The sequence below is a fragment of the Cytobacillus sp. genome, assembly GCF_032154635.1.
Classification (GTDB): domain Bacteria; phylum Bacillota; class Bacilli; order Bacillales; family Cytobacillaceae; genus Cytobacillus.
On record NZ_JALDXW010000031.1, the window covers coordinates 1 to 55026 of the forward strand.

62 protein-coding genes, 7 tRNA genes and 1 pseudogene are annotated in these 55026 nt (G+C 36.9%); 49 read left to right on the plus strand and 21 right to left on the minus strand.

Annotation, left to right across the window (positions count from 1 at the left end; translation table 11 throughout):
- The first annotated feature begins 113 nt into the window (after nucleotides 1–113).
- The 7 genes from RUH74_RS18220 to RUH74_RS18250 all read left to right on the plus strand — a co-directional run bounded on the left by RUH74_RS18220 (nucleotide 114) and on the right by RUH74_RS18250 (nucleotide 720).
- Nucleotides 114–188, plus strand: a tRNA-Gln gene (locus RUH74_RS18220).
- Nucleotides 189–196: 8 nt separating this feature from the next.
- Nucleotides 197–270: transfer RNA gene (locus tag RUH74_RS18225), tRNA-Cys, on the plus strand.
- 10 nt (nucleotides 271–280) lie between these two features.
- Nucleotides 281–354: transfer RNA gene (locus RUH74_RS18230), tRNA-Gly, on the plus strand.
- Between the two features lie 16 nt (nucleotides 355–370).
- Nucleotides 371–447, plus strand: a tRNA-Ile gene (locus tag RUH74_RS18235).
- A 15-nt stretch (nucleotides 448–462) separates the two neighbouring features.
- Nucleotides 463–537: transfer RNA gene (locus RUH74_RS18240), tRNA-Asn, on the plus strand.
- Nucleotides 538–543: 6 nt separating this feature from the next.
- Nucleotides 544–634, plus strand: a tRNA-Ser gene (locus RUH74_RS18245).
- Between the two features lie 12 nt (nucleotides 635–646).
- Nucleotides 647–720: transfer RNA gene (locus RUH74_RS18250), tRNA-Arg, on the plus strand.
- Between the two features lie 95 nt (nucleotides 721–815).
- Here the strand turns inward: RUH74_RS18250 and RUH74_RS18255 are convergent.
- Nucleotides 816–1220: a GNAT family N-acetyltransferase gene (locus RUH74_RS18255; RefSeq protein ID WP_313802574.1), complete on the minus strand. Its 405-nt coding sequence runs from the start codon at nucleotides 1218–1220 to the stop codon at nucleotides 816–818.
- A gap of 405 nt (nucleotides 1221–1625) precedes the next feature.
- Between RUH74_RS18255 and RUH74_RS18260 the strand changes: the two genes are divergently transcribed.
- The 3 genes from RUH74_RS18260 (at nucleotide 1626) to RUH74_RS18270 (ending at nucleotide 4475) form a co-directional block, all read left to right on the plus strand.
- Entirely contained in the window at nucleotides 1626–2144 is a 519-nt protein-coding gene (locus RUH74_RS18260) for a sigma-70 family RNA polymerase sigma factor (protein ID WP_313802576.1), read from the plus strand.
- The gene (locus tag RUH74_RS18265; protein WP_313802578.1) at nucleotides 2137–3450 is read left to right on the plus strand and encodes a DUF4179 domain-containing protein; all 1314 of its coding nucleotides are present in this window, start codon (nucleotides 2137–2139) and stop codon (nucleotides 3448–3450) included. The genes RUH74_RS18260 and RUH74_RS18265 overlap by 8 nt, the downstream gene beginning before the upstream one ends.
- A 281-nt stretch (nucleotides 3451–3731) precedes the next feature.
- Nucleotides 3732–4475 carry an alpha/beta fold hydrolase gene (locus RUH74_RS18270; protein WP_313802687.1) on the plus strand — a complete coding sequence of 248 codons (744 nt, stop codon included), beginning with the start codon at nucleotides 3732–3734 and terminating at the stop codon, nucleotides 4473–4475.
- A gap of 24 nt (nucleotides 4476–4499) precedes the next feature.
- On the opposite strand, the gene RUH74_RS18275 is transcribed toward RUH74_RS18270, so the two are convergent.
- Genes RUH74_RS18275 through RUH74_RS18285 form a run of 3 tightly spaced genes read right to left on the minus strand, consistent with a single transcriptional unit; the run spans nucleotide 4500 to nucleotide 6498 of the window.
- Entirely contained in the window at nucleotides 4500–5405 is a 906-nt protein-coding gene (locus tag RUH74_RS18275) for an aminoglycoside phosphotransferase family protein (RefSeq protein ID WP_313802580.1), read from the minus strand.
- 26 nt (nucleotides 5406–5431) lie between these two features.
- Nucleotides 5432–6124, minus strand: coding sequence for an LrgB family protein (locus tag RUH74_RS18280; protein WP_313802582.1), 693 nt, complete (start codon nucleotides 6122–6124; stop codon nucleotides 5432–5434).
- Entirely contained in the window at nucleotides 6094–6498 is a 405-nt protein-coding gene (locus RUH74_RS18285) for a CidA/LrgA family protein (protein ID WP_313802689.1), read from the minus strand. Before RUH74_RS18285 ends, RUH74_RS18280 begins: the two co-directional genes overlap by 31 nt.
- A gap of 190 nt (nucleotides 6499–6688) precedes the next feature.
- Between RUH74_RS18285 and RUH74_RS18290 the strand changes: the two genes are divergently transcribed.
- Nucleotides 6689–7126, plus strand: a complete 438-nt coding sequence (locus tag RUH74_RS18290) for a MarR family winged helix-turn-helix transcriptional regulator (protein ID WP_313802584.1) — start codon at nucleotides 6689–6691, stop codon at nucleotides 7124–7126.
- A 49-nt stretch (nucleotides 7127–7175) separates the two neighbouring features.
- Here RUH74_RS18290 and RUH74_RS18295 read toward each other — a convergent pair whose 3' ends face one another.
- The gene (locus RUH74_RS18295; RefSeq protein ID WP_313802586.1) at nucleotides 7176–8399 is read right to left on the minus strand and encodes an MFS transporter; all 1224 of its coding nucleotides are present in this window, start codon (nucleotides 8397–8399) and stop codon (nucleotides 7176–7178) included.
- Nucleotides 8400–8421: 22 nt separating this feature from the next.
- Nucleotides 8422–9465 carry an ArsR/SmtB family transcription factor gene (locus tag RUH74_RS18300; RefSeq protein WP_313802588.1) on the minus strand — a complete coding sequence of 348 codons (1044 nt, stop codon included), beginning with the start codon at nucleotides 9463–9465 and terminating at the stop codon, nucleotides 8422–8424.
- A gap of 207 nt (nucleotides 9466–9672) precedes the next feature.
- Between RUH74_RS18300 and RUH74_RS18305 the strand changes: the two genes are divergently transcribed.
- Both RUH74_RS18305 and RUH74_RS18310 read left to right on the plus strand, forming a co-directional pair.
- Entirely contained in the window at nucleotides 9673–9951 is a 279-nt protein-coding gene (locus tag RUH74_RS18305) for a hypothetical protein (protein ID WP_313802590.1), read from the plus strand.
- A gap of 39 nt (nucleotides 9952–9990) precedes the next feature.
- Nucleotides 9991–10158 carry a hypothetical protein gene (locus tag RUH74_RS18310; RefSeq protein WP_313802592.1) on the plus strand — a complete coding sequence of 56 codons (168 nt, stop codon included), beginning with the start codon at nucleotides 9991–9993 and terminating at the stop codon, nucleotides 10156–10158.
- Between the two features lie 385 nt (nucleotides 10159–10543).
- Here RUH74_RS18310 and RUH74_RS18315 read toward each other — a convergent pair whose 3' ends face one another.
- Nucleotides 10544–11386, minus strand: coding sequence for an aldo/keto reductase (locus RUH74_RS18315; protein WP_313802691.1), 843 nt, complete (start codon nucleotides 11384–11386; stop codon nucleotides 10544–10546).
- 25 nt (nucleotides 11387–11411) lie between these two features.
- A complete protein-coding gene (locus RUH74_RS18320) occupies nucleotides 11412–12605 on the minus strand; it encodes an MFS transporter (protein WP_313802594.1) in 1194 nt (397 codons plus the stop codon).
- Nucleotides 12606–12809: 204 nt separating this feature from the next.
- Between RUH74_RS18320 and RUH74_RS18325 the strand changes: the two genes are divergently transcribed.
- Both RUH74_RS18325 and RUH74_RS18330 read left to right on the plus strand, forming a co-directional pair.
- Nucleotides 12810–13181 carry a winged helix-turn-helix transcriptional regulator gene (locus tag RUH74_RS18325; protein ID WP_313802596.1) on the plus strand — a complete coding sequence of 124 codons (372 nt, stop codon included), beginning with the start codon at nucleotides 12810–12812 and terminating at the stop codon, nucleotides 13179–13181.
- 162 nt (nucleotides 13182–13343) lie between these two features.
- Entirely contained in the window at nucleotides 13344–14168 is an 825-nt protein-coding gene (locus tag RUH74_RS18330; RefSeq protein WP_313802598.1) for a GNAT family N-acetyltransferase, read from the plus strand.
- A 67-nt stretch (nucleotides 14169–14235) separates the two neighbouring features.
- Here RUH74_RS18330 and RUH74_RS18335 read toward each other — a convergent pair whose 3' ends face one another.
- Complete coding sequence (locus tag RUH74_RS18335) at nucleotides 14236–14856, minus strand: flavin reductase family protein (RefSeq protein WP_313802600.1); 621 nt, start codon at nucleotides 14854–14856, stop codon at nucleotides 14236–14238.
- Nucleotides 14857–14952: 96 nt separating this feature from the next.
- Between RUH74_RS18335 and RUH74_RS18340 the strand changes: the two genes are divergently transcribed.
- The 7 genes from RUH74_RS18340 to RUH74_RS18370 all read left to right on the plus strand — a co-directional run bounded on the left by RUH74_RS18340 (nucleotide 14953) and on the right by RUH74_RS18370 (nucleotide 20423).
- Complete coding sequence (locus RUH74_RS18340; protein WP_313802602.1) at nucleotides 14953–15645, plus strand: ArsR/SmtB family transcription factor; 693 nt, start codon at nucleotides 14953–14955, stop codon at nucleotides 15643–15645.
- A 195-nt stretch (nucleotides 15646–15840) separates the two neighbouring features.
- Nucleotides 15841–16764, plus strand: coding sequence for a c-type cytochrome (locus RUH74_RS18345; protein ID WP_313802604.1), 924 nt, complete (start codon nucleotides 15841–15843; stop codon nucleotides 16762–16764).
- A 59-nt stretch (nucleotides 16765–16823) separates the two neighbouring features.
- Nucleotides 16824–17525, plus strand: coding sequence for a response regulator transcription factor (locus RUH74_RS18350; protein ID WP_313802693.1), 702 nt, complete (start codon nucleotides 16824–16826; stop codon nucleotides 17523–17525).
- A 137-nt stretch (nucleotides 17526–17662) separates the two neighbouring features.
- Nucleotides 17663–18121 carry a hypothetical protein gene (locus RUH74_RS18355; protein WP_313802606.1) on the plus strand — a complete coding sequence of 153 codons (459 nt, stop codon included), beginning with the start codon at nucleotides 17663–17665 and terminating at the stop codon, nucleotides 18119–18121.
- A 180-nt stretch (nucleotides 18122–18301) separates the two neighbouring features.
- On the plus strand, nucleotides 18302–19033 hold the full coding sequence (locus tag RUH74_RS18360) for an SDR family NAD(P)-dependent oxidoreductase (protein WP_313802608.1): 732 nt from the start codon (nucleotides 18302–18304) through the stop codon (nucleotides 19031–19033).
- The gene (locus RUH74_RS18365) at nucleotides 19030–20067 is read left to right on the plus strand and encodes an S-adenosylmethionine:tRNA ribosyltransferase-isomerase (protein ID WP_313802610.1); all 1038 of its coding nucleotides are present in this window, start codon (nucleotides 19030–19032) and stop codon (nucleotides 20065–20067) included. The genes RUH74_RS18360 and RUH74_RS18365 overlap by 4 nt, the downstream gene beginning before the upstream one ends.
- The gene (locus RUH74_RS18370) at nucleotides 20064–20423 is read left to right on the plus strand and encodes a VOC family protein (RefSeq protein WP_313802612.1); all 360 of its coding nucleotides are present in this window, start codon (nucleotides 20064–20066) and stop codon (nucleotides 20421–20423) included. The genes RUH74_RS18365 and RUH74_RS18370 overlap by 4 nt, the downstream gene beginning before the upstream one ends.
- A gap of 131 nt (nucleotides 20424–20554) precedes the next feature.
- Here RUH74_RS18370 and RUH74_RS18375 read toward each other — a convergent pair whose 3' ends face one another.
- On the minus strand, nucleotides 20555–22255 hold the full coding sequence (locus tag RUH74_RS18375) for a methyl-accepting chemotaxis protein (RefSeq protein WP_313802614.1): 1701 nt from the start codon (nucleotides 22253–22255) through the stop codon (nucleotides 20555–20557).
- A gap of 242 nt (nucleotides 22256–22497) precedes the next feature.
- On the opposite strand from RUH74_RS18375, the gene RUH74_RS18380 reads away from it, so the two are divergent.
- From RUH74_RS18380 to rpmG, 4 genes are all read left to right on the plus strand, one after another.
- Complete coding sequence (locus RUH74_RS18380; protein WP_313802616.1) at nucleotides 22498–22839, plus strand: lmo0954 family membrane protein; 342 nt, start codon at nucleotides 22498–22500, stop codon at nucleotides 22837–22839.
- A 24-nt stretch (nucleotides 22840–22863) separates the two neighbouring features.
- The gene (locus tag RUH74_RS18385) at nucleotides 22864–23511 is read left to right on the plus strand and encodes a PspA/IM30 family protein (RefSeq protein WP_313802618.1); all 648 of its coding nucleotides are present in this window, start codon (nucleotides 22864–22866) and stop codon (nucleotides 23509–23511) included.
- A 308-nt stretch (nucleotides 23512–23819) separates the two neighbouring features.
- A complete protein-coding gene (locus tag RUH74_RS18390; protein WP_313802620.1) occupies nucleotides 23820–25010 on the plus strand; it encodes a GTP-binding protein in 1191 nt (396 codons plus the stop codon).
- A gap of 16 nt (nucleotides 25011–25026) precedes the next feature.
- The gene (gene rpmG / locus RUH74_RS18395) at nucleotides 25027–25176 is read left to right on the plus strand and encodes a 50S ribosomal protein L33 (RefSeq protein ID WP_053478198.1); all 150 of its coding nucleotides are present in this window, start codon (nucleotides 25027–25029) and stop codon (nucleotides 25174–25176) included.
- A 207-nt stretch (nucleotides 25177–25383) separates the two neighbouring features.
- Here rpmG and RUH74_RS18400 read toward each other — a convergent pair whose 3' ends face one another.
- The 4 genes from RUH74_RS18400 to RUH74_RS18415 form a co-directional block, all read right to left on the minus strand.
- Nucleotides 25384–26517, minus strand: coding sequence for a metal ABC transporter solute-binding protein, Zn/Mn family (locus RUH74_RS18400; protein ID WP_313802624.1), 1134 nt, complete (start codon nucleotides 26515–26517; stop codon nucleotides 25384–25386).
- Between the two features lie 510 nt (nucleotides 26518–27027).
- Nucleotides 27028–28596, minus strand: a complete 1569-nt coding sequence (locus RUH74_RS18405) for a Vga family ABC-F type ribosomal protection protein (RefSeq protein WP_313802626.1) — start codon at nucleotides 28594–28596, stop codon at nucleotides 27028–27030.
- A 355-nt stretch (nucleotides 28597–28951) separates the two neighbouring features.
- Nucleotides 28952–29938: a ketoacyl-ACP synthase III gene (locus tag RUH74_RS18410; RefSeq protein ID WP_313802628.1), complete on the minus strand. Its 987-nt coding sequence runs from the start codon at nucleotides 29936–29938 to the stop codon at nucleotides 28952–28954.
- Between the two features lie 84 nt (nucleotides 29939–30022).
- The gene (locus RUH74_RS18415; protein WP_313802630.1) at nucleotides 30023–30370 is read right to left on the minus strand and encodes a hypothetical protein; all 348 of its coding nucleotides are present in this window, start codon (nucleotides 30368–30370) and stop codon (nucleotides 30023–30025) included.
- Between the two features lie 275 nt (nucleotides 30371–30645).
- Between RUH74_RS18415 and RUH74_RS18420 the strand changes: the two genes are divergently transcribed.
- Nucleotides 30646–31158 carry a YbaK/EbsC family protein gene (locus RUH74_RS18420; protein ID WP_313802632.1) on the plus strand — a complete coding sequence of 171 codons (513 nt, stop codon included), beginning with the start codon at nucleotides 30646–30648 and terminating at the stop codon, nucleotides 31156–31158.
- A gap of 87 nt (nucleotides 31159–31245) precedes the next feature.
- Entirely contained in the window at nucleotides 31246–32160 is a 915-nt protein-coding gene (locus tag RUH74_RS18425) for a CBASS cGAMP-activated phospholipase (RefSeq protein WP_313802634.1), read from the plus strand.
- Nucleotides 32161–32297: 137 nt separating this feature from the next.
- On the opposite strand, the gene RUH74_RS18430 is transcribed toward RUH74_RS18425, so the two are convergent.
- Entirely contained in the window at nucleotides 32298–33203 is a 906-nt protein-coding gene (locus RUH74_RS18430; protein ID WP_313802695.1) for an SDR family oxidoreductase, read from the minus strand.
- 153 nt (nucleotides 33204–33356) lie between these two features.
- Between RUH74_RS18430 and RUH74_RS18435 the strand changes: the two genes are divergently transcribed.
- From RUH74_RS18435 to RUH74_RS18485, 11 genes are all read left to right on the plus strand, one after another.
- A complete protein-coding gene (locus RUH74_RS18435) occupies nucleotides 33357–33932 on the plus strand; it encodes a TetR/AcrR family transcriptional regulator (RefSeq protein ID WP_313802636.1) in 576 nt (191 codons plus the stop codon).
- A 69-nt stretch (nucleotides 33933–34001) separates the two neighbouring features.
- A complete protein-coding gene (locus RUH74_RS18440; protein WP_313802639.1) occupies nucleotides 34002–34349 on the plus strand; it encodes a DMT family transporter in 348 nt (115 codons plus the stop codon).
- A 2-nt stretch (nucleotides 34350–34351) separates the two neighbouring features.
- Entirely contained in the window at nucleotides 34352–34666 is a 315-nt protein-coding gene (locus tag RUH74_RS18445) for a DMT family transporter (RefSeq protein WP_313802641.1), read from the plus strand.
- A 94-nt stretch (nucleotides 34667–34760) separates the two neighbouring features.
- Nucleotides 34761–36023, plus strand: coding sequence for a polysaccharide deacetylase family protein (locus RUH74_RS18450; RefSeq protein ID WP_313802643.1), 1263 nt, complete (start codon nucleotides 34761–34763; stop codon nucleotides 36021–36023).
- A 141-nt stretch (nucleotides 36024–36164) separates the two neighbouring features.
- Nucleotides 36165–36920: a DUF2087 domain-containing protein gene (locus RUH74_RS18455; RefSeq protein ID WP_313802645.1), complete on the plus strand. Its 756-nt coding sequence runs from the start codon at nucleotides 36165–36167 to the stop codon at nucleotides 36918–36920.
- A 17-nt stretch (nucleotides 36921–36937) separates the two neighbouring features.
- Entirely contained in the window at nucleotides 36938–37294 is a 357-nt protein-coding gene (locus RUH74_RS18460; RefSeq protein WP_313802647.1) for a GIY-YIG nuclease family protein, read from the plus strand.
- Between the two features lie 96 nt (nucleotides 37295–37390).
- On the plus strand, nucleotides 37391–38716 hold the full coding sequence (locus RUH74_RS18465; RefSeq protein ID WP_313802697.1) for an MATE family efflux transporter: 1326 nt from the start codon (nucleotides 37391–37393) through the stop codon (nucleotides 38714–38716).
- 165 nt (nucleotides 38717–38881) lie between these two features.
- Nucleotides 38882–39211: a PadR family transcriptional regulator gene (locus RUH74_RS18470; RefSeq protein WP_313802649.1), complete on the plus strand. Its 330-nt coding sequence runs from the start codon at nucleotides 38882–38884 to the stop codon at nucleotides 39209–39211.
- Nucleotides 39208–39606 (plus strand): permease prefix domain 1-containing protein, encoded by a 399-nt coding sequence (locus RUH74_RS18475; protein ID WP_313802651.1) that lies wholly within the window; start codon nucleotides 39208–39210, stop codon nucleotides 39604–39606. Before RUH74_RS18470 ends, RUH74_RS18475 begins: the two co-directional genes overlap by 4 nt.
- A gap of 13 nt (nucleotides 39607–39619) precedes the next feature.
- Nucleotides 39620–40258 (plus strand): hypothetical protein, encoded by a 639-nt coding sequence (locus RUH74_RS18480; protein WP_313802653.1) that lies wholly within the window; start codon nucleotides 39620–39622, stop codon nucleotides 40256–40258.
- 31 nt (nucleotides 40259–40289) lie between these two features.
- On the plus strand, nucleotides 40290–40886 hold the full coding sequence (locus RUH74_RS18485; RefSeq protein WP_313802655.1) for a hypothetical protein: 597 nt from the start codon (nucleotides 40290–40292) through the stop codon (nucleotides 40884–40886).
- A gap of 66 nt (nucleotides 40887–40952) precedes the next feature.
- On the opposite strand, the gene RUH74_RS18490 is transcribed toward RUH74_RS18485, so the two are convergent.
- On the minus strand, nucleotides 40953–41834 hold the full coding sequence (locus tag RUH74_RS18490; RefSeq protein ID WP_313802657.1) for a LysR family transcriptional regulator: 882 nt from the start codon (nucleotides 41832–41834) through the stop codon (nucleotides 40953–40955).
- A 116-nt stretch (nucleotides 41835–41950) separates the two neighbouring features.
- On the opposite strand from RUH74_RS18490, the gene RUH74_RS18495 reads away from it, so the two are divergent.
- On the plus strand, nucleotides 41951–43003 hold the full coding sequence (locus tag RUH74_RS18495; RefSeq protein ID WP_313802659.1) for a YeiH family protein: 1053 nt from the start codon (nucleotides 41951–41953) through the stop codon (nucleotides 43001–43003).
- A gap of 46 nt (nucleotides 43004–43049) precedes the next feature.
- Here the strand turns inward: RUH74_RS18495 and RUH74_RS18500 are convergent, their stop codons facing one another.
- Complete coding sequence (locus RUH74_RS18500; RefSeq protein WP_313802661.1) at nucleotides 43050–43613, minus strand: hypothetical protein; 564 nt, start codon at nucleotides 43611–43613, stop codon at nucleotides 43050–43052.
- A gap of 119 nt (nucleotides 43614–43732) precedes the next feature.
- Between RUH74_RS18500 and RUH74_RS18505 the strand changes: the two genes are divergently transcribed.
- Entirely contained in the window at nucleotides 43733–44329 is a 597-nt protein-coding gene (locus RUH74_RS18505) for a TetR/AcrR family transcriptional regulator (RefSeq protein ID WP_313802663.1), read from the plus strand.
- 496 nt (nucleotides 44330–44825) lie between these two features.
- Complete coding sequence (locus tag RUH74_RS18510) at nucleotides 44826–46007, plus strand: MFS transporter (RefSeq protein ID WP_396230097.1); 1182 nt, start codon at nucleotides 44826–44828, stop codon at nucleotides 46005–46007.
- A gap of 99 nt (nucleotides 46008–46106) precedes the next feature.
- Here the strand turns inward: RUH74_RS18510 and RUH74_RS18515 are convergent, their stop codons facing one another.
- From RUH74_RS18515 to RUH74_RS18525, 3 genes are read right to left on the minus strand one after another with little or no spacing between them, the layout of a single operon-like run.
- Nucleotides 46107–46919 carry a DUF368 domain-containing protein gene (locus tag RUH74_RS18515; RefSeq protein WP_313802667.1) on the minus strand — a complete coding sequence of 271 codons (813 nt, stop codon included), beginning with the start codon at nucleotides 46917–46919 and terminating at the stop codon, nucleotides 46107–46109.
- A gap of 56 nt (nucleotides 46920–46975) precedes the next feature.
- Nucleotides 46976–47614 (minus strand): hypothetical protein, encoded by a 639-nt coding sequence (locus RUH74_RS18520; RefSeq protein WP_313802669.1) that lies wholly within the window; start codon nucleotides 47612–47614, stop codon nucleotides 46976–46978.
- Between the two features lie 12 nt (nucleotides 47615–47626).
- Nucleotides 47627–47941, minus strand: a complete 315-nt coding sequence (locus RUH74_RS18525; protein ID WP_313802671.1) for a PadR family transcriptional regulator — start codon at nucleotides 47939–47941, stop codon at nucleotides 47627–47629.
- 319 nt (nucleotides 47942–48260) lie between these two features.
- Here RUH74_RS18525 and RUH74_RS18530 point away from each other — a divergent pair, with 319 nt between their 5' ends.
- Nucleotides 48261–49469 carry an MFS transporter gene (locus RUH74_RS18530; protein WP_313802673.1) on the plus strand — a complete coding sequence of 403 codons (1209 nt, stop codon included), beginning with the start codon at nucleotides 48261–48263 and terminating at the stop codon, nucleotides 49467–49469.
- 634 nt (nucleotides 49470–50103) lie between these two features.
- Nucleotides 50104–51363, plus strand: a complete 1260-nt coding sequence (gene hflX / locus RUH74_RS18535; protein WP_313802675.1) for a GTPase HflX — start codon at nucleotides 50104–50106, stop codon at nucleotides 51361–51363.
- Between the two features lie 260 nt (nucleotides 51364–51623).
- Here hflX and RUH74_RS18540 read toward each other — a convergent pair whose 3' ends face one another.
- Entirely contained in the window at nucleotides 51624–51896 is a 273-nt protein-coding gene (locus RUH74_RS18540; protein ID WP_313802677.1) for a hypothetical protein, read from the minus strand.
- Here RUH74_RS18540 and RUH74_RS18545 point away from each other — a divergent pair.
- The 5 genes and pseudogenes from RUH74_RS18545 to RUH74_RS18565 form a co-directional block, all read left to right on the plus strand.
- Nucleotides 51865–52025: pseudogene (locus RUH74_RS18545) on the plus strand (ATP-binding cassette domain-containing protein); the annotation flags it as partial. The gene RUH74_RS18540 and the pseudogene RUH74_RS18545 overlap by 32 nt on opposite strands.
- Entirely contained in the window at nucleotides 51961–52095 is a 135-nt protein-coding gene (locus RUH74_RS18550) for a hypothetical protein (protein ID WP_313802679.1), read from the plus strand. The pseudogene RUH74_RS18545 and the gene RUH74_RS18550, both read left to right, overlap by 65 nt.
- A 68-nt stretch (nucleotides 52096–52163) precedes the next feature.
- Nucleotides 52164–52550 carry a hypothetical protein gene (locus RUH74_RS18555; RefSeq protein ID WP_313802681.1) on the plus strand — a complete coding sequence of 129 codons (387 nt, stop codon included), beginning with the start codon at nucleotides 52164–52166 and terminating at the stop codon, nucleotides 52548–52550.
- A gap of 197 nt (nucleotides 52551–52747) precedes the next feature.
- Entirely contained in the window at nucleotides 52748–53242 is a 495-nt protein-coding gene (locus RUH74_RS18560; protein WP_313802683.1) for a PH domain-containing protein, read from the plus strand.
- Nucleotides 53239–54753 (plus strand): PH domain-containing protein, encoded by a 1515-nt coding sequence (locus RUH74_RS18565; RefSeq protein ID WP_313802685.1) that lies wholly within the window; start codon nucleotides 53239–53241, stop codon nucleotides 54751–54753. The genes RUH74_RS18560 and RUH74_RS18565 overlap by 4 nt, the downstream gene beginning before the upstream one ends.
- Nucleotides 54754–55026: the final 273 nt, after the last annotated feature.

Here is a 55026-nt window from a genome sequence, read left to right on the forward strand (position 1 = left end):
GCATCGGATTGTGGTTCCGACATTCGTGGGTTCGATTCCCATCAGCCGCCCCATTTGTGTAATTAAATATTCCTGCGGTTTATTCTGAGAAGTTTCTCTTGAGGTTTATTCAATGGGCTATAGCCAAGCGGTAAGGCATCGCACTTTGACTGCGACATGCGTTGGTTCGAATCCAGCTAGCCCAGCCATTTTTTAAGGCGGCATAGCCAAGTGGTAAGGCAGAGGTCTGCAAAACCTTTATCACCGGTTCAAATCCGGTTGCTGCCTCCAATATGTATATGCGGGTGTAGTTTAGTGGTAAAACCACAGCCTTCCAAGCTGTTGTCGAGGGTTCGATTCCCTTCACCCGCTCCATTATTTATGTTATAATGGGCCTATAGCTCAGCTGGTTAGAGCGCACGCCTGATAAGCGTGAGGTCGATGGTTCGAGTCCATTTAGGCCCACCATAAATGATTTATTATTCCGCAGTAGCTCAGTGGTAGAGCTATCGGCTGTTAACCGATCGGTCGTAGGTTCGAGTCCTACCTGCGGAGCCATCATATGGGGAAGTACTCAAGAGGCTGAAGAGGCGCCCCTGCTAAGGGTGTAGGTCGGGTAACCGGCGCGAGGGTTCAAATCCCTCCTTCTCCGCCATACATATATCTTGCGCCTTTAGCTCAGCTGGATAGAGCATACGCCTTCTAAGCGTACGGTCAGAGGTTCGAATCCTCTAAGGCGCGTAAAAAATTCATTTTACTTAGAAAAAGGATAGCTAATCATTCTACATTGATATGGTTAGCTGTCCTTTTTTGCTACCTGTTCAATTAAAAAGTATTTATCGAATTATATTTTTTGTCATGCCGATAGCGAACTTTTTAAAACCAAAAGCATCATAATAATTTTCTAGATTTTCCATACATATAAGTTGAGGAATAACTTTATTTTGTTCACAGTGGCTAATCAATCGATTCAATAGTTCTTTGCCAATTCCTTTGGACTGATAAGTAGGCATTACACAAACTCCACATATTAGTGCTGTAATGACACCATCAGAAATTATTCGTCCCATCCCTACTAATTGATTTTCATCAAAAGCATACACTGCGTACCAGCTTTGTTTACACATATTTTCTAAATCATTGACGGTCAATTTTAGTGAATTCCAACCTAATAATTCATATATTTTCAACAATCCCTCAAAATGATCAGGAGGCTGAATTGTATAAACGACCTTTTCCATATACACCCCTCCGTGTTCCTGCTATTTTGGACAACTACTTCTTATAACGAGATATATGTTTGTTCTTTTCATTCTTCCTTCCTACTAGTCTACATTCCTATAAAGTTTTATTGGTATCTCCGTAATATTCATCACTTTTCACAGTCAAATTGCCATTTCCTTTATGCTTTCCTATATAATACACCATCTGTTTGATCCTTTATTATCGATTTTTGTGAAAGCCTGAATGGACCAGCAGTTTTTATATTATAGTTATAATTGTATTTCCTATATTCACCATCTTGAAATTGCGCTAGCTCTTTTTGGATGCCCACCTTTAACAAGAACAAAAATTTAATATATATTTTTAAGACTTTTTATAACCCTGGCAAGTCTAACGAGTAGTAAGAGAGAGGAGGGGTTTCCTTGAATGTTGAGATATTAATTAAAAAAGCAAAAAAAGGAGATGATACATCATTTTATGAATTGATGCAAGTACATAAAGAACGTTTGTTAAGAATGGCGATATCGTATTTAAGAAATGAGGAAGAAGCTTTAGAAGCTCTTCAAGAGGTCACCTTTAGAGCCTATCGTTCGATCAAAAAAGTAAAGCATGCTGAGTACTTTTCCACCTGGCTTATCCGTATTATGATTAATTACTGCCATGATCAAAGCAGAAAAAGGAAAAGAATAGCAGATTCAAATTTACTAGATCAACTGGAGGAAAACATTGATTATAATCGGTCACTAGAAATTGACGAAGCCTTGCATAAAATTGATTCCCGCTGCCGTGAAGTTATCATCCTCAAATATTATCATGACTTAAAAATTAAGGATATTGCTGAAATCCTAGAAAGTCCAGAGAGTACGATAAAAACATGGCTTTATAAAGGGCTGCAAGCGCTTCGGGACCAATTAGATGAAAGAGGTGGATTACATGTTTGATTTTACGAAAGAAGAAGAGGAATTGGAGAAATCGAAAAATGCATACAGTCAAATCACTATTGCAGACAAGAAAACAGATCAAGCTATTCTAGAAGGAATAAGGCGGGCAAATGCATTAAAGATAAAGAAGAAGAGGCTACTTCCTATTAAAATCTTGCTAGCGGCTAGTATTCTTATGCTTGTTTTTATCACCTCGGTGAGGATTTCTGATACCGTTGCTGCTTATGCATCGAATGTTCCGGGATTAGAAAAGATAGTGGAGCTTATCCAGTATGATAAGGGACTCTTAGCAGCTGCAGAGAATGACTATATTCAAAAGGTGAATCTTTCTGATGAACATGAGGGATTCAAGGTAACTGTTGACTCCGTTATTCATGATGAAAGTAATTTGATTATTTTTTTTAAATACGCGTCTAAAGAAGAAAAAATGGGTTTTTCGGAAATCTCCTTATTGGATCAGGATGGTAAGCCTCTTCCCTTTAAGCGTAATAAGTGGTCTTTTGCGGAAAGTGACCCTTTATCAGAGGTTAGATTTTCATTGGCAGAAGGAAATATACTTCCTGAAAACCTAATCATATCTTTTGAAATAGGATTAAGCACTGGGAAGGTTTTTGAAGAAAAGTGGAATATCCCGATAACTTTGAATAAAGAAAAGCTTTCGCCGAAAAAGGAGTATATGCTTAATAAAAAGGTGGAAATAGAAAATCAGAAGATCACTTTTAAAAAGGTTGTATCTTATCCTACCCATACAGCCGTTCATGTAGAATATGACCCAGAAAACAGCAAAAAAATATTTGGGATACATGGGCTAAGGGTAGAGGATGAAAAAGGAGAGTCCTGGAATACAAATACAGTTCAAGATACTTTGATAAGTGAGAATGAAAGAATTATCTATTTGGAAAGCTTTTTCTTTGCAGGCTCTAAAAAACTATATTTACATTTTGATTCAATCCGAGCCCTTGAAAAGGATGAGCTTTGGGTGGAAATAGATCCTGAATCCAATCAAATTCTGAAGGCACCAAAGGATGGGAAACTGACAAAGGCTGAACAGAGAAAGAACGAGCTTGCTATTCAGCTAGAAGCAGACCGTAAGTTTATCGATCACCAAATTTTCTTTGATTATGCTATAGATAGTGACGGAAACAAAATTATAGAAGAAGGAACATTTGGAGCAAGTACTGATGGCCGTTTCATCCGGTACTTTGTCCCTTTTCCAACAAATAAAAAGATTTCCGGACCAATTAAACTGGAATTGTTAGACTATCCAGCTGTAATTAAACAGGATATAAAGATTAAAATCAACTAACACATCAGAAAATTAGGGATTGAAAAGGGACATGGTGAACGTTCACCATGTCCCTTTTCGCATATCTGCGCCATAAAAAGTAGGATGATTTGAGATATAATAGAAATAGTAAATAATCCCTTTATTACAAAATAACAGAATGAAGAACTAAAGAATTTTGGCTGGAAAGACAATAGAAAAATAAGCGTAAACACCGGAACTGTACAACGTATTCATTCTGCACAAAAAGGAGGATGTAACGATTGCATTATAAAGAGTATGGCGACAAAGAAGGCGCTATAATGGTTTTTTTACATGGAGGTGGGGTGAGTGGCTGGATGTGGGATAAGCAGATTCAACACTTTACACATTATCACTGCCTTGTCCCAGATCTGCCTGAGCAAGGGATGAGCAATGATGGAACGAACTTTTCGATAGAAACCTCTGCTGCAAAACTAATTGAATTAATACAAGAAAAGGCAAATGGAAAGCAAGTGATTGTTATAGGCTTTTCATTAGGCGCTCAGGTAACCATTCAAATGGTAAGTATGGAACCAGAATTAATCGATTATGCAATGATCAATAGTGCGCTAGTAAAGCCTATGCTTTGGATGAAAAAGTGGATCAGTCCCTCTATTAAACTTACATTTCCCCTTATCAAAAATCAGTCATTTTCAAGAATTCAGGCAAGAACACTTTATATTGGGAAGGATAATTTTGAAATCTATTATAAAGAAACCTGTCAAATGAAATCTGATACTTTGATTCGAATACTAGAGGAAAATATGTCATTTGAGATACCCGATCATTTCCATAAAGCAAGGGCGCAGATGTTGGTAACTGTAGGTGAAAAAGAGAAAGCCGTAATGAAGAAGTCAGCAATCGATATTGTGAAGAGGAATCCAAATTGTATAGGCATGATTATCCCAAATATAGGACATGGACTTTCACTCGCAAATCCGGCCTTTTTCAATCAAATCATTGAAGACTGGATAGCTGAAGGGAGGATACCAAAGGAAGGAAAGCTTATTGATCGGAGTTACTAAAAAAGGACCATCTTACTCGATCCTTTACATAGGTCGACGATGGTCCCAAAAGTATTGTATCGAATGAAAAAAAGCTTCATCATAATTCTCATGGTCTATAATAGACCAGCATGTAGATAAAACGGAATGGGCAAATCCCCATGAATAAATTCTATGTGTATCGAGATCTAATTCCTCTGCTAACAGGGCTATACGCTTGTCAATCACAGCTGACAAATTTTCTGCAGGCAGCCGGTTCAATAGAAATTGAATGACATCATATTCTCTATCACCAACTAATCCTTTAGGGTCAATGGCTGTCCATGAATCACTGCAATTACTCAATATATTGTAATGATGAAGATCGCCATGAAGCAAGTAGGGCTTTTCTATTGATTTATTCAATGCTGTAAATGTTTCAGATGCTTCCTGAAGCGTCTCTTTTGTAATCGGACCGATTCCTTCAGGATTTTCCATCAATATTTTTAATAAAGCTTTTTCCCTATCTTCACTAGTAGGAATTTGCAGGGATTCTGATGCAGGTACCCACAATGCTTTCATGACTCTTGAGGCAATACGTGTAGCTGTTTCATCATCTTCTATGGATGCCAGCATTGTTCCTGGAGTTAATCGTTCAAGAATGAGTATTCCTTTTTTGAAATCTACATCAATGACCCCAACCATTCCACGACGATTAAATTGCTGTATCGTGTAAACCTCATTATTGAATTCATCGCCGGGAATGCCAAGCTTAACAACGACTTCTTTCCGATCTTTCCTAACAGCAGGAGCAACAAAATTATAAGATAACGGGAATGGAGACATGATTTGGATGTCCCAACGTGCTTCACATTCCTCAATTAGCTTATTAAAATGATTCAGCCATTGTTCGCCTTTCTTTTTGTGGACGGACTTGATTGTTTGCACAAATTCGTTTGGTAATTGAATCATTTAGAGTGCTCCTTTTTTCCAATAGTTTAAATATGAAAAGCCCATGCGATAAGGGGTCCGAAAATGGATCCAAGCACAGCACATAATGTCATAGAAACAGAGCTGATGGAAGCTGTCAGTTCGCCATATTCAAATGCTTTCGAGGTGCCTAGCGCATGTGATGCACTTCCAAAGGCAATCCCTCTGCCAATAGAGCTATTGATGCGGCTCCATTTTAAAAATAATGGCCCTAGAATAACACCAGAAAAACCAGCAATCATGACAAATACCATTGTCATAGAAGGCTCAACACCCAAATCTGTAGCAATCTGAATGGCTACAGGTGTAGTGATTGACTTCGGAATTATGGATAGAATTAAGTCACGGTTAATTCCAAAAACCTTTGCAATTAAGATTCCGCTGATCATCCCGGAAAACAATCCAATTAGAACACCAATGATAATTGGATAGATGTAGCTTATTAATATGTGACGGTTTTTATAAAGTGGATAGGCCAATGCAACAACTGCTGGTCCTAATAATGAATTAATCCACTTACCCCCAATCATATACTCATCATACGAAATATTTGAAAGTATTAGAAGTAAAATGATGAGAGCTGTTGCAGTAAGAACGGGAATCAAAATCGGATTAGGAAAACGTGCATAGATCCTAGCCATTGCTAAGTAAACAACAACAGTTCCAAGAATTATAATGATTGCGATAAGTGACTGCTGCATTGTTTATTTTCCTTTCGTTTTATTGTCTTCTTTTCTAAAAATTGGCTGGCTGTTCCTGATACCAGCATGGTCACAATGGTACTAACAATGCCGATCAAACATAAAATCGCTCCGCTGATAGAGAAAAGTGACGGGTAATTCATAATGCCGATCATGGCTGGAATAAACAATAATGGCAGATAGGCTAATAAAAAGTTTGCTCCATTCTCTATGATCTTTAATGGAACAATTTTGAGTGATAAACAAATAAGTAATAAGATTAGACCAATAATACTTCCTGGGATTGGAATAGGAAAAATGTGATGAATAACATTTCCAATCCATGTGAAAGCATATAAGATTGCAATTTGGTAGATAATTTGTAGTCCCTTCATAATACTGCTGTTCTTCAAATAAAGAACAGCTGCCTCCTTTTTCATGTGAAATCGTGATGATAATAAAAATGATCTTTACTTTACAAACATATACTTGTAAGATACAAGTATATGTTTGTATTATACAAGTAAATCTCGATTTGTCAATCATCAATTAAAATGGATAAAATATAAGCGGGAGGGGAATCCATTGCAAAAAGAAAACCAAGAAGCAGTTGAACGCATAGAATATGAACTTACTACATTAATCCGACGAGCGGTTTATTTAGATATTTCCGATAAAAAAATTGGGCATTTGGAGAGATCTGTCTATTTATTATTAAGGCATCTAGATGAATGTGGTCCATCTCGATTAAAAGCATTGGCTGAAACATTTAATTTAGATATATCGACTCTTTCTAGACAAGCCTCTGCTATTGAAGCAAAAGGATACATTACGCGTTTTTCAGATCCAACGGATGGCAGGGTAAGCTTGTTTAAACTTACGGATATAGGCATGGAAAAATTAATAACTGACAAAAATATGAGAATCGAGCGCTATCATGCAATGTTAGACAACTGGTCAAATACAGAGAAAGAGATATTTGGTGAACTACTTGAGCGTATGAATGAAGCATTGATTGATTAGGTTCACTAGAAAGCTGCCAATTATGGCAGCTTTTGTTTATAAGAACCTTTTAATAAGAAGCCATTTCCTTTTTCATTGGTTGATCAATAAATTTAAAATAGGGGAGAAAAATGCCTATTAAAGAAATACAACAAATGATTGATCCGATTAATAGGTATAAAGGCCTTACCCCCCATAGTTCACTCAATACACTGCCCGCGACTACCCCTAAAGGCATCGCACCCCGAATAATAAAAAGCCTGACAGAAATGACTTTCCCCATTAAATGGTTTGGTATTATTTGTTGAAAGATGGTTAGATTATGTGCTCCAAAAAATGCCATGGCCATTCCGGCAATAGCCTCTGTTGTATATGCAACATACATACTATGATTAATGGCGAGGGATATATAAGTGAATCCGCCTATAACCAGTGACCCGAGCATGATCACTCGCCGGCTTTTGTATTTAACTTTCCCGATTAATATAGAACCGATTACATATCCGAGAGGAAAGCTTGCCATAAAATAGCCGTATTCAGCATAGGTTCCCGATAACTCAGCAGTTATATAAGGAAGAGTGATGACCATAGTAACGCCTACACCAAATTGAACAAAAGCAAGAAAGATTCCTAGCCAGACAATGATAGGCTGCTTGAAAAAGTAGGATATTCCTTCAGTAAATTGCTGTAACCAAGTTTTCCGCACATGTTGAGCGGTCTTTGTCTCTTTTAGGAATAACAATAGTGTACCGCTTGCCAGAAGGAACCCGCTAACAAAGAAAAGCGTTAGTTTTACCCCGAAATATTCCACCACTACTCCTCCTGCAATTGGAGCGATAAAAGTCATCAATCTTACGGTACCATCCAAATAGGCATTGGCTGTATTTAACTGTTCTTTTGCCACAATGGAAGGGATGATTGCCTGATTTGCTGGTGTATATACAGGCGTGATCAATCCTATGATGATTTGTACTGCGAAAATATGCAAGGGCAGGAGATTTTCCGTTAATAATGAAACAAGTGGGATAAGGAAAATTCCTCCTCTAATCCATTGCGAAAAGACCATCATCCACTTGCGACTCCAGCGATCGATAAAAGGACCAATGAATAACTGGAGGATAAGGGAAGGGAGAAAGTATAATAGCCACATACTTCCAAGTGCCATTGTGGAACCAGTAAGCTGATAAATAAGAATAGAATTGCAAAAGGTCCCAAAAGCACCGCCTAATTCAGAGATTGCATTTCCAATCCATACAAATACAAACGACCGATTTTTAAATATATTGTTCCTCATATATCTCCCACCTATAGCCTCATCATTGATTTAAATACAAATCTAACTCTTTCGCTAAACCTTCGAGTGCGTTTCTTTTAAGTGAATATTTGGATTGAATCGTCTCTACTAGTTTAGCGGCTCTAAGAATCTTAAGGTGATGGTGGATCGTAGATTTCCCAATATTCAATTGTGAAGTAAGCTCCTGTAAGGTACGGTCATGCTCATGAAGCATTTTGACCATACGCATTCGAACCTCATCTCCTAACGCCTTATGTTTAAGAACAAAAAAGTGATTAGGTGTGTATTTATCATTGGGTGAGATACTTTCATTGGCTATAGGATAATAGAAGACCTTTGCTCCCTCTATATCTGCTTCAATATTCCATGGACGGTATATGTACTGTGGAATTAAAATGACTGTATGTATGCTTGGTTCTGGTAAATAACTAATCCCGCCAGTTGCCCATTCCACGAATTCTTCAGAATCCATTTTCTCTGCCATCTGTTTTTTCCCTTCATAATCTGTTTTTAAGATAGCCAACAGTTGTTCAGAGTTATTGTTTATAACTGCTTCGTACCAGCCTGTCATGACATCGATAAGATGCTCTTTTAGGAGTTTTTCTTCTGCTAAACATATAAATGCTATATAGTTAGGCAAATAAGGATGATCGCTCGTTAAGCGCTGCATTTCTTTCATTGCGGCTTGATCTCCGGTTGCCGCATGGTGCCTAATTTCTTGATAATGGGTGCCTATAAATGGTAAACAAATGAACTTGAAATCTATGTTCGGGAGATCATGAATATACGATGTAAACTCGGATAGGTGAGTGAATGGCTTCATATGCAAGAGCTGGAGCAAGGCTTTCCAAGTATTGTTCTTTTCAACAAAGTCTATATGCTGCAATAACTCTTTTGATGCAGAATTTCTGATGCCAGCCCAATAATCTTGCTGCTTTTCTAATGTTTTAATAAGTGGGGTATTAGTAATAGCGGCAATCCCTAATGCACATTCCCACAAAAGGGAGTATTCCAGCTGAATTTTGTATGTCTCTCTTTTTCTGCCCGTAAAATTTAAAATATCCAAATGTAGACACCTCATTTATTTTCTTTTTCTATATTCTATAAATATAGAATAATATATTCGATAATTATAGAATATATATTGCGCATTTTAAATCATGTGAAAAGAAAAATGTTTAATTTGATAGAAATAGGGAATAAATCTAGTAGAGAAATAGATGGAATGATTCATTAAGAAAGCTTAAAACATAATAGACGAGGAGGACTTATTATGAAACAAGCTTCAATTGTAAAATCATTAACGGTAGTAGGTATAGGGGTAGGAGCATCAGCGGCGGCTATATGGTTATCGTCTAAACCAAACCGTATCCTAGCTAAAGATGTGCTAAGAGACTGGAAAAGAAAGGTAAAACCAACTCCTTTTGATAAGAGTGAAAATCTGCCAATTGAAAAAGGGGGACACCCGCATCCGCAGGATATTGAGGATAATAATATGGTTAGTGAAGGAGCTCAATATTCTGTGCAATTTTTCAATGAAAAAGTTCAGTAATCATTTCATCAAATCCAATAATAACTTGAGGTGAGTGTAATGAAGAGAGAGATGAAAGAGAATCTGAAACCAATGAACGGCACGATGGTACAGAATTTCAAGGAAATGAAGGAAAATGGAAAGGTAATGGAGAGCATGGATACAAATAAAGAGTTAAAAGAAAAGGGAAAACAGCCAGATCCGAAGCAAGATACGGAACCTAAATAATTATCGGATTATTCGGATATTAAACCTAGAGAATGGTGACGGATGGATGTACTACCTTAGAACTCCTCATTTTCAAATAAAAGCAATAGAAAAATGGAGACAAATGAAATGCCTACTCCTATAAGATTAGGATTTAGGATGGGCGTAATAGATGAATCGAGTTATAAATATCAACAAAGAAATTGGTGTGAATCATCTTTTCTTTGAACTTTGATGAAAAGAGAGAAGTGTACTAACTTCTCTCTTTTTCCATTATTAAGAATCGATGGAGGATTAGTACGTAGTGTATTTTAACACAATGAAATGGCAAAATGATTTGAAATCAACCAATATAAAAAAGTGTAGAGAAAAAATACTCTTTCTCTACACTCTGAGTACTTTTATATTAAAAATCAAAGTTATCTGGATCTGGCCCTACACGATGATTTTGATTTAATCCATCAATGATCTCCATTTCCTCTTTCGTCAATTCAAAATCAAACACATTCGCATTTTCGACAATTCGGTGCTCTTTTGTTGATTTTGGAATCGTAACAACCCCGTTTTGCAAGTCCCAACGCAAAATAACTTGGGCTACAGATTTATTATGCTTGTTCGCCATTTCCTGTAAAACTTCGTTATCTAGCAATTGACCTTGCATTAATGGTGACCATGCCTCTAGCTGAATACCGTTGTCTTCACAAAATGCTTTCAGCTCCTTTTGAGTTAATCGTGGGTGGCATTCTACTTGATTGATCATTGGCTTTATTTCAGCATCTTTCAATAAGTCTTCCAAATGATGAATTTGAAAATTACTTACACCAATGGCTTTTACTCGGCCTTCTTTATAAAGCGTTTCTAACGCTCTCCAAGCATCCTTATATTTTCCTGCAACTGGCCAGTGAATCAAATATAAATCTAAATACTCTAAGCCAAGTTTCTTTAAGCTTGTTTCATAAGCAGCAATCGTTGATTCATATCCTAAATCTGCGTTCCAAACCTTTGAAGTGACAAATAGCTCTTCTCTAGAAATGCCTGCTTCTTTTAAGCCTGCTTGGATCCCTTGGCCAACCCCTTCTTCATTCTCATAAATCGCAGCGGTATCCACACTGCGGTATCCATGTTTAATCGCTGTTTTTACCGCGTTTACTAATTCAGGACCTTCTTCGACTTTAAAAACGCCAAGTCCAAACCAAGGCATTTTCACACCATTATGCAAAGTTGTTGTATCTTGTAAATTTTTAACCATCATCTTTAAACCCTCCAAAATTTTATTATATTTTACTTACTTGATCTTTTCGTTCCAAAGCTCTGCTAAATCCAGTTAAGACTGCAGCTGCTAAAACCATAATTGCTCCAATCCAAGACGTATGGATCAGTCCAATCGAGTCTGTAATGAGACCGCCTAAATAGGAGCCAATCGCTATCCCAGCATTAAATGCAGCTATATTAATAGCCGATGCCACATCAACCGCACTAGGGACAAAGCGCTCAGCCAGCATCACAACATATACTTGTAAGCCTGGCACATTCATAAATGCTAACAGACCCATCAATAGAATCGTTATTAACCCGGCAATTTTAAATGGTGCTGTAAACATTAATATAAATAAGACAGCTGCCTGTACAATAAACATATAGAACAATGCATCAATCGGATTTTGATTCGATAACTTCCCTCCAATCATATTCCCAATCGCAATCGCAATTCCGTAAGCTAATAAAATAACAGCGACAGTTCCTTCTTTAAACCCCGTGATGTCTTGTAGCAATGGAGATAAGAAGGTAAATACGACAAATGTTCCGCCATATCCTAGTGCTGTAATGATGAATAAAAGCAATAGCCGGCCATTTTTCACAAGTTTCAGCTGATCTCGAAAGGTAGTTTTTACTCCTTTCCGTAAATCTGATGGAACAAGAATGCTATTTGCGATTAAAGCAATGACACCAATGATAACAATAGTAACAAAAGCTGTTCTCCAACCTAGCTGCTGACCAATAAAGGTTCCAAATGGTACACCAGTTACCGTAGCTACTGTAAGACCTGTAAACATAATAGAAATTGCACTAGCTCTGCGATTTTCCGGAACTAAATCGGCAGCTATGGTTGATCCTATTGACATGAAGACTCCATGTGAAAATGCTGAAATTACACGTGCCACTAGCAATAGCCCAATTGTTGTAGAGATTGCAGCAAGAGTATTGCCAATAATAAAGACAATCATAATCCAAAGTAATAATGTTTTACGTGACATTTTCGATGTCAAAGATGTCAAAACAGGAGCTCCAAACGTTACGCCTAAAGCATATAAAGACACAGTTAATCCAGCCGTAGTGACTGGAATACTTAAATCGTTAGCAATAAGTGGAAGCAATCCTACACTGATGAATTCTGTTGTTCCGATTGCAAAAGCACTGACTGCTAAAGCAAGCAATGCAAACGTGCTTTGCTTCTTATTTAACGCCATATGATTTCCTCCTTTTCTCTGTTATATAAATGGAAACTTTCTTTTCGGTGAATAATAAATTTTAAAAGAAAGTATAGTATGAATCGGCCAGCAAATGTTATTATGAGATATATCGGACATAAAGAAAAGTACGCACTTTAAAGTTATATAGATACAAAAAAGTAATATAGGTACTTTTAGGTGCCTATAAGGAGGAGGACAAGAATGCAAAAAAAGAAATACAATATTTCTGTTGAAGCGACATTAGAAGTCATTGGTGGAAAGTGGAAATGTGTGATTCTCTGTCATCTCACTCACGGAAAAAAACGAACGAGCGAATTAAAGCGGCTCATGCCAAATATCACACAAAAAATGCTCACCCAACAACTGCGCGAGTTAGAAGAAGATGGTGTCATTAACCGAATTGTGTACAATCAAGTTCCACCAAAAGTAGAATATGAACTCAGTGAATATGGACGAAGCTTAGAAGGGATCCTAAATCTACTATGTGCATGGGGTGAAACACATTTAACGAGAGTATATGGAGATAAATTTTCTGTTTTAGAAGATAGTGTGTTGAATGAGCAGCTTAAGTAAAGGGATTGGGAGTACGAGTTGTCGAAAACGAAGATAACAATGGGGAAGCTTTAGATTGTAGCGGGAGATGGGTTCAGGCTGTTTTCAATTAAACGCATAAAAAGGATTTTATGTTAGAAATAAAGAATATGTAACTATCGCTTAAATTTTGGGAGGTAAAAAATGTTGACAGCTAAACAGTTATCAGATATTAAGGAACTGCAGCAAATTTGTGAGAAGGGTGAACCCTTTGAATTGAAATTGAACTGGGATATGCTCCAATCACGTGAAGAAAATGAAGTAAATGATTTTTTTCATTATGAGGATGGAAAGCTAGTTGGGTTTTTAGGTCTGTATGGGTTTGGAAATAAGGTAGAAGTTTGTGGAATGGTTGCACCAGATTATCGGAGGAGAGGCATTTTTACCCAACTTTATCGCAACGCACATAATGTGTTGAAGGAAAGGGGAATTCAGCATATTCTATTGAATACCCCTTCAATTTCTACATCGGGTAAAGCCTTTCTGCAATCGATTCCTTGTTCTTATTCATTTTCAGAGCATCAGATGAAATGGGGAAACATGGATCTCTCGTACCAAGAGGATGTGGTATTGAGACCCTCTACTTCCGATGACTTCGAAACGGAAGTCCAATTAGATGTTCAGTGCTTCCATTTTGAAGAAAAGGATGCGCGAGATTATAACGAAAGAATTAAACGGGATAACACGGATCAATTCTATATCATTGAATCCAAGGAAATGCCTGTAGGTAAAATGCGAGTTTCTCATACGGATGGGGAAGCATGGATATACGGATTTGCTATCTTTCCTGAGTACCAAGGTAAAGGAATCGGACGAAAGGCTTTAACAAATACCATTTTAAGAGAACAAATAGAGGGATTTCCGATTTTTCTAGAAGTGGAAGCAAAGAATGCTCATGCATTAAAACTCTATGAATCTTGTGGGTTTAAAGCATATCATTCTCAGGATTATTATCAAACGGAAGTTTAATTATCATAGAAAGCTAAAATCACCCCACAATCCCTAAATAGGGTGAGATGGGGTGATCTTGAGTATTTTATAATTCAGCTCTAAAAGTTTTTCCCAGCTGATCGCTAAGGCCAAAATAATGACGGAAATTATATATGATTGGACTCCATTTGTTTGGATCAATATGATTTTCTCCAATGAGAATATCTTTATGAGCATGAACTTGTAACGCTTTTGTCTCTACAATGGCAAAATCAGGGGTATGCTCGGGAATCCGAATGTCTTTCACTGTTGCTTCAATTTGTAAAGGACATTCCATAATTCGAGAAGGCTTTACAGTTTCAGATTCAATGGGTGATAATCCACTAATGGCATACTTATCCTTCCCATACTCAAATCCCACTTTTTTCTTAAATTCTGGTACGGGGTTCTTTCCTGTATAACGTGCTAATTGTTCAACATTTCTCCACAATGAAGGATTGGGAACATTGATGACGCATTCAGGATGCCGTTTTAGATTTTCAATCGCCATACCCCCAAGTCCAATCCCCAAAATGATGCAATCGCCTAATGCCCACGAAGATGATATAGGGCTGATATTTACGGAATCATCCTCATTTAGTGTATTTAGCAAGATAACAGGCGTTCCATAGTATAGAATGCTAGGTTGAATTCTCTCGATGTTTGGTAGCTGATAGGTAGTTTCCATTATTATTCTCCTCCTACATATTTGTTCGTATTTATTGTAAAATAGTAATATTCTAATTTTCATCGAAATATGGAATACGTAGTGAAGGAGAATAATATGAATGCAAATCCTAATGTAGCTATTATTGCAAGTCTTGTGAGTGAACCTTCGCGTGCGGCAATTCTGACCGTTTTAATGGATGGCAGATATCATCCGGTAAATGAATTAGCATACATGGCGGGTATAAAGCCGCAAACAGCGAGCTTTCATTTATCTAAAATGGTCACTGCAAAGATTGTGGCTGTAGAAAAACAAGGAAGACATCGGTATTATGGCATTGAAAGCCAACAGGTTGCTCAGGTTATGGAATCCTTGCTGTTAATGGCACCTCCAATTGAAATTAAATCATTCAAACAAGCTTCTGAGGACAAGGCCATTCGATTAGCGCGGACTTGTTATGATCATCTTGCAGGGGGGCTTGGTGTACAATTGACAGACGCTCTTATTCAAGAAGGCATTCTTTATGAGGGACCGAAGGAATTCATCGTTACAGAAAAAGGTAAGGAATTCCTTGCTGACTTTCAAATCGATCTCAATGAGGTTCAGAAAAAGCGACGTTCTTTTTCACACAAATGCCTGGATTGGAGTGAAAGACGGCATCATCTTGCAGGAGCACTAGGAAATGCCCTTTTAGAAAGATTATTAGAATTAAACTGGGTGGAACGTTTACCAAAAACAAGAGCAATCAAAATTACATCTAAAGGCGAAAAAGGGTTGAAAGAAACTTTTTCTATAGTGGTAAACATATAGCAGAAACTTTCAAATTAGCATAAGGCATAGTCTGCTGTGAAAAATGAAAAATATATGAAATCTGTTTCATTCATTGTAAAGTTCACTAAACGCTCACGACAAATTAACCAACTCTTAACACTCCTTTTAGACAATTTATATGAGGTATCAATCATAGTAAATGCTGAATAAGCAGCAGTCGAAAGGAGAATAAATATGAGAGTGAAAAATCCGTTCATCTTACCTGTAATGGCCATCATTGTTACGATGATAGCCGGCTTTACGTATCTTTATATTTATGTAAAGGATAAGCCAGCTAAGACGGAACTTGCAAGTTCAGAGCCGAAAGCAGAAGAAATGACGAATCACCCATACGCACCGCCAAGTATGGATGAAGTGCCAGAAGGAGAAGAAGGCGAACGAATTAAGCTTGGACAGAAATATCACAATGAAACAAGCAGTGTTCTAGCCGGTTATGTAGGCAACACATTAAGTTGTGCAAGCTGCCATGCAAATGGCGGAGTTGGCGATTCTCTTGATCTAGTTGGGATCTCAAAAACTTATCCGCAATATAATCCTCGTGCGGGAAGAGAAGTAAGCCTAGAGGATCGGATTAATGGATGCTTTATAAGAAGTATGAATGGAAAGCCCCTTCCTAAAGAGGGAGAAGAAATGAAGGCAATGGTTGCTTATTATAATTATATTTCAACAAATGTTCCAGATGGTACGACTGATCGGCCATGGGCAAAGCTCAAAAAGGCTGAAGGTGATTTATCAAAAGTAAATGTAGATGAAGGAAGAGAGCTTTACCAGCAGGCATGTATCACTTGTCACGGAGAAGATGGTGCTGGTGGAGCAACAGGACTTGCACTTTGGGGAGATAATTCATACAATATTGGTGCTGGGATGGCAAGAGTTCGAACAGCAGCAGGCTACATTCAAAAATATATGCCAAAGGCGCCAGTAGGCGATTATGAAGCAGGTTCTCTTACAGAGGAACAGGCAATGAATATCGCAGCATACATCAATTCAATGGAGCGTCCTGATTTTCCAAACAAAATTCATGACTGGCCGAATGGAGATGCACCAGATGATGCAGCATATGAAACTTTAGCTGGTAAAAAGAAATCCGATGAATAGAAGATTCATAAAAAAGTTAGCTGCTAGTTTTACTGTATAAGAGAAATGTGGTGATTGTTATGGAAGATGGGAAGCTGCGAGGGAAGACGATTCTTCTAATTGATGAGAATGAAGAAAACCGGGTTGAGCTTAATTGGTATTTGTCCAAAAATGGTTTTGAGATTATCGAGGCCGAGAATGGAAAAGAAGCCAAAATGAAATTTTTAAAGTATGACCCTTGTTTTGTACTACTAGAGACAGATCTTCCTGATATGAATGGGTTGGAATTCTGTACGTGGGTTCGCAACCAGAACTCTAACAATGTGCCTATTATCATACAATCAACGAAAGGTGCTGACCAGGACAAAATACAAGGGCTTAAGATGGGGGCAGATGATTATATTGTGAAACCACTTAACCTTGAAGAGCTATTAATAAGAATAGAGACTGTCTTGAGACGAACCGTTAATCGCTGCAGTAAGCTAAGCTTTAAAGGGCTGACAATTAAGCCGATAAAAGGAATCGTAAAATTTCATGATCATGAGATCAATGTTACTCATTTTGAATATCGGCTTCTGTATCTTTTTATGACACATCCAGATCAAATATTATCAAGGGAACAAATTATTAATGAAATATATAAGAAAAATGAAAAGGTAATTAATGAAAGGACAATTGATGTCCATATTAAAAACCTTAGGGAAAAAATAGCCGGTTTTTCTGACTATCCCTACATTGTGTCTATTCGTGGCTTAGGCTATAAATTTAATATAGATTTTTAAGAATGGCAAAACGGAGGTGTTGTAAATTGAACATCTTCGTTTTTTCGTTTCATAAATGTCAGCATAATCCAGTAATCAAATCGGCAATACTAATGATAGCAGAAGTAATTAATTGAAAACGGGCAAGGAGGGCAGGAATGATCGGATTAATCCTTTTTGTTATTGCAATCAATATGTTCGTCTTTTTTATAAAGAAGAACTTGACGATGAACCAAATGGTCCACATATGGTTCTTTACAATTTCATTCCAATTAATTTTTGATGTTTTTATTAATTTAAAATATCATGGCTACTGGTATATAACGCAAGGAGTTGATTGGGAAGCCCTTCCTGCCTACACCATTTTAATCCCTCCTGTTAATATCCTTTTTTTAAATTGGTTTCCTTTTAAACGTTCCTTTATAAAAAAGTTCCTGTATATGGCGCTATGGGTAGCAGCCATATTAGTTTATGAGAGTATTGCTCAGCTTCCGCCTCCTTGGGGCTATTTCGAATATGGGTGGTGGAGGTTAGAGTATTCTGCAATCATCGACCCAATCCTTTTGCTATTATTAATAGGTTATTTTAAATGGATTCAAATAATTGAGAGGAAATAAAAAGGGAAAACGGAGCCAGTTGTCTTCGTTTTTTTATGTATTCCTAAATCAAGTCTCATTCAAAAGTAGTAGAGAGTCTCAACATAATTGAGTACCTGCATTCCATCTTGCTCCCGATGCTGTGTGAACGCTTTCTTTCTAAAATAAAGTTAACAATAATATAGAAAGCGAGAGATTGCAATGAAAAAAACACCAGTTGTAATGATTACAGGAGCATCAAAAGGTCTTGGAAGAGCGCTAACATTGGCGCTGGCTAAAGTAGGAGTACGTCTAGCTATTTGTGCAAGAGGAGAAATGATGCTTCGCAAAATAGAGAAAGAGGTACTGTCCCTAGGAGCAGAAGTAATTGCAGTTCAAGCGGATGTTGCAGATATTCGGGATGTAAACCGTTTCGTATCTATTGTAGAAGAGGGATTTGGAGGTGTCGATGTATTAATTAATAATGCATCTATTTTTGGACCCGGACCAGCACTATTATCTGATTACCCGGAACATGATTTTGCTGAAGTGCTCAGGGTCAATGTAATGAATCCTTTCCTCGTAACTAAGAGAGTTTTGCCAGGCATGCTGATTCGAAAGAAAGGGAGAATTATTAATTTGACTTCTGAAGCGGGCAAGACAGGATTTGCAGAGTGGGGCGCATATGGCATCTCTAAATTTGCAGTAGAAGGCTTAACACAAACTTGGGCAGATGAACTGCAAGATACCGGAGTCAGTGTTAGTATGGTCGATCCTGGGGAAATGAACACGGAAATGCACAGGGTTGCCGTTCCTGAATGTGATTATGAGTTAGAAGATCCTAATGAAGTAGCTAAGGTATTCGTTGCCCTTACATTAGATGAAACAATTGATTTACATGGCAAGCGATTTGAGGCTCAATCCTTTTTACAAGAGAAGAGGGATGAACGATGATGAGCACTGCGAGTTCATTCCAAGTACCCAAATATTTAAATGCACATACACCAGCAGAATATAAAGGAATTCAGCGGGATCATGTCCGTTTAATGACACTAGATTCAGTGACAGGAGATTGTTCCCATAATTATTTTAACAAGTTGGATTCTTATCTATTAGAGGGAGATTTGCTAGTCTTAAATAATAGTCGAACCATTCCGGCAGTATTGAAAGGAAAAAGGGGGAAGCAAACAATTGAAATCCGCTTATCCAGAAAATTAACGAGTAATGAATGGGAGGCTCTTATTGTCGGCGGAGTAGTCACTGTCGGGGAAAAGATTGACTTACCTGGAGGGCTGGCAGCAACAATTACTGGGATTGGTGCTGAGTCACCTTTACTCGTCCTTTCTTTTTCAAAGAACGGATTAGATTTATTAGAAATCCTCTATCAATACGGAGAGCCGCTTCATTATGAATATATCGAAACCCCTTGGCCCATAGAGATGTATCAAACAGTCTACGCTTCCGTCCCGGGATCTGTGGAAATGCCATCGGCTGGAAGAGCGTTTACTTGGCGACTTCTTAATAAGCTGAAGAAAAAAGGTGTAAATATTGCCTATTTACAGCTTCATGCCGGCTTAAGTTATTACGGGAATGACCGTTGGCCAAACCCGAATAAACATCTTGAGGAGTTTTGTATTCCAGCAGAAACAGCTGAATTGGTTAATAAAACAAGGAAAAATAACGGGCGAGTGATTGCAGTTGGAACGACTGTTGTAAGGGCACTTGAAACAGCAGTCAATGTAAATGGCAATGTAGAACCACAGAAAGGAATCACGAGCTTATATATACAAAAGGGATACCCTCTGAAGGCGGTTGCCGGTCTAATTACTGGCTTTCACGAGCCAGAAGCAAGCCATTTGGATTTGCTTTCTGCCTTTATTGATAAGGGTTTATTAATGAAAGCGTACAAAAAGGCTTTAGCTGATGGGTATTTATGGCATGAATTTGGAGATATGAATTTAATCCTGCCGATGGGTGAGAGACAATGAAGTGGCACCATGCAGGTATTCTAGTAAGTAATTTAAATGAATCCCTCCTGTTTTATAAACAGAAGTTTGGTTTTTCTTTTGAGCAATATTTGATGTTTCAGGATGAAAAAATTGTTTTTCTGAGGAATGAGGATGTACAACTTGAATTAATTGAGTCAGAGGAGAGTCCAGTACCACTACATTCTATTCACACTGCGTGGCAAGTGGAGGATATAGAGGAATGGATCAGAAAGCTGGAGATAGAAGGACTTTATCCGTCGGAAGGACCTTATAGCTTAAGAAATGGGTGGCTCACTGTCTTTTATGAAGGACCCAATCATGAGACAATCGAATTGATTCAAGTAAATAACGTTTAAATGAATCCAAAAGACAAAATAACAAAGCAGTATAAACAGAAAACCCGAACGATTACAAAACACTAAGTGAGAGTGTTGTATAATCGTTCGGATTTTTCGTTGGCTAAAATCTCTTTTTCGACATCTTTATGTTAAATCGTAAATTTCTTAATCAGTGCTTGCAGGTCATCAGCCATTTTCGTTAAATACTTGGCTGAAGATGTAATTTCGTACATAGAAGCCAGCTGTTCCTCTGTTGCTGTGGATACAGACTGGGTGCTAGATGCAGCAGTATCAGCTAATTCTGTAATGAATATCATTGATTGAACGGCTTGCTCAGCACCCGCAGCCATTTGTTGAACAGCAGATGAAACTTCTTGTATCTGATTTGTCACTTCATTTACTGATTCCTGAATGTGAATAAAGGAATTTCCGGCATTGTTTACAACTTCCATCCCTGCTATTACTTCTTTCGTTACAAATTCCATCGATTCAACAGCTTTATTTGTATCATGTTGTGTGATGGAGATAAGTTGTGAAATCTCTTGGGCAGATCGAGCAGATTGCTCTGCAAGCTTACGGACCTCATCTGCTACTACCGCAAACCCGCTACCATGCTCACCGGCCCTTGCTGCTTCAATCGCTGCATTTAAAGCTAGAAGATTTGTTTGTTCTGCAATACTAGTAATTGCTCCAATAATTTGACCGATTTCTTTTGATCGATCTCCTAACCCGCTAACGACTCTAGCTAAATCGTTGACAGTTCCGTTAATCGAATTCATTTGTTGAACGGCTGTTTTAATTGCTTGTACCCCCTCAGTGGCTTGGTCAGAAGCCTCAACTGCTGTGAGCGTAACATTTTGCGCATTAACAGCAATTTGCTGTACGCCATTTGATATCTCAGTGATTGTTTGGGAAGTATCTTCCACACTTTGCACTTGCTTATCAACGTTTGCAGCCATTTGGTGCATAGTAGCAGTAATTTGTTCTGTAGCAAAATTTGTTTGTTCAGCACTTGCGGTTAATTCATCGGAAGAAGCAGCGACTTGCTTTGAACCAGTATGGACTTGATGAATTATTTCTCGAATATTATTCTTCATGAGAATTAAGGTAGCTGATAAATCTCCAATTTCATCTTTATTTTTAATTTGAATATCTTCATTTGATAGATCTCCGTCAGCCATTTTCTTTGCAGCATGAATTAAGATAGAAATGGGTTTTGTTTTCCTTCTTATCAGCCAAATCGTGATGATGCTGGCAATAGCCATTGGAAAAAGACCAAGAATAAAGCTGCCTTTAACAGAATCCCATGTTCTTTCGGAAACAATTTTGGCATTAAAGTCAATCGCATTTAAGGCGATTATTTCTTTATTTGGGTCGTGGTCCTTAAATATAGGTGCATATCCAGTTATCCGTTTCATCCCTCCATATTCGTAAATTTCCGAATAATATGGATGCCTTGTTTCCTTGATTATCCCTAATGCTTTCCTATCAATATAGAAGTCATCGCCTGCTTTAAATCCTTGATCCTGCAAATTTTTATCTGCAGCTAAAATTGTACCATCCAGGTGTAACACGTATTGGCTTTCAAAAATTTGTTTATGTTCAGTTGTCCACTTTAAGGTTTCTTGTAATTCCCTTAACTTTCTATCATTGCCTCCCATGATATCTTCAAGATCATTAGAATTAATCAGACCGGTGGTAATATTCGCACAGCCAACAGCTTCAATGCCTGCAGCTTCGTATGTGTGTTCATAACTTACTAAGTAGTTGGATACAGAAGTAATAATCATTGAAATGAAAATAACAAAAATGATCATTCTGCCAAGCTGCCATGTGATGGTTTTTTTCATAAAATACTTCTCCTCTAGTAGATTAGTTGGGATAAAAGGCCTACACGATTCCTATTTTACTATAAAAAAGTTGTTAAATGTTGGGAAATTTATAAATATTGGAAATATATATTGATTACAGCTATTTTTTGGGCTTACTCTCTCTAAGTCTCGAGGCTGAGTTGAAAATAAAGCGCAAGCTCGTTATAAGAAATCGAGAATAAAGGTAAGATGAGATCAAGATAAGGAAAGGGGATTACAAAATGAAAAAATTTGGTTTGTTATTAATCGGCGGAATTTCAGCGATGATACTGCTTTCTACCATTGGTCCTATGATTGGGTTCCTAGTAAGTATTGCGCTTCTATATTTCATCTTTAAACAATTTTTAAAGACAGATTCAACAGGAGGGAAAATTGGATTAGGCATTGTCGGTTTCTTTATTCTACTGGCATCGATTCATAATGCACCTGCAATTATCGGAGTTGTAGCGGCATACGTCCTGTATCTTGTTTATAAAAAATGGAATGAGAACAAACAGGTGATTGTTAAAGAAACAGACCCATTTGTCAATTTTGAAAAGCAATGGAATGACATCAACAATTAATTGGATTAAAGGAGAGAACGTTTCATGACGAATTTATTTACAAAAATTAAAAATACAATAAAAGCCGATTTCAACGAAGCGCTTGAAAGCAAAGAGAATCGAAATCCAATTACTTTGCTTAATCAATATCTTCGTGAATGTGAACAAGCAACAGAAAAGGCAAAAAAACTTGTCGATCGTCAATATCAGCTAAAGGATGAGTTTGAAAGAGAGCTAGCAGAGGCGGAAGGGTTTGCTAAGAAAAGAGAGTATCAAGCAGAAATTGCTTCAAAAGCAGGTGAAACAGAGCTCTATCAATTTGCCTCCGCTGAGCATCAGTATTACTCAGAACGTGCAGAACGATTAAGAATTTCCCAAAAACACATCTATGGACAGCTAGAAGAATTAGAAGGAAAATATGAAGAAATGAAGCGCAAGCTTAAAGACATGCATATTCGTAGAATGGAGTTAATGGGACGTGAAAATGTTACCCGAGCTAATCACCAAATAAACAAAGTATTGGATTCGTATTCTTATTCCGATAAGCCATATTCTCGATTTCAAGAAATAGAAAACTATCTTGAGCGTTTAGAGGATCAAGTAAATAGAGCTTTTCACAGCAACTCCATTGATGCGAGGGTAGCTCAATTGGAAAATGAGATGAGAATGAGTGAAGGTAAACTTCATTCTTAATTGAATAGCCTGAGAAAAGAATTAAAAAATACTATGTTAAGAGTCAAAGGACTTAAATCCTTTGACTTTTTTATTAAATTATTTAAAAAGGACTCTTGTTTTTTGGATAAGGAGATGGTATTGTAACAAGTGCGAGTTATAATCGTAATTATTACGATTTGATCCAAGAATAAAGTGCTAGACCTTTTGAAATTTTTCAAAGTGAGGTGAGAACGTACGGTTGTTATTTGGGAACTACACTAAAGCTGCTATCGATTATTTTTTTATTATGTAAATCGTAATGATTTTGATTAAGGAGAATGCAATTTATGAAAAAGATACCAGTAACAGTATTAAGCGGGTATTTAGGATCGGGAAAAACGACTTTACTCAATCACATCTTGCAAAATAAAGAAGATAAGAAAGTCGCTGTTATTGTTAACGATATGAGTGAAATTAACATCGATGCTTCTTTAGTAAAACAGGGAGGGTTTAGAAGAACAGAAGAGAAACTTGTAGAAATGCAAAATGGCTGTATATGCTGCACACTTAGGGAGGATTTGATTAAAGAGGTAGAAAAGCTTGCTTCTTTAGGCGACATTGATTACATCGTAATCGAGTCAACGGGTATTAGTGAACCAGTTCCTGTGGCGCAAACCTTCACATATGTGGATGAGAATCTAGGAATTGATTTATCGTCATTATGCAGATTGGATACGATGGTAACTGTTGTTGATGCCAATCGTTTCTGGAATGATTTTTCTTCTGGTGAAAGCTTGTTAGATCGTATGGAAGCGACAGATGAAACAGATACGAGAGAGGTTGTAGATTTACTTATAGACCAAATTGAATTTGCTAATGTGATTTTGTTAAATAAAATTGACTTGGTAGAACAAGAGGATATTCTTGAATTAAAAGCTGTTCTGCAAAAGTTAAATCCTGAAGCACGTATATTTGAAACGGATCATGCACAGATTTCTCTTGATCGTGTTCTTGATACAAAATTATTCGATTTTGACAAAGCAAGCCAAAGTGCAGGATGGATAAAGGAGTTAAATAGTGAACATATTCCGGAGACTGAGGAATATGGCATTTCTTCCTTTGTATTTCGGAGGAGACTGCCATTTCATCCAGAGCGATTAATGAAATGGTTAGAGGATTGGCCAGTAGATGTTGTTCGGGCGAAAGGTTTTATCTGGATAGCGACACGAAATAATATAGCGGCTCTTCTCTCACAGGCGGGGCCTTCCATTACTCTGCAAGGTGTTGGTGAATGGATAGCAGCCTATCCAGAAGAGGAGAGGGAACAAGTATTAACCGAAGAACCAGAGTTGCTGGAGAATTGGCATGAGGTATATGGAGACCGGATGACTGAGCTTGTTTTGATAGGGGTTGATATGAACCGCGATGAAGTTGAACACGCCTTAGAGAAATGTCTCCTTACCGAAGATGAGCTATTAGAGGATTGGTCCACGTTTAAGGATCCATTGCCACCATTTGTAATAGAAGAAACAGTATAAATAGGAGGGATGAAAAATGAGAGTGAAAATTACATTGGCTTGTACTGAAACTGGAGATAGAAACTATATTACAACAAAAAATAAGCGTACAAATCCTGACAGAATAGAACTGAAAAAGTATTGTCCGCGCTTAAAGAGACATACTTTACACCGCGAAACAAAATAGTGCTTATTTTTTATGGGTAAGCATTTAAATACTTAATCCTTTTGGTTATTTAATTATTCTCATAGAGTATTTTTATTATATTTCCGGCTGACACTATTCAGCCGGATTTTTATATTTTAATAAATAGATTATCCTAATAAGGAGAGCCATAGATAAAAGGGCTTCTGTTGAAGCCCTTTTTTTATGCATCTGATCACCTTCACTACCTTAATTATTTAATGCCTTTTCAAGTGTCTTTATATTTTTTTCCATAAGAGTAAAGTAGTCTTCATTTTTAGTAATATCTTCTTCTGTAATAGATTCTAAATTATGCAACGTGAGTGTTTCAGCTCCAAGTTCAGTTCGAATGATTTCTGCAACTTTTGAAGTGACATTTTGATCAAAAATTACATATTTGATTTTATGTTCTTTGGATAGTTCTATAATACTTTGCAATTGCTTCTGTGAAGGCTCTTGAGTGGGAGAAAGGCCTGAAATGGGCAATTGTTCAATCCCGTAGCGATCTTCCCAATAGCCATACGCAGCATGTGATACTAAAATTTCTTTAGAAGATGCTTGTTTAATCGTATCAACAAATTTTTGATCCAAATTTTCAAGTTTTTGCTTTAACTCACTAAAATTCTCCTCAAATTCTTCTTTATTCTCTGGAGATAGCTCGATTAATGTATTTTTAATATTTTCAGCAAGCTGAATGGACCTGATTGGATCAAGCCAAACATGGGGATCAAATTCTCCATGGTGATGGTGGTGCTCATCTTCGCCATCAGCATGCTCATGGTTGTGACCTTCATCGCCATCGACATGCTCATGATCGTGACCTTCATCGCCATCAGTATGTTCATGGTCGTGACCTTCATCGCCATCAGTATGTTCATGATCGTGACCTTCATCGCCATCAGTATGTTCATGATTGTGACCTTCATCGCTATCAGCATGTTCATGTTCGTGGTCATGAGTATTTTTCAGCAAATCTATTCCATCAGCGGCTTTAATGATTTTTACCTCTTCTTTCTCTAAGGTTATAGCTGCATTATCAGCAAATCCTTCTACACCTGCACCAGTATAAATAAATAAATCGGCATCAGCAATTTCTATCATTGTTTTTGTAGTTGGTTCGTATGAATGGGCGTCTACATTTGGAGGATAGACACTTTTCACTTTGACTTTATCACCGCCTATTAAACTTGTGAAATTCTCGAGTGGAAAAATGGTGGTGTATACACTCAATTTTTCTTTATGATTTTCTTCTGCTTTTTTATTATCAACCTTTGCACCAGAGCAGCCGCTTAGCACTACTGCCCCAGTGAGCATCAAAGTAAGAAAGGTAGATTTTAATGTCATTAAAATAACATCTCCTTGTAAAGTATGATTAGTTACTAGCCAAGTAAAAATGTGAAAAATATTCTTGTTTATTCTATCTTGAACCCTCCTTGAAAAAATTTTAAGTACAATGTAATGAACTTTATGTACTTATAAAATCTTTAAACAGATTGGCTGTGAATAAAGATTCTTTTCTAACTGCTGTTAACTGGCGGCCTAAATTAAACGAAAAAACCCAAAAATGAGATATAAATAGTAATGATTACGATTTACATTCTACAAGATTATTTTTCATTTGTAAACTTAAATATCTAATTTATAAAATTTTGAACATACGGGACAAGAAGGTATATAAGTCTTAAAGGATATGTGTGAAATGGGGAGGAAGGAATCTAAACACATCCAGTCAAAATAAAGATTTGTATAAAACTTGATTTATCTCTAAGGGAAATAGAGTGGATTGTTATTTTTAATTGGTCAAAGTAGGTAAATGAAAAAACGGCAATTCGATTTCTGCCGTTTTTGTTATTTTTATTTATTTAGGTTTCGTTTTTCAGCTAAAAGCCGTTGAAACGCTAATTCCAGCTCATCTGAAGGTTCAATACTAAGACGGCTCAGCACTTCTGTTATTCTAGTTTCTAATAGCAGCAACTGATCCTCTTTCGTATCGCGTGTTTCTTTCGGTGTATAGTTCTTGTATTGCTCGTATGTCCCATCAAATACCTGGATTTCTTGGTTGTTAATCGCTAAAATTCGTGTGGCAATGCTTTCGATAAATTGCCGATCATGAGAAACAAAAATGACGGTTCCTTCATATTCCCGCAAGAGAGATTCGAGTGCTTCTACTGATGGGATGTCGAGAAAGTTTGTTGGTTCGTCTAATATAATTGTATTAATTTCACTAACAAATAATTTAGCGAAAGCTACTTTTACTCGTTCCCCTCCGCTTAAAACGCCAACAGGCTTATAGACATCCTCTCTGAAAAAATGCAGCCTCGCCAGGACTGTCCGTATGAATGTCTCATCTTGTATCGAGGTTGTGCTGACATTATCCAGTATTGATTTTTCCGTATTTAAAATATCGATATTTTGGCTAAAGTAGCCAATTTTCATCGAAGGGGAGATCGATATCCCTTCATTCTGCTTCAATATTTTTTTTACAAGCGTTGTTTTTCCGCAGCCGTTCGCCCCGATGATGGCGAGCTTATCTCCTCCACGCACATGAAAGCTGGCAGATTTCCAAAGCAATCTCTTACCGATCGAACATTGCATATCTTCTGCCCGCAGCACAATTCGTCCTTTAAAGGTTTCTTCGTTAGGTAAATTCATTTTTATGACAGGCGCTTCTTTAACTTTTTCAACTTTCTCCAGCTTTTCTAAACGAGTTTCAATTGCCTTAGCCGTTTTTTGCAGTTTCTTTTGCTTTTTGGCGAAGTAAGGCTTGGCACCAGTAATGCTTGCCTCGGAGGAACTTACATTCTTTGGCGTTTTCGTCGCTCTGTCTGCCTTTTTCTCTTTTAAAATTAATGCTTCTTCAAGCTGTTTTTTCTTCCTTTCATACGATTCATAAGCTTGCTTTTGCTGGTGCAGCTCTAATTCCTTCTGCTTCATGTAATCGGAGTAGTTGCCCGTGTATACCTTCACTTTTCCTTCATTAAGCTCCCAAATGGACGTACATAAAGCATCTAAAAATGCACGGTCATGTGAAACAAGAACAAGTGCGCTGAAGGATTTTTTGAATTTCTTTTCCAGCCATTCAATGTGACTTGTATCCAAATTTGTTGTTGGCTCATCTGCCAGTAAAATAGCAGGGCTTTTTGCGAGTGCGGCATTAATATATTCCTGTGTAACTTCCCCACCGCTTTTTGTCGTATCCGTTCTTTTTAGCTGCGGCAAAAGCTCGCATAGGCCGTTTGTTGTGAGTGTTCCTTGATCAGGAGCAGTTTTTCCTGCTAAAACCTCTAATAAGGTTGTTTTTCCACAGCCGTTCCTGCCAACCAGGCCAATTCGATCATGTTTTTGAATTTGTAATTTATCTATATCTAATAATAAGCGGTCTTTAATAAATAATTTGATATGGTTTGCCTCTAATAGCAACATACAATCATCCCCATTTCATCAAGTGCTTGGAGACAAAAAAATGCCTCCTATCTGCATTCAGAATAGGAGGCATAGAGGTGCACAAAGAGACTGCTCCCTTTGAAGGACCAACTATAGAAACCTAATCCTATTCTGAAAACCTCGATTGAAGACAGCAAGAAATAGAGCAGAAATCTGCTAACTAAAACAGTCTTCAATTGATTGCTTTCGAAAAATAGGATTAGAACTTCATCTAATTGGGTCACCCTTTCATTTTTTAGTTATTATCACAATATACAATTAACTGGTATTTGTCAATTGGATTATAATAATTTTTAGGAATATATGTATATCGTCTAATTCAATTTGTTAATCATTAATATTTAAATAACATCGTAATAAATTCGTGGCCCCCGCCGATTGTCCAAAAAAGGATATGATCGCCACGTTTAATTCTGCCAGATTCAATTCCCTCATAAAGGGCAATAAATGGACTACTTGTTCCTGTATAGCCATATCGGTCACCCACATACATTATTTTTTGATCAGGAATGCTAAAATGTTCTTGGATTTTTAAAATATTTGAAAGAGCGAATTGTGATAAACAAAAACTATCAATATCTTCAATTTTTAAGTGGTTGCGTTCTAATAGTATTTTGATTTTTTCATATGTAAAGGGCAAGGATACACTTCCATCAAATGGATACCATTTCATGTAATCAATCGATCCTTCTCCTTTAATAGTCTGTGATAAACCCTTTTCAGGATAAAGAATATTGTCTCGATAAGTAGAATCTACTTCATAGATTGCATCAATAAATCCTGTGTTTTCTTCGGTCTTCTCCAGGATTACGGCACAAGCCGCATCTCCAAAATTAGCATATGTAATTTCCTCTTCAGGATTAGCAATAAGTGAGAAATTATCTGAACCTATAATTAGGGCAGTATGTACATGTGGATTTGATAGCATATAACGTGAAGCTTGCTCGATTGAAATGGTCATTCCAGCACAATTTGCGTTTGTATCCATTACAATTGCATCTCTCTTGCCGTTAATAGAATGGTGAACATACATAGCATTTGTGGGCACAGTTTTCTCTGGAACTTGAGTTGAAAAAATAATCATATCAATATCTGTTCCAGTTAACCCAGCCTTTTCTAATACACGCTTGGAAGCTTCTGTTGCCATTGTTATACCATTCTCGTTGTTATTCTCAATAAGGAATCTTTCATTACGTCCCATAACATCCAAAAAATGTGTAATATCTCTGCCTATTTGTTGAAAATGGTCAATATAGTAGTCGTTCTTAACAATTTTACTAGGGTGATAAACCTCAATTGCATTGATTTTAATGTTTGTCATAACGTCTCCTAAGGAATGTCCTATTATTATTATATTAATAAAATGAGTAAGACTACAAAAAGCCTTACTCATTTACTTACCGTATTAATTTTCAATAACCTCTACATTATTTAATCCGGTATTGCGTGCCAAACGGCTTAGTTGCATTTTTAAGACCGCACTCTTTTTAATTTCAATAACTATTTTCTTGAACCCAGAGCTTTGATAAAGGCGAAAGCAGTTTTCAAGATCAGGGATCATTTCTTGTGTAACTAAATTTAAATCTCGGCAATCGAATTGAAGTATAAATTCGTCAGCCTTAATAGCACTTGTTTTACTTTGGTATTCGTTAATAAATTCTTGTGCCTTTTCAGGTGTAAAACTTCCACTAACCGTCATGTCGATCGTTTTTTTTCCTGTGTTTACATTCATCGAATAAGATCCTGTTGCCATAATAGATCAAACACTTCCTTTATTAAATGGTTATTTACAATTAAATTTAGATAGTTCTATCAAAAAATTATTATATCAGAAAATTATGGGTTATAAGTGAAAAATTGGTGAAAACTTAATATATTAATGATTTATTTTTTCAATCCACTCAGAGTTGTTATACTATGAAAAAGAAAAACGTACGCTGATGTCGTTTAGTTCCAAATCACTCCTGTTGCTTCAACGCGATAAATAGTGGTAATATTTTGCATAATATAAGGAAGGAGTGGATGAAGATGTCGTTCGAAAGTGTAAGAGCTCATTTGAAAAAATGGAATCGTGAAATGGATATTATGGAGTTTGACACATCAAGTGCAACCGTTGATTTGGCAGCTGAAGCCATAGGTGTTATTCCTGCACGTATTGCAAAGACACTGTCATTTAGAGGAGAAGAGGATAAAGCCATTCTAGTTGTTGCTGCTGGGGATGCAAAGGTTGATAATAAAAAGTTTCGCCAGGCTTTCCAAATGAAAGCGCGTATGCTTTCTGCAGATGAGGTAGTGGAACAGACGGGGCATATGATTGGCGGTGTCTGTCCGTTTGGGTTGGTGAAAGATCTTGACATCTATTTAGATGTCTCTATGAAACGTTTTGAAACTCTATTTCCTGCTTGTGGAAGTACCAACTCGGCCATTGAGCTAACTTGTGATGAAATATTTGAATTTTCCTCTGCTAAAGAATGGGTGGATGTTTGTAAAGGTTGGGAGGATACGGACTCCGAAAATAAAATAAAATATTCCCAAGTATAACAAGTATGCATAAACGATTCTTTTTATGCTAAAGTTTTGTGAGTTAGGGAACAGTATGGTGGAAGACATACTATCAAGGTGGAAAAGATGAAAATGCTTTGCATTGACGGCGGTGGAATCCGAGGGGTATTTGCCGTAGCTATTTTACAGGCAATAGAGGAAGAGTGTAAATATCAGATAAGTGATTTATTCGATGTGGTGGCTGGAACGAGTACAGGTGCAATTATTGCCACATCTGTCGTATTGAGAAAGAGAATGAGCGAAGTGATGGATAGCTATCAATTATTTGGAAAGAAGATTTTTGTACGGCAGGCGAAGGTTGGTCTATTTAAAAGTATTTATAGCGACCACTATTTACGACGCTTTTTCCGGAAGGCATTTGGTGAAAGGGCGCTTGCAGACATAAAAAAGCCACTGCTGATCCCGGCGGTAGATGTAACAAATGGGAAGCCCTTTATTCATCGATCGAACTACGGACATACAGAGAATGATGATTTATCGATTAAGCTGTGGGATGCAGTTCTCTCGTCCTGTTCTGCACCGGTCTTTTTTCCGCCGAACAATATAAATAATCAGTATTTGTCTATTGACGGGGGATTATGGGCAAATAACCCATCACTTGTTTGTGTGACAGAGGCACTTCATCAATTAAAAAGGGATATAAGTGAAATAGAGATATTTTCTATTGGTACAGGTCTGCAGCACATTGATTTTTCCATTGGGAAGGATAAATACTGGGGTGCCAAGCACTGGCTCCCATTTCATTTCCCCTCTATGAAGATGACACCAAAGCTACTAGATTTGGCCCTGCAATTGTCATCCGAATCTGTTACGTATTATTGTCAGCATCTGCTTGGCAGTAACTATTTTCGTTTAAATGAGGAGCTTGGGAGAGAAATGCCCTTTGATGAAGTAGAATTTATGGATGAACTAATTGAGTTAGGGAAACAGGTTTTTCTGAATAAAAAAGAAGATGTAATGAATTTTTTGAGTAAAAAATAGCCTGACTCCCATAAATAAATGCGGGAACCAGTCTATTTTTATTGTACCTTTTTACCTGTCAAAATTAAGGTGGATGGAAGAAAAATTCCTCATATTAAAAATATATCGAGTAAGATATCTGAAAAACAATGGGGAATTTAGGAACTCACCATTGTCCCGCCATTTACATGAATTACCTGCCCGGAAACATAGCTTGAATCTTCGGATGCTAAATACACGTAGGCGGGGGCAAGCTCGAATGGCTGGCCGGCTCTTTTCATTGGGGTATCCAGTCCAAACTTCATAACCTCTTTTTCAGAAAATGTGGCAGGAATGAGCGGCGTCCATATAGGGCCCGGCGCAACAGCATTTACACGAATCTGCTGTTTTTCAAGAGAAAGGGACAATGAACGTGTAAATGCTATAATGGCTCCCTTTGTTGCTGAATAATCGATTAGTTTCTTATTTCCTTCATAAGCGGTTATGGAAGCTGTATTAATAATGGAGCTGCCAGCTTTTAGATGTGGAAGTACAGCTTTCGTTAAGTAAAAGAATGAAAAAATATTTGTTTGAAATGTTTGCTCCAGCTGCTCTTTAGTAATTTCGAGTATGCTTTTTCTCACATATTGAATGGCATGATTATTGATTAGGATATCAATTCTTCTAAATACCTTTAATGTTTGTTGAACAACTTGCTGTGACATCTTCTCTTCCTTTAAATCACCTGAAATAAGGAGGCATTCTCCGCCAAGCTCTTTAATTCTTATTTCGGTTTCCCGAGCATCTTTATGCTCATTTAAATAAACAATAACGACCTTAGCCCCTTCTTTGACAAAAGCATAGGCTACTGCACGGCCGATCCCGCTGTCTCCGCCCGTTATAATAGCAACTTTTCCTTTGAGTTTTCCTGAGCCCTTATAAGCTGGTTTCTCCGAAATGGGTCTTGGAACCATTAAATATTCAAGTCCTGGCTGAGTATCCTGATGCTGAGGCGGAAAGGCAATAGGTTGATCCTTACATACTTTCTGGTATCCATAATTGGAAGATGGGTACAATTTATACACTCCTCTAAACTTTATCATTTTATCGTATTCTTAGAAGTTCCCTAAAGTGCCCATTTGAAACTTCATAAAAAAGACATTGCGTTTTGACAACATGTATTATTTTCTATAAAATGAATGAAAGTCAGTCATTTATTTTGAAAGGACAAAAAAAACATGAATAAAAAAGAAAAGATTGTTCATGCTGCGATTGAAGTTTTTCGTGAAAAAGGCATTGAGAAAACGAAAATTTCCGATATCGTAAAAATAGCAAATATTGCACAAGGTACGTTTTACTTGTATTTCCCATCTAAGCTTTCCGTCATGCCGGCAATTGCAGAAGTAATGGTTGAGAAAACGATTGCGGCGGTAAAAAATGAAGTACAAGAGGATGCCTCATTTTCTGTAAAGCTTGCCCAAGTAGTTGATGCCATATTTAAGATCACATGTGATTACCGGGAAGTTCTTGCGTTAATCTATGCAGGTATGGGATCAACGGAACATATTAAAGAATGGGAAACCGTATATGAACCTTTTTATTCTTGGATTAGCCAGTTTCTAAAAGAGGCAAAGGCTTCAGGGGTGATCCGTCATTCGATTCATGTCGAGCGTACGGCAAAACTATTCATCGGCTTAGTAGAATCGGCAGCTGAGCAGGTTTACTTATATGATTCAAAACAGGATGATCAAGCCTCTATCCAGAAAGCGGAAGTTTTAGAATTTCTAAAGCATGGATTAGGTATTCAAGAATAGTAAAAATGTAAAGTAATATTTTATTGTTTAAAAATGAATGACAGTCAGTCATCGAGAGGCAGGGATAAAATGAACAAAGCATGGATGTATGTCTTTTTAACTTGTTTATTTGAATTAATTTGGGTGTATGGATTTAATGTTGCCGAGACTTGGTGGCAATGGGTGATTATTATTGGAATCATCTTGATTGATTTCCACTTCCTCCCAAAAGCATGTGAAAGTCTTCCAACGGGGACTGTTTATGCAGTATTTGCTGGAGTAGGAACAATTGGAACAGCATTAATGGATATTTTCCTTTTTGGTGGCAGCTTTAGTGCAGGGAAGTTTCTTTTTATCGCTATTTTAGTAACAGGAGTTATTGGGTTAAATCTAGCTGATAACAAAGAAGAGGAAACAGTATCGAAAGGAGTGGCTTAAGTATGGGCTGGCTGTTTGTCATTTGTGCTGCAGTAAGTGAAATTATTGGTGTACTAGGGCTAAAATTATATAGCCAGAACAAAACAATTAAAAATGGATTCATTTATTTAGGGGGATTTGGTGCCTCTTTTGCATTTTTATATACTTCATTCAACTATTTACAGTTAAGTATCGCCTATGCTGTGTGGATTGGAATTGGAACAGCAGGAGCGGTCCTGTTAAATATGGTGTTCTTTGGGGAATCTAAAAATAAGCTAAGGATTGCAAGTGTAATCCTTATCGTTATCGGTGTAACGGGCTTGAAGGCATTATCCTAACATTTCTTCAGAACTGATTCTAAGCATTCTTGCAACTTTTAATTGAATATTTCCGACTGATAAGAAGAAATAACTTTTAAGGGGGCATAGAACCTTGAATAAAAAAAGCATACTTGTTATTTGCATGTTACTGATTCTATTAAGTGCTTGTCATGCGGATAACTCGGCTTCATCTGAGCAATTGCAGCAGAGGGAAGATGGACTGCAGCCGAAAGAAGACCATCAGGCTTTCGATTTGCTTAATCGTGTCATGGAAAAAGCGCAAAGCGGAATGACCTTAGGCAGTCCTTACAATGTACTGGACAGCAACATAGATGAAGTAAAAGCTGAATGGGGTAAGCCGGACAATGAGGATCAAGCAGGCAAGGGGTTCTATGCTACTTATCAAAGTAAAAGCTTTGCGTATGGATTTAATAAGTCAGGGAATATATTCGATGTTCGTTCCTATGCTAAGGAACTTAATGAAATTACGTCAGCGCAAATAGAAGATTGTTTTGGTCAGCCTGACCAATTGAGGGAAATGGATAAGGAAGAAATTTATGTATATAAATTAGACCAGGAAATCGAACTGAAGTTCATTATTCCAAAAGGTGAAAAAGGTGTTCATCATCTTTCAGTGATGAATTCAGAACGAGCCAAGGCTGAGTATCTTCTTAATATTAAAGGGGAATCCAATCAGCTGTCTGCATCGGCATGGGAAAGCATGAAGGAATGGCGACAACAAATGGTTTCATTTGCTCGTGAGCATAAAAATGTATATTTAAATGGTCCAAATAAAAAACAAGTTGCTTTAACCTTTGATGATGGCCCAGATGGGAAAGTAACACCAGCCATTATTGATCTATTGAATAAATATAAGGTAAAAGGGAACTTCTTTTTTCTCGGAAGTCATGTGGAAGCACATCCGCAAGTTGTGAAAAAGGCATATAACAGTGGTCATTTAGTTTTGAGTCATAGCTATAATCATGTTGAATTACCGAAATTAACAGCGAAAGAAATTAAAATAGAAATTGAGCGAGCTGGACATTCGATTAAATCGGTTATTGGAAAAGAGCCTGCCATTATCCGAACGCCGTATGGTGAGACGAATAAACAAGTTGTAGAGATAGCGCAGCAGGAAGGATATTCGGTTGTCCTTTGGTCCATAGACACGCTTGATTGGTCACAAAAAGAGGCGAGCAATATTGTTAATAATGTTATGAATGATGTTAGAAATGGTGATATTATCCTCATGCATTCAGATTCAAAGAAGACAGAAGCAGCCACGGCGTTGTCTGATTTAATAGAAGGGCTGCAGGAAAAGGGCTTTGAAATGGTAGACTTAGAAACATTATTAAATATTAAAGCTTATCAATAAAAGAATCTGGCACTTAGCCAGATTCTTTTTTATGGCCAAACCATCAACTCGCATAGATATCTACTCAGTTTGTTTGACAATAAACAAACAAAAATATATAATGTCTAATATAATACAAACAGTTAAGGGTTGTGACTACAAATGAGTTTATCTGAAACCTTTTGGAATGCCTCAATTGAGGAATTGAAACAAGGCTATGTTGAGCAAGATCGTCATTACATGTGTCTAATATGCGGAAAAACTACAGAGAAAGGGATCGTTTATCAGGCAGAGGATGTTTTCTACGAAGCGGGAAGGTATATGTCTCTTCATATAGAAGCTGAACATGGCTCTGTTTTTGAGTACCTGATTGATCTTGATAAAAAGCTTACAGGATTGACAGATCATCAAAATCGCCTTCTTCGCCTTTTTTTTGAGGGTAAAAGTGATGCCGAAGTGCAGAAGGAAATGGGAATTGGCAGTGCATCGACGATTCGAAACCACCGCTTTGTTTTAAAAGAAAAAGAGCGTCAGGCAAAGCTATTTTTGACATTGATGGAGCTTTTAAAAGAAAAGGACAATCATAAACCAGCATTCATTGATATTCATACAACAGCAAGAATGGTCGATGACCGATATAATGTGACGAAGGAGGAGAATGATGAAATACTGCAAAAGTTTTTTCCTGAAGGAACAAGTGGACAACTGAAATCTTTTCCGCCGAAGGAAAAACAAAGACTAGTCGTTCTTCGTGCAATTGCCAATCGTTTCAAAAGTGAAAAGATATATGGAGAAAAGGAAGTTAATCAACTATTGAATAATGCTTTCCATGATTATGTACTATTAAGACGTTATCTAATCGAATACGGCTTTTTAGATCGGAAAGCAGATGGCAGTGAATATTGGCTTAAAAAATAATCGGGAGGAAAGAGAATATGGATAGAAAAAAGGAACTAAAGCAGCAATTTAAAGAAATTAAAATTGAAGCAGGGATCTTTCAAATTAAAAATATAAAGAATGATAAGGTTTTTATCGGAAGTACACGAAATTTTAAAACATTGAATGGAACAAAATTTGCTTTAGAAAATGGTTCTTATTCCAATAAAATGCTCCAAAAAGAATGGAGTGAATATGGAAAAGATGCATTTGAAATAGAAATAGTAGAGATTTTAAAAGCAAAAGATGATCCCTATTATAATGAGAAGGAAGAATTAGAGAAACTGGAAGAAAAGTGGCTGAATCAGCTTCAGCCATATGGAGAACGCGGGTATCATCAGGAGAAGACCCGCTAAAAGGAGAAATGAAAGTTGGAACCGCAGCAAAGTATAAAAGATGAAAATCCTAAGTCTAGAGGACAAGGAACGAGCAGTTTGCCAGTATGGCGTTCGATGCTTATATTCCTGATCCCTCTAATTCTCAGCAATATCTTGCAATCTGTTAGTCAATTATTTGGCATGGTCATTGTCGGACGTTGGTTAGGCGTGAATGAATTGGCAGCCATCTCAGCCTTTTTTCCTTTATTCTTTCTGCTTATATCTTTTGCTATCGGGATCGGATCAGGCAGTGCAATCCTGATAGGCCAGGCTTTTGGAGCAAGAAATGATGAAAAGCTTAAAGCTGTAGTAGGGACAACATTAACATTTACATTCATTATAGGTGTCGTGCTTGCCATCCTTGGGGGTATCTTTGCCATGGATATTCTTCGCTTAATTGGTACACCAGTAAACATTTTAGATAGTAGTGTCCATTATGCACAAATTTTATTTTGGTCATTGCCAGTATTGTTTTTGTATTCCGTATACACGACTTTTATGCGGGGGACAGGAGACTCGAAAACGCCATTTTATTTCCTAATTGTCAGTACGGTTCTTAATATTATCTTATTGCCGCCATTAGTGTTCGGCTGGTTTGGTGTTCCGCAGCTCGGTTTATATGGAGCAGCCTACGCCTCCTTCCTATCGACCATCATCACTTTTGTTGTCATGCTTTTTTATTTACACAAAATGAAGCATCCGCTGAAACTGGATGCTACCATTCGAAAATATCTTAGAATGGATAAAGACTTGCTTAAATTACTCTTGCGCCTAGGTATTCCATCCAGTATTAGTATGATTTTACTGTCACTCTCTGAAATTGCAGTGATCACGTTTGTTAACCGATATGGATCGGAAGCAACAGCTGCTTACGGCGTAGTGAATCAAGTGGCGAGTTATGTACAAATGCCTGCAATCAGTTTAAGCATTACTGTTTCTGTATTTGCTGCACAGGCTATTGGCGGGAGTCAATTCGAGCGATTACAGCAGGTCATTCGAACAGGGGTCTTCTTTAATTATGTAATCAGCGGGGGATTAATTATACTTATCTACGTTTTCTCAGAAAATATACTCTCGCTATTTATTACAAGTAAAGAAACAATTGAAATGGCGAATAGCTTGATTATGATTACATTATGGAGTTATGTGATTATCGGACATGCACATATTCTAAATTCGACGATGCGGGCGAGCGGAACGGTCCTTTGGCCGACCGTTTTAAGTATTATTCCGATTTGGCTGATCGAGGTTCCTGTTGCGTATTGGCTATCCGGTTATACAAATCTTGGCATCAAAGGAATATGGTTCGGCTATCCTGCTGCATTCATCGTGACCTTTGCGTTCGTGTATTCTTATTACCGCTGGGCATGGAAGAAAAAACAAATTGTTCGTCTAATCTAAAGCTGAAAAGGAACATTTCCTAGAAGAAGGAGATGTTCCTTTTGTTTTTTTACAAAAAAATCAAAAAAAGCTAAAAAAGGGATAAAAATTACTTTGACAGATAGAGTAATTTCGGTTAACATTACTCTATCAGATAGAATAGTGAATGTACAAGGGTGTGTCAAAATGATTAGAAGTGATATTATTCGCGGACATTTGGATTCGATTATTTTGCGCTTGATTTACGAAGAGGATCGTTATGGGTATGAAATTTCAAAGGAAATCAGTTCACGCACAGACAATCGATTTCAGATAAAGGAAGCTACTTTATATGCAGTGTTCCAGCGTCTTGAGAAAAAGGAGCTAATTGAATCTTACATGGGAGAGGTTTCCCAAGGAGGTAAGAGAAAGTATTACAGCATTACTACGCTGGGAAGGGCTTACTTGCATGAAATGGTGAAAGAGTGGAAGGAAGTAAGGGGAATCATTGATTTATTTATGGAGGGATTAAAGTGAAAAAGCTAAAGAATCATGTAGAAGAACTGTTTAAGGATATACCCGAAAGTGAGCAAAAAAAGGCAATTAAGCAAGAGGTTTTGGAAAATCTTGAAGAAAAGGTCTGGGATTTAATAGCGAGTGGGAAAGAAGAGGAAGATGCAATTAATAAAGCAATTGTCGAATTTGGTGATATTGAAGACTTAAAAAAAGAACTCGGTGTCAAGCAACCGATAAAGAAGAATATGACGAAGTTAAATTTAGGCTATTCTATATGGGGAAGTGCACTAATCATTGCATTATTTCTTTTTATTAATTTTTATTATTCTCCTGATGTCATCTGGTTTGTTTATCCGACGTTTGCTGTATTATGGTGGCCGTTAACGATGTACTTTAAGTGGCAGCGTTCTAAATAAGGGGTGAAAGAAAATGAAAAAATACGATGTTGGTTTTGCCGTAGCTGGCAGTATTATGAGTATTCTCTTTTTTATGATCGTCAATTATATAACAAGCACCGAGTATTTATGGTTTATCTATCCTTCATTAGCATTGCTGCTATGGCCAATTGGTCTGTATTGTGCGAAACATGGGAAACATACATTCTTTTCGATCGTATGCAGTGGACTCATTATTCTTTTTCTTATTTCTGAAAATGTGATTCATTCGCCAGCTCACCCGTGGTCCTTGTACACCATTTTCCCCATCCTATGGTGGCCAATACTGATTATTTTAGGGAAAAGGGCTAAGACCATGTCCGTTGCATGGGTAGGTAGCATAAGTATAATCCTATATTCTCTAATTTTGAACATACTCATCTCACCTGGATATCCTTGGGCAATCTATCCCGCATTTGTCGTGTTATGGTGGCCGCTATCTTTATACCATAAGTTGAAAAAGACTTATTTTGCATTCTCGGTACACGCTAGTTTATTAATCATTTTATTTTTCATTACTGTGAATGCAGTCTCCTCTCCAAACACAATTTGGGCAGTCTACCCAATTTTTTGTGTATTATGGTGGCCCCTTTCTATGTATTATTTCGTCTATAAGAAGAGAAGAGTAAATTGACTTGAATTTTAGAAGAAAGTGAAGGTAGATTATGGAGGAGAAAAAGGTTTATATCATTTTTACGGATACAGGAACACTTTTTACAAAATTAATCAAGCTATATACAAAGAAGCCTTTAAACCATGTATCGATTTCATTTGATAAACAATTAACGAATATATTCAGCTTTGGGCGAAAGAGGCCTTATAATCCCTTTATTGGCGGATTTGTAAGGGAAAGAATAGCAGAAGGATTATTTAAAAAAGCGAGATGTGAGATATACAGCTATTCCTTAACAGAAGTGGAATATCAACAAATGCAAACAAAGGTTAGACAAATAGAAGCAAACAAAGAGTTATATAAATATAATTTCTTAGGACTTATTGCCATTATGCTAAAATATAAACTGAAACGAAAAAATGCTTTCTTTTGCTCTCAATTTGTTGCAACAATCCTACATGAAAAAAAAGGGATAATTGAAAAGTGCCCAAGCCAATGTACACCGCAAGATTTATTAGCTGTGAACAATCTTGAACTCGTATATAAAGGAAAGCTTATTCTCTATCCGCAACAGGAAAGTAAAAAAATGGTCGAACATGACTATAGTTTTGGAAAAACAATGATTTATAAATCACCAGATTTTAGCTAGCTATATATAAAATGATAAGGAAGCTGATAAACGATTGCTTTTGGAAAGTTTATCAGCTTTTTCACGTTACTCTTTTTCATTCTTTAGTATCTCCAGAAATACTGACAGCGCTTTTGACTGAAATGGGGAGCGCAATACAACGGAGAATTCTCTTGTAAGAGAAATTCCCTTTATCTCAATGACTGCCAATGATCCATATTCTTTTTCTTTTCGAATCACCCAATCAGATAATAGACTAATACCAATTCCGGCTTCGACAGATTCTTTTATTAATTGTGTACTCCCAAATTCTAGAATTTTTTGAGGTGTGATGTTAAATTGTTTAAAAAGTCTCTCAGTCGCCTCTCTTGTTCCTGAGCCATTTTCTCTAACAATCCATGTTTCTTTTTCAATATCGCCAATAGATACCCCGCCTTTTATGTGTGTTAATGGATTTTTTGGAGAGGTGATAATACTCATCTTATCAACCGCAAAAGGCTCAATTTTTAAGTTTTTCTCCTTGCATTCTCCTTCCACAATGCCGACATCTAACTGGTGACCAAGAACAAGTTCAGCTATTTCCTTCGTATTGCCAATGGTGATGGCAGGCCTAATTTGAGGATATTTTTCCTGCATGTCAGCGATTAAGCGCGGCAAAACATATTCCCCAAAAGAATAGCTTGCTCCGATGGATAACAGTCCATTTGGATTATTTGTAAGGTCATCGATTAAATAATGCATTTTCCCATAAAGACCCAATATTTCTTTTGCATGGTGGTAAACAATTTCTCCAGCTTTATTTAAATGGACATATTTATTGGTCCGTTCTAATAATTTTGTGCCCACAGCACGTTCTAAGGCTTGAATATATTGGCTGACAGCAGGCTGTGTCATATGCAATTCTTCAGCAGCACGTGAAAAGTTCTGTTTTTCAGCAACAGTAACAAAGACAGCTAATTGCTGATCCAAATCATCATCTCCATATTGGTATGTATTTTACTTATTATTAGCATTATAAATTATTATTTTCCTTATAGTAAAGAAAACATTATGCTAAGATTACAATCAAATTTGGTGGTGATGAAATGTCTGCACAAGCAGCTAAAGGATGTTCAACTGGGAAGGAACCGGTCCAACCAGAAAAAAAACCTGTCTCAACAGGAAGATGGGTCGGTGGGATTGCATTTACATTTTTTATCGCTTTATTAGGCTACTTACTAGCAAAATTACCTGGGTTTGACCATGTTGGCCAGTTAGCTTCCGCTATAGTCATAGCCGTTTTATATCGAAATATGATTGGATACCCAGAGCTTCTGCGGACAGGCATTGTTTTTTCGTCCAAAAGACTTTTAAGATTTGCAATTATTTTATATGGGTTAAAGCTAAATATCGGGACGGTTTTAGAGGATGGTCTTGGATTACTCATCCGTGATGCTGGTGTCATTGTTTTTGCAATTTTGTTAACCGTTTGGCTTGCCCGCTTGTTAAAAGCAGATAAGAATATTTCACTGCTTGTTGGAGTAGGAACAGGGGTGTGCGGTGCAGCCGCGATTGCGGCTATTGCTCCGATTATTAAGTCTAAGGATGAGGATACTGCTATTGGGGTTGGGATTATTGCACTTGTTGGTACTATTTTTGCGATTGGCTATACGATTTTACGCCCCATCCTTCCACTAACAGCGAGTGAGTATGGCATTTGGTCAGGGATAAGCTTACACGAGATAGCTCATGTCGCATTAGCAGCTGCACCCGGGGGGCAGAATGCACTCGCTATTGGCTTACTTGCAAAACTAGGAAGGGTATTTTTGCTCGTTCCTTTATGTTTTATTTTTATGTATATGATGAAAAAGAACAATGCCGGAGAGAATTCAGATACGAAGATTGAATTTCCGTGGTTCCTCATTGGGTTTATGATTATGAGTGTAATCGGCAGCTATGTGTTTGGCAAGTCCATTCCTGTTTCGGAAACGTTTATGAACGGAGTAACGAATCTTACCACTTGGTGTTTAACAGCGGCAATGGTCGGTCTTGGATTGAATGTCAGCCTTCACGATCTTCGCACGAAAGCATTAAAGCCGTTAATTGCAATGGGGATTACTTCTATTTGTTTATCAATCATTGCTTATTTTATTGTGTAATGTTTTAAGCGGATTTTCCTAATAGGAGAAATCCGCTTTTATTTTTTCATTGGTCATTAGAGTGTACTTGTTTTCCCTTCGCTTTCGTCGGCCAGATAAAATTCGAGATTGAAATAAGAAAATCAATGCCTAAAATAATAGACCACACTTTTAATATTCCACTTAGTGCCTCCGTACGGGAGGGGTCATTTATGAAATAAATCATCCAAGCTAAAAGGCCAGCACCTATGAAATAGGCAATTACGTGTTTTCCCCATCCGATTAAATAATGCTTAGCATATTCCAACCCATAACGTTTAGCCGGTTTTGGTCCCTGTTTGGTAATATAGTATTGGAATCGCTCGTCTGCCCATTGAATCATGCCTTTACCAAATGCGATTGAAACACCAATATAAACAGCTGCAATCCCATGAATATTTGATGCGGTCGCTCCACGGTATAAATCAATACTTGTCGTTATTAGTAAAATTAAATCTATGACAGGAGTTAAGGCTAAAAAAACAAGCCCAAGTTTATTCATTTTAAATATGTAGCGTGTAACTAAGCCTAAAATAATAACGATCCAAAAACCAATCTCACTAGCGATAATCATCCAGGCAAGGAAATTCAAACGATGCACCTCTTTTCAATACAATTGTATTATATAAAACAAATTTTATCATGTGATATTAAATAATACAACTGTATTATAAAATTGAAAAATCATTTTTTCATTGATAGAATAATACTATGCCGAAAATAGTTGATCATGAAAAAAGACGAAAACAAATTGCTGAAGCAACATGGCGGGTCATCTTAAATCTAGGAATGGAAGGAGCGACCGTTAGAAATATCGCTAAGGAAGCAGGGCTATCGCTTGGGGCCTTGCGTCATTACTTTTCTACACAAGATGAATTGCTTGTGTATGCGATGAAACTTGTTAAGGAACAGGCAACTGTTCGTATTAATAAAATAACTAGGAAAGATTTGCCGCCTAAAGAAATGATCTTGCATATTTTGCTTCAGTTGGTTCCGATAAATGAGGAAACGATGGCAGAAATGGAAGTATGGTTTGCTTTTATTGCCCATGCCAGACATAAGGAAGACATTTTTAATATAAAGGATGATGGCGTCTTTACGGGAATAAAAAAGCTTGTAGATTCCATGGAGCAGTATGGGCTGCTTCGAAAAGGCCTCGATACGGTTATAGAAACAGAGCGGTTGTACGCCCTTATCGACGGGATCGCACTCCATGCATTACTTGAGCCGAAACGAGTTGACAAAGATCGAATCGTTCGGGTATTAGAACATCATTTGAACTCAATTTGTATAGAAGAGTCGAAATAATTCATTAAATAAAAGCCGATAAATTGTACTGTTATTGCAGCTCCTTGTTAGTATGACTTCGTTCATCATACAAGAGGCTGTTATAAATACGATTGTTTTCCCTTACAATGTCTCTTACATTTTTGTAAGATAGGCAGTTATTGTAAAAAAATAGGCTGCGAAAAACCTTGCGTTCCCATAATTTTTCAATTATGATGTTAATATCAAAAAATGGAAGGGTGTCCGTGGAACAATGAACAATTAATCCTATTTGTTAAGAAAAATTCGTATATGATACGATTTATTTTTTCTAGATAGGATTAGTCTGTACATTTTTATACAAACGATATGTTCATTGTGTCCCTTCCATTAGGGGTATTTTGCCATTTTGGTATTGTATTGTATTGTACCTTCTCCTCCTGTCTAGAATATGACAGGAGGTTTTATTTTGGAAAAAAATCAATTAGCTAGCGGATCACCTAGTCTGTTTGGCAATCGGGTTTTCCAGGCTATTATAATGTCTGGCTTGTTTTTACAGATAGGAATATGGGTGAGAAACTTTGCTGTTCTCCTGTTTGTTATGGAGCAGACAAAGGGAGATCCTTTTGCAGTTTCAATGATTTCTGTTGCTGAATTTGCGCCCATTTTTATCTTTTCTTTTATCGGCGGAACGTTTGCTGACCGCTGGCGTCCGAAAAGAACAATGGTTTGGTGCGATATTCTAAGTGCCATATCTGTATTTGCAGTATTAGTGACACTTATGTTCGGGACGTGGCAAGTTGTGTTTTTCGCAACATTAATCTCTGCCATTTTGTCGCAATTTTCTCAGCCCTCTGGAATGAAGCTGTTCAAAATGCATTTGCCCGAGGAACAAATTCAAGCGGGGATGTCTGTCTATCAAACGGTATTTGCAGTATTTATGGTGTTAGGTCCTATTCTTGGAACATTTGCATTTCAAGCATTTGGCATTAACATTTCCATTGCGATTACAGGAACGGCGTTCTTGGTTTCAGCAGCGGCCTTAGCTTTCCTTCCTCAAGATCGCGTCATGGAAGAAGAGAACCGTACAACTTCACTATGGGAAGAAATGAAGAGTGGCATTAAATATGTGCTGAATAAGAAGGAATTAAGCCAATTAGGTCTATGCTTTCTTGCAGCCGGACTTGGCCTTGGTTTTGTTCAGCCTCTCTCTATTTTTCTTGTTACTGAACAATTAGGCTTACCGAAGGAAAATCTTCAATGGTTACTTACTGCGAATGGCATTGGTATGATTATCGGTGGGGCAGGTGTGATGATATCTGCAAAAAATGTGCCACCGCAGAAGCTTTTAATTTTTGGAATGCTGGCCAATGGCATTGGGCTGGCAGTCATGGGATTATCAACAAATCTTTGGTTAACACTTGGTGCTGAGTTTTTAAATGGATTAATGCTTCCATGTATCCAGATTGGAATTAATACAATGATTTTGCAGAGAACAGAATCTGCTTTTATTGGCAGAGTCAATGGAATATTAAGTCCGCTGTTCACAGGTTCCATGGTTTTAACAATGAGTGCAGCAGGGATATTAAAGCAGCAATTCTCATTGGTTGCCATCTTTGAATCAGCAGCCATTTTGTTTATTATTGGCTTGCTGTTCATATTGCCAATTTATAATATGAAAGTAGAGAAGAAGCAAGAGGCGCTAGGCTCACAAGAATAAACTGCATGATCGAAGGGTAATTTTAAGAGATACACATAAATGATTGAATGAATAGAAAAAGAAACATCTCCCAAAAAGTTTTGGGGATGTTTCTTTTTTTTAATCTTTACGTGGGGAGCTAAATAGTTTTGCAATTACAAGCCCAGCAATGAATGTTACAATGCAAAAAACGATTGAAGCTGCGTTCATTGGTACACCTGGGAAGATAATGACAATTGATCCTAGGATGAGTCCAATGATAAAAGCGAATGTGGCATGTGTAAAATGAGTGAGCAGGTAATTAATAGCTTTACTGCTGACGATTAATCCAACAATGACACCAGCTCCAATAACAGCAATAATAGGAAGATTTAAATCGGATAAGGCGGTAATCGCTGTTGAATAAACGCCAATGAGCAGCAGAATAAAAGAACCGCTTATTCCTGGAAGAAGCATGGCCATACTGCCAGCCCATCCTGCTAAGAAAAGCCCAATCGCATTTGCCCCAGTCAATTCTGTAATGGGGGTAGCATCACTGGGTTTAATAAAAGCGGTTGAAGCAAGTAAGATACCAACAACAAGGATGAGCAAAAAATGTCCTGCTTTGAAGTTTCTTTTTATATCCGCCTGTTTAGCAATAAAAGGAAGCACTCCAATAATAAGCCCGAGAAATAGAAATTGTGTTGGCTGATAATGGTGTTCTAATAAATATTTGATAACCTTACTTAGCAGTAAGAGTGCTGCACCAATACCTATGCCAAGTGGAAGAAGAAAGCCAATATGCTTCTTCCAGTTACGGCTAAATAACCCGCTGATTGATGTGAGTAGTTCATCATATATTCCTAAAATAAACGCAATTGTTCCTCCGCTTACACCGGGAATTAGGTCACTGATTCCCATGAAAAACCCGTTGTATATATTTTTCCATTTCATTGTTTGTTTCCTCCAATTTTTATCTAAACATAATGTATGAAAAGCATAAATCTATCTTATGAAAATAGCTCCTTATATTTTTGATAGAAAATCGAATCAATTACTTTATACAATAGAAACACACCAGACATCCCTAAACAATATACAAATAAAGGTACTTCAATTAGAAGAAGATAGTCTGATTCAATATTTAGAGAGTGCTCTGTAAACCAAAGGAGAATGAATGTGATAAATAATATAGCTACCCATCCAATTAAATAAAAGTGTGCATGCAAGTTAAACAACATTGTATTTTTTGAAAGAATTTCCTTTACTTTGAATTGGTTAATCGCTTCTTTTGTTGCATCCTCTTTTGAAAAACCTTGTGTGATTAAATCTTGAACGTAATCTTCCAAATATGTCTGCAGTTCAAGTTGATCTTCCTTACTCATTGCTAATTGCTGAACATAAATACCAATATCCAATTCTTTTTTGTACATAGCATTTATACGTATATGACTTATATAATTAATAGCTCCCCAAAAAGCTGCAATTGCAAACGAAATTCCATACCCGATTGAAGAACCCCATTCATCAATTGGATCAATGATACGATCGTTATAAAATGAAAACCCAAAGAGAATGAATGAAAGCAATAATAACCAGCCGTGACTAATTTCCTGCAAACTCATTATTCTACGTAAACTTTGATTCATCTGTAACCTCCATTAGATAAAACGCTTGACCATTTCAGTGATCTTTAACCAATCCGATAGGTTCTTTTCCAAAAGAAGGTAGCCATAGTCTGTCACTTCATAATATTTCCTGCGGCTGCCATGACTTTCTTTCCCCCAATAAGGGGAAAGCGCTCCTTGTTTTTCCAGCCTTTTTAAGGCTAAGTATAATGTAGCCTCTTGAATTTCAAACGACCCTTCTGTCCTTTCTTTAATTCTTTTAGAAATCCCATAGCCATAATCATCCTTTTCCTTTACGATCGAAAGAATCAGAAGGTCAATTATTCCTTTTAACATTTCTGCATTCAAACGTGATACCTCCAACTTGATTACTTAACAATATTAAGTATTTTGAAAGTATAAAACACTTTACTTAATAATGCAAGGTAGTTGATAAGGAAAACTGGTTTAATTAAACGTTTGATTACATGTACACTAGTAGTAATATAGACCTCGAATTACAATTTTGTTTGAATGTATTGACAACTTTTATATATCATGATATGATAATTCTCTTTTAGCGGCTGTAAAATTATGTTATAAATCTCTTAATTTAGTAAGGAGATCATAACTTGTATAAAAAAATCTTATCGTTTGAATAAATTTAATGGGAAGAGGTGTTTTCTGCGTGACAACAGATCAAAGGAAAAAGTTAACCATTTTGATGATTAATATGTTTATTGCTATAGGTAGCTTTGGGATAATCATTCCCATCCTTCCAGCCTATTTGGAATCAATTAATCAAGGTGGAACTGCTGCAGGGTTAATGATCGCCATATTTGCAGGTGCACAGTTGATCTTCTCTCCAATTGCGGGAAAATGGACAGATCAATATGGCAGGAGAAAGATGATTATTTATGGACTAATAGGCTTGACGGCTTCTATGTTCGTGTTTTACGGCACTAATTCCATTTGGTGGTTATATATTTCTCGTTTTATTGGTGGGGTAGGAGCTGCATTGCTAATACCTGCTATTTTTGCTTATGTAGCAGATATTACGACAATGGAACAAAGGGCAAAGGGAAATAGCTTCGTTTCAGCGGCTATGTCACTTGGGATTGTTATTGGACCAGGAGTCGGCGGTTTTTTAGCAGATTTTGGACTTAAGATGCCCTTTTTGATTTCGGCGTTAGTATCACTTGTAGCGGTCATATTCTCAGTTATTGTTCTTAAAGAAAGCAAACCAGATCAGTCTTCTGAAGCTATGGTTCATATACCTGAGGATGAATCGATGGCAAGAAAAATGGTTCGTTCTGTAAAGATGCCTTATTTCATTCCACTCATTATTACACTTGTTATGAGCTTTGGTTTAATGGCTTATGAATCCGTACTTGGTTTATTTGTTGATAATCAGTTTGGTGCCTCTCCACAGGATATTGCCATTATGGTTACTTCTACAGGAATAATTAGTGTCATCGTTCAACTATTCATCGTTGAACGCATTGTACGCCGTTTCGGTGAAAGAAGCGTATTAACTATGTTTATTGGTGTAGCGACATTCGGTTTTCTATTGTCGTTATTCGCATCCAGTTATGTGCTTTTCTTCGGTATCACATTATTAATTTTCCTTGCAACCTCTATCCTTCGCCCTGTTTTGAATACACTTATCTCTAAGTTGGCAGGAAACGAGCAAGGATTTGCTATGGGGATGAATAACGCTTATATGAGCATAGGGAATGTTTTAGGACCAACGCTTGCGGGATTATTATACGATGTTAAAATAATTTATCCGTTTGTTCTAGGATTAATCCTCCTAGTGATCACGTTAGTAACGACAATAGTATGGCAAAAACGTGCATTGAATAACAAGTTTAAGGTGAAAATGGAGAAAGCATAAATACGTGTCAATATCTTAATCAAACGTTTGATTAGTTATTAATTCTCTTCTTTTTTGCAGTTGTGGAATAATTTTGAACTTTTGCATTGTTAATGCTGTCAAGTGATGTTATGATAAAGATACTTATAATGAATGGAGGTTTTCCTTAATGGTATATAGCAGACTTCGATTCCAAACTTTGAACCAGTAATTGAATACGTTCAAGGCTCTGCCTGTGCGCGGAGTAAACGGGATTGGTCTGCCTTTTTTAAGGAAACCTTATTTTACGGCATGTAAAAAGAGGGTGAGGACGAACTCACTCTCTTTTTTGTTGTCTTTAAAATAAAATAGTTCATTTTATGTCATGATATTTTTCATTAAAGATTGCAGGAATTAGGCTTGAAGCCTAAGTTTTCCTGTACATTAAGGATAGATTCATGCACCATTCTTTCTGTAAAGGACCTTTCACTTTATCGTTAAGACGGTAGTTGTTTTTTGTAAACAACTATTCTTTGCGTTTTTTGATATATCCATTTCCGTTTACTAATTAAGAAGCATAGGCAGATTGCCTGTGCTTTTTATTTTATTGCAGATTAACGGGCCGTAAGACCCCGCTGATTGAGTTTCACTTTATATGAAATGGAGGAAAATATTTATGAAGAGAAAGGCCGTTTTAGTTGGTGTAAATCTGAATAGTAATCAAGCAGAATTCGAATATATGATGGAGGAATTAGCTAATTTAGCAGGGGCTTGTGATATAGAGGCAGTTGGTGAAATGACTCAAAATCTACACCAATTGAATAAGTCGCATTATCTAGGGGCTGGAAAGGTTGAGGAGCTATTCACACTCATAAAAGAGAGGGCTGCAAATGTTGTCATTTTCGATGATGAACTGTCTCCTTCTCAAATCCGGAACTTAGAGTCAGAGCTTGACTGTGAGGTTATTGACCGAACGATGCTTATATTGGAAATTTTCGCTAATCGCGCGAAGACAAGGGAATCTCAGTTGCAAGTTGAAGTCGCCAGATTGAAATATATGCTGCCTCGGTTGGTAGGCATGCGGGAATCCCTTGGACGCCAAGGCGGTGGAGCTGGGTTGAAGAATAGAGGGGCAGGAGAAACGAAGCTAGAACTGGATCGCCGGAAAATTGAGATGAAAATAACGGCACTTAACAAAGAACTTGAAAAATTAATAAACCAACGAAAGACACAAAGGCAGCTGCGTAAAAAGAATAATATTCCTATCGTTTCATTAGTCGGCTACACCAATGCCGGTAAGTCTACAATAATGAATGCGATGCTGGAAAAATATAATGAGGATGTGAACAAACAAGTTTTTGAAAAGGATATGCTATTTGCTACGTTGGAAACATCCGTACGAAAGATTAAGCTAACAAAAAACAAAACCTTTTTATTAACTGACACAGTGGGATTTATTCATAAGCTTCCACATCACTTAATAAAGGCATTTCGCTCGACGCTTGAAGAGGTTGGCGAAGCTGATTTACTCATTCATGTTTTGGATTATTCCAATCCAAATCATGAGGAACAAAAAAGACTGACAAATGAGATATTAAATGATATTGGAATTGAAGGAATTCCTGTTATTTACGCTAATAATAAAGCAGACTTAATAGAAGCGAAATACCCTTTGACTCAGCAAAATTGTGTGTATTTATCGGCAAAAAAGAGAACTGGTCTTAATGAATTAACACAATTAATTTGTGAAGTGATATTCAATGATTCTATTCAATGTGAATTTCTCATTCCTTATGCACAAGGTGAGATCGTTTCTTATTTTAATGAGAATTGTCATGTGCTTGTTAGTGAGTATGAGGATGATGGGACGAAACTAATCGTGGAATGTGAAAGGTCAGATGCAGAAAAATATAAACAATATATTAGGTCAACATAATGATAAACTAGGGGCATTATGATCAATAAGGAGCATGACGTCTTTCCTTCGTGCTCCTTTTCCTTCTTCTTTATCCTACGCATTAATTTTCTTTTTTTCCCACGATTCCATAAAACAGTAGCCTCATAATATCCTCGGTCAGCGGGAGAATTTTTTGATATACATCTTCTCGTTGTATATATTCATGAACTGCTTGGATGAAAAATAAGATGGCTTCATTAGATACACTTGGATCCACATATCCCTGTTTCTTCCCCTCATTAAAAAGATCCATTAAACGAGGGATAATTTTTTCGACATACATTTTTTTTAATATAATTGACCCCTGTTGTATACTCCTTCATTAGATATTGATAGAAATCTTCATGAATCTGACTGGCTGTTTCCTTTTTAGTGAAAATAATTTGCTTAATTTTATCAGGAAAAGCAATATCACTATTATGTAATTGATCAAATTCATCCATTGCTTTCTCTACGTAATATCGAAAAACCTCATGAACTAATGGTGCTGGAAAATCCACGACTATACGCATACTCTTGGCATTTTGAAAGCGACTGAAGGAGAAGCGGAAATCTTTGGATTGGATGTGTGGGAGGATGCCGTCGAAATCCATAAAAAGATTGCTTATGTTCCAGGTAATGTCAATTATTTCAATGATTTGTACGATCCCACCTTTAATGGCGATGTTAAAGCTTAAAGGGGAAGAAAGAATCGAACAGATCATTTATTAAGTCGTGCTGTATCTCGGATACGCATGATGGGAAGCTATTTTGTTATATCCATTGTTTGTGGGTTTGTTATGATGTCGCTAGTCGTAATTGGATTAGGGGTAGTCGGGAATTCGGTAATGGAGGAGGGAATTGCTTTTGGCAGAATTTATAGTGCAGCAATGGTCTATCTACCTGCGATATGGATTATGATTGGCATCGCCGCATTATTTATTGGCATTATGCCTAAACTGTCTGGTTTAGTATGGGTTTACTTATCCTATTCCTTCTTTGTCGTATATTTAGGTGGGTTCCTTCAACTCCCTGAATGGATGAGCAGACTATCTCCTTATGGCCATATACCAAAGCTGCCTGTTGAAGAAATAAATTATATGAAGATAGTCATCCTTACAATCATTGCTCTTGTAATAATAGCTGTGGGCTTTATAGGGTATAAAAAGCGGGATATTCAAGGATAATTTATTTTGTATTTACTTGAAATCATATGAGAAGACCAGCTGATTAAAATTTGCTGGTCTTCTTTTTGTTTAATTCTATGTCTTAGCATTTTTATTATTTCTGCACATGATCTAAAAATAAAATAGAACCATTTCCGTCTATAATCGTATATAAAACTAGAGAGTTTCAGCTAGATTAGAGAGAAAGGAGTGGGCTTATGAATGATCATATCCCCTCACCCCAAAACCGATTAGCCAAAGATGTGGTCAAAGTATGGATAATTAGCGAAGTAATTGAAAATATAATTGGATTCATCATACTTGGTGTTTTATTTTATCTAGATTATTTGTTTTTATGGAAAGAGTGGATTGGGTGGATATTAATAGGAGTTGCAAGTATTTCTGTGCTGCTAGCAGTCTGGTCATTTATTAAACCATTTCTTCTATATAAAACATGGCGTTATGGGGTGGATGAAGAATTTTTGCAATTGAAGTATGGCACCCTAAATGAAAAGAACCAACTTATTCCTATGACAAAAATACAATCGGTCGCGACTAACCAAGGACCGTTGCTTAGAAGGTATGGTCTCTATTCGGTGTCAGTGGAAACAATGGCATCATCGTACACAATTCCTGCACTTCCAAAGGAGATAGCGATTGAGTTAAGGAATCAAATTGCTCAATTTGCAAAAGTAAAGGAAGTGGAATCATGATTCCTGCAAAAAGGTATAACCCTTTACTTATGCTTTTTCAACTATTGAATTTGATGAAGAATTCCATTTTTTTTGTGGTCTTTTTATTTGTAATCAAGGCAGGTTCAGATTCAGCCTTTATTAAATATGGTAAGGTTATTTTCATTCTAACTTTCGTAATAACGTTTATTTCGATAATTATCAAGTGGTTCACCACTAAATATGCATTCGATAATAAATCATTTTATCTTTACAAAGGAGTTTTTAGTAAATCTGAGCGATCAATTCCCTTTTCAAAGATTCAAAACATCAATCGGCATACGGCTCTATTCCATCGGATATTTAGAGTGACTTCTATTAGTTTTGAAACAGGAATTAAAGGGGAGGATGCAGCGGTAAAATTCGATGTCCTTTCAAGAATAGAAGCCGATCGAATGGAGGCGCAATTGTCTGGCGCTGTACACGTTGAAATATCTTCCATTCAGGAAAGCGATGCAAACAAGGAAAAGTTAATTTATGAAGAGGATGATTCAAAGGTAAGTCCAAATCGAGTCATACATTTTAAGCCGACAAAAAAGGATACGTTAAAAGCTTCTTTCACCTCTTTTAGCTTTCTCCTTCTTATTCCATTAATTGCTTCACTTTATTTCAAAATAAATGATATCTTCCATGTGGAGGAAGAGGCAAAAGGAGTTATTTCCGGAATTTTGAGCTCCTGGTGGATTGTTTTTGGCATCATTCTATTACTTGTTATTGCTTCAGCAGCTTTTGGCGTTGTTTCGACATTTTTAAAATACGGCAAATATGAAATCTCCTCCGATGTTGATCGAATCTATATAACGAAAGGCGTTATTAATGAATCTTCTTTTTCTATTTCAAAAGAAAAAGTACAAGCGCTAGAAATTAAACAAACAATACTAAAGAGATTGTTCGGACTCGCTGAAGTGAAATTGACCAGTGCGGGAAGTCTTGGTTCTGGGGAAGATAAACACGAGATCAACTCTCTCTATCCGTATCTACCAATTAAACGCGCATATGAGATCATTTCAGAAATTTTGCCAACTTATGAAGTAACTCAAAAGATGGTTAGACTTCCGAAAAAATCCTTGTGGGTACGCTTGCTGTGGCCAAGCTGGATTTGGATTTTAACAACGGCTGTCCTATACTATTTCAAACCAGTTGTTCTAAATATGGAGCAGGCGTGGTGGATAATACCTGTTATCTTATTAGTTGTTATTGGTATAGCAAGATTACTGGATTTCTATAATACCCAATATGTTTTGAATGATTGTTTTGTTCAATTCAAAACAGGGAGTTTAACTACTACATTATTTATTTCTAAAAGAGAAAAGGTCATCGAAGTAAAGGTATCGAGGAATATCATTCAAAAATTGTTAGGTCTAGCATCAATAAAGACGATCAATCGGGCAAAGCCGATTTACCATGCAGGGGTAGAGGATGTCCCGCAGGACGTAACTAACGTGTTTTGTAAATGGTACAGGGGTAGAAGCGGAGAAATCAAAGTAGAATAGCAGAATATTTAATACGGCAGATCTGTATTCACAGATCTGCTTTTTAAGTGAACTGCTTTCTTTAAAATAATAAACTAGTCATATGTTTTTTTAAAAAAATATAAAACTGATTGACAAATAAAAACGAAGTTGATATTATATTATTTGTCGCTAAGACATCAACGCTTAAAAAACATTTGACAGCCAGATTGTAAAATGTTATATTATGAATCTGTTGGAAAATAGTTCTTTGAAAACTAAACAAAGCAAGAACGTCAACGTTAATTCAAGTTT

What these genes read in the sequence shown, in the direction of transcription:
- RUH74_RS18255 (WP_313802574.1), bottom strand. Translation starts at nt 1,220, where the DNA reads ATGGAAAAGGTCGTTTATACAATTCAGCCTCCTGATCATTTTGAGGGA.
- RUH74_RS18265 (WP_313802578.1), top strand. Translation starts at nt 2,137, where the DNA reads ATGTTTGATTTTACGAAAGAAGAAGAGGAATTGGAGAAATCGAAAAAT.
- RUH74_RS18270 (WP_313802687.1), top strand. Translation starts at nt 3,732, where the DNA reads ATGGTTTTTTTACATGGAGGTGGGGTGAGTGGCTGGATGTGGGATAAG.
- RUH74_RS18275 (WP_313802580.1), bottom strand. Translation starts at nt 5,405, where the DNA reads ATGATTCAATTACCAAACGAATTTGTGCAAACAATCAAGTCCGTCCAC.
- RUH74_RS18280 (WP_313802582.1), bottom strand. Translation starts at nt 6,124, where the DNA reads ATGCAGCAGTCACTTATCGCAATCATTATAATTCTTGGAACTGTTGTT.
- RUH74_RS18285 (WP_313802689.1), bottom strand. Translation starts at nt 6,498, where the DNA reads ATGAAGGGACTACAAATTATCTACCAAATTGCAATCTTATATGCTTTC.
- RUH74_RS18295 (WP_313802586.1), bottom strand. Translation starts at nt 8,399, where the DNA reads ATGAGGAACAATATATTTAAAAATCGGTCGTTTGTATTTGTATGGATT.
- RUH74_RS18305 (WP_313802590.1), top strand. Translation starts at nt 9,673, where the DNA reads ATGAAACAAGCTTCAATTGTAAAATCATTAACGGTAGTAGGTATAGGG.
- RUH74_RS18310 (WP_313802592.1), top strand. Translation starts at nt 9,991, where the DNA reads ATGAAGAGAGAGATGAAAGAGAATCTGAAACCAATGAACGGCACGATG.
- RUH74_RS18315 (WP_313802691.1), bottom strand. Translation starts at nt 11,386, where the DNA reads ATGGTTAAAAATTTACAAGATACAACAACTTTGCATAATGGTGTGAAA.
- RUH74_RS18320 (WP_313802594.1), bottom strand. Translation starts at nt 12,605, where the DNA reads ATGGCGTTAAATAAGAAGCAAAGCACGTTTGCATTGCTTGCTTTAGCA.
- RUH74_RS18325 (WP_313802596.1), top strand. Translation starts at nt 12,810, where the DNA reads ATGCAAAAAAAGAAATACAATATTTCTGTTGAAGCGACATTAGAAGTC.
- RUH74_RS18330 (WP_313802598.1), top strand. Translation starts at nt 13,344, where the DNA reads ATGTTGACAGCTAAACAGTTATCAGATATTAAGGAACTGCAGCAAATT.
- RUH74_RS18335 (WP_313802600.1), bottom strand. Translation starts at nt 14,856, where the DNA reads ATGGAAACTACCTATCAGCTACCAAACATCGAGAGAATTCAACCTAGC.
- RUH74_RS18340 (WP_313802602.1), top strand. Translation starts at nt 14,953, where the DNA reads ATGAATGCAAATCCTAATGTAGCTATTATTGCAAGTCTTGTGAGTGAA.
- RUH74_RS18345 (WP_313802604.1), top strand. Translation starts at nt 15,841, where the DNA reads ATGAGAGTGAAAAATCCGTTCATCTTACCTGTAATGGCCATCATTGTT.
- RUH74_RS18350 (WP_313802693.1), top strand. Translation starts at nt 16,824, where the DNA reads ATGGAAGATGGGAAGCTGCGAGGGAAGACGATTCTTCTAATTGATGAG.
- RUH74_RS18355 (WP_313802606.1), top strand. Translation starts at nt 17,663, where the DNA reads ATGATCGGATTAATCCTTTTTGTTATTGCAATCAATATGTTCGTCTTT.
- RUH74_RS18360 (WP_313802608.1), top strand. Translation starts at nt 18,302, where the DNA reads ATGAAAAAAACACCAGTTGTAATGATTACAGGAGCATCAAAAGGTCTT.
- RUH74_RS18365 (WP_313802610.1), top strand. Translation starts at nt 19,030, where the DNA reads ATGATGAGCACTGCGAGTTCATTCCAAGTACCCAAATATTTAAATGCA.
- RUH74_RS18370 (WP_313802612.1), top strand. Translation starts at nt 20,064, where the DNA reads ATGAAGTGGCACCATGCAGGTATTCTAGTAAGTAATTTAAATGAATCC.
- RUH74_RS18375 (WP_313802614.1), bottom strand. Translation starts at nt 22,255, where the DNA reads ATGAAAAAAACCATCACATGGCAGCTTGGCAGAATGATCATTTTTGTT.
- RUH74_RS18380 (WP_313802616.1), top strand. Translation starts at nt 22,498, where the DNA reads ATGAAAAAATTTGGTTTGTTATTAATCGGCGGAATTTCAGCGATGATA.
- RUH74_RS18385 (WP_313802618.1), top strand. Translation starts at nt 22,864, where the DNA reads ATGACGAATTTATTTACAAAAATTAAAAATACAATAAAAGCCGATTTC.
- RUH74_RS18390 (WP_313802620.1), top strand. Translation starts at nt 23,820, where the DNA reads ATGAAAAAGATACCAGTAACAGTATTAAGCGGGTATTTAGGATCGGGA.
- rpmG (WP_053478198.1), top strand. Translation starts at nt 25,027, where the DNA reads ATGAGAGTGAAAATTACATTGGCTTGTACTGAAACTGGAGATAGAAAC.
- RUH74_RS18400 (WP_313802624.1), bottom strand. Translation starts at nt 26,517, where the DNA reads ATGACATTAAAATCTACCTTTCTTACTTTGATGCTCACTGGGGCAGTA.
- RUH74_RS18405 (WP_313802626.1), bottom strand. Translation starts at nt 28,596, where the DNA reads ATGTTGCTATTAGAGGCAAACCATATCAAATTATTTATTAAAGACCGC.
- RUH74_RS18410 (WP_313802628.1), bottom strand. Translation starts at nt 29,938, where the DNA reads ATGACAAACATTAAAATCAATGCAATTGAGGTTTATCACCCTAGTAAA.
- RUH74_RS18415 (WP_313802630.1), bottom strand. Translation starts at nt 30,370, where the DNA reads ATGGCAACAGGATCTTATTCGATGAATGTAAACACAGGAAAAAAAACG.
- RUH74_RS18420 (WP_313802632.1), top strand. Translation starts at nt 30,646, where the DNA reads ATGTCGTTCGAAAGTGTAAGAGCTCATTTGAAAAAATGGAATCGTGAA.
- RUH74_RS18425 (WP_313802634.1), top strand. Translation starts at nt 31,246, where the DNA reads ATGAAAATGCTTTGCATTGACGGCGGTGGAATCCGAGGGGTATTTGCC.
- RUH74_RS18435 (WP_313802636.1), top strand. Translation starts at nt 33,357, where the DNA reads ATGAATAAAAAAGAAAAGATTGTTCATGCTGCGATTGAAGTTTTTCGT.
- RUH74_RS18440 (WP_313802639.1), top strand. Translation starts at nt 34,002, where the DNA reads ATGAACAAAGCATGGATGTATGTCTTTTTAACTTGTTTATTTGAATTA.
- RUH74_RS18445 (WP_313802641.1), top strand. Translation starts at nt 34,352, where the DNA reads ATGGGCTGGCTGTTTGTCATTTGTGCTGCAGTAAGTGAAATTATTGGT.
- RUH74_RS18455 (WP_313802645.1), top strand. Translation starts at nt 36,165, where the DNA reads ATGAGTTTATCTGAAACCTTTTGGAATGCCTCAATTGAGGAATTGAAA.
- RUH74_RS18460 (WP_313802647.1), top strand. Translation starts at nt 36,938, where the DNA reads ATGGATAGAAAAAAGGAACTAAAGCAGCAATTTAAAGAAATTAAAATT.
- RUH74_RS18465 (WP_313802697.1), top strand. Translation starts at nt 37,391, where the DNA reads ATGCTTATATTCCTGATCCCTCTAATTCTCAGCAATATCTTGCAATCT.
- RUH74_RS18470 (WP_313802649.1), top strand. Translation starts at nt 38,882, where the DNA reads ATGATTAGAAGTGATATTATTCGCGGACATTTGGATTCGATTATTTTG.
- RUH74_RS18480 (WP_313802653.1), top strand. Translation starts at nt 39,620, where the DNA reads ATGAAAAAATACGATGTTGGTTTTGCCGTAGCTGGCAGTATTATGAGT.
- RUH74_RS18485 (WP_313802655.1), top strand. Translation starts at nt 40,290, where the DNA reads ATGGAGGAGAAAAAGGTTTATATCATTTTTACGGATACAGGAACACTT.
- RUH74_RS18495 (WP_313802659.1), top strand. Translation starts at nt 41,951, where the DNA reads ATGTCTGCACAAGCAGCTAAAGGATGTTCAACTGGGAAGGAACCGGTC.
- RUH74_RS18505 (WP_313802663.1), top strand. Translation starts at nt 43,733, where the DNA reads ATGCCGAAAATAGTTGATCATGAAAAAAGACGAAAACAAATTGCTGAA.
- RUH74_RS18510 (WP_396230097.1), top strand. Translation starts at nt 44,826, where the DNA reads ATGTCTGGCTTGTTTTTACAGATAGGAATATGGGTGAGAAACTTTGCT.
- RUH74_RS18515 (WP_313802667.1), bottom strand. Translation starts at nt 46,919, where the DNA reads ATGAAATGGAAAAATATATACAACGGGTTTTTCATGGGAATCAGTGAC.
- RUH74_RS18520 (WP_313802669.1), bottom strand. Translation starts at nt 47,614, where the DNA reads ATGAATCAAAGTTTACGTAGAATAATGAGTTTGCAGGAAATTAGTCAC.
- hflX (WP_313802675.1), top strand. Translation starts at nt 50,104, where the DNA reads ATGAAGAGAAAGGCCGTTTTAGTTGGTGTAAATCTGAATAGTAATCAA.
- RUH74_RS18540 (WP_313802677.1), bottom strand. Translation starts at nt 51,896, where the DNA reads ATGCGTATAGTCGTGGATTTTCCAGCACCATTAGTTCATGAGGTTTTT.
- RUH74_RS18550 (WP_313802679.1), top strand. Translation starts at nt 51,961, where the DNA reads ATGCCGTCGAAATCCATAAAAAGATTGCTTATGTTCCAGGTAATGTCA.
- RUH74_RS18555 (WP_313802681.1), top strand. Translation starts at nt 52,164, where the DNA reads ATGATGTCGCTAGTCGTAATTGGATTAGGGGTAGTCGGGAATTCGGTA.
- RUH74_RS18560 (WP_313802683.1), top strand. Translation starts at nt 52,748, where the DNA reads ATGAATGATCATATCCCCTCACCCCAAAACCGATTAGCCAAAGATGTG.
- RUH74_RS18565 (WP_313802685.1), top strand. Translation starts at nt 53,239, where the DNA reads ATGATTCCTGCAAAAAGGTATAACCCTTTACTTATGCTTTTTCAACTA.